Origin of the sequence: Novosphingobium sp. UBA6272 (assembly GCF_002440635.1) — a bacterium.
Taxonomy (GTDB): Bacteria; Pseudomonadota; Alphaproteobacteria; order Sphingomonadales; family Sphingomonadaceae; genus Novosphingobium.
Map to the genome: position 1 here is coordinate 52,356 of NZ_DJUW01000006.1, position 53,908 is coordinate 106,263.

At 65.3% G+C, this 53,908-nt stretch carries 63 protein-coding genes, 1 pseudogene and 1 riboswitch (2 of these 65 only partly in view); of the genes and pseudogenes, 25 read left to right on the top strand and 39 right to left on the bottom strand.

Annotated features, from left to right (window positions below; all coding sequences use genetic code 11):
- On the top strand, positions 1–213 hold the 3' portion of the coding sequence (locus B2V17_RS04535) for an alkylphosphonate utilization protein (protein WP_292995659.1). 90 nt of this gene lie to the left of the window's left edge; only the last 213 of its 303 coding nucleotides appear in the window; the start codon falls outside the window, past its left edge; the stop codon is at positions 211–213.
- A gap of 4 nt (positions 214–217) precedes the next feature.
- On the opposite strand, the gene B2V17_RS04540 is transcribed toward B2V17_RS04535, so the two are convergent.
- A complete protein-coding gene (locus B2V17_RS04540) occupies positions 218–1,147 on the bottom strand; it encodes a hypothetical protein (RefSeq protein WP_292995661.1) in 930 nt (309 codons plus the stop codon).
- Between the two features lie 221 nt (positions 1,148–1,368).
- Here B2V17_RS04540 and B2V17_RS04545 point away from each other — a divergent pair, with 221 nt between their 5' ends.
- Positions 1,369–1,725 carry a hypothetical protein gene (locus B2V17_RS04545; protein ID WP_292995663.1) on the top strand — a complete coding sequence of 119 codons (357 nt, stop codon included), beginning with the start codon at positions 1,369–1,371 and terminating at the stop codon, positions 1,723–1,725.
- A gap of 65 nt (positions 1,726–1,790) precedes the next feature.
- Here the strand turns inward: B2V17_RS04545 and B2V17_RS04550 are convergent, their stop codons facing one another.
- From B2V17_RS04550 to B2V17_RS04605, 12 genes and pseudogenes are all read right to left on the bottom strand, one after another.
- Positions 1,791–2,264, bottom strand: coding sequence for a hypothetical protein (locus B2V17_RS04550; protein WP_292995665.1), 474 nt, complete (start codon positions 2,262–2,264; stop codon positions 1,791–1,793).
- A gap of 37 nt (positions 2,265–2,301) precedes the next feature.
- Positions 2,302–2,871, bottom strand: coding sequence for a mannan-binding lectin (locus B2V17_RS04555; protein WP_292995667.1), 570 nt, complete (start codon positions 2,869–2,871; stop codon positions 2,302–2,304).
- Between the two features lie 120 nt (positions 2,872–2,991).
- On the bottom strand, positions 2,992–3,294 hold the full coding sequence (locus B2V17_RS04560) for an addiction module antidote protein (RefSeq protein ID WP_292995669.1): 303 nt from the start codon (positions 3,292–3,294) through the stop codon (positions 2,992–2,994).
- A gap of 54 nt (positions 3,295–3,348) precedes the next feature.
- On the bottom strand, positions 3,349–3,639 hold the full coding sequence (locus B2V17_RS04565; RefSeq protein ID WP_292995785.1) for a type II toxin-antitoxin system RelE/ParE family toxin: 291 nt from the start codon (positions 3,637–3,639) through the stop codon (positions 3,349–3,351).
- Between the two features lie 274 nt (positions 3,640–3,913).
- Positions 3,914–4,459: a hypothetical protein gene (locus B2V17_RS04570; RefSeq protein ID WP_292995671.1), complete on the bottom strand. Its 546-nt coding sequence runs from the start codon at positions 4,457–4,459 to the stop codon at positions 3,914–3,916.
- 3 nt (positions 4,460–4,462) lie between these two features.
- Complete coding sequence (locus B2V17_RS04575; RefSeq protein WP_292995673.1) at positions 4,463–4,651, bottom strand: hypothetical protein; 189 nt, start codon at positions 4,649–4,651, stop codon at positions 4,463–4,465.
- Positions 4,652–4,763: 112 nt separating this feature from the next.
- Positions 4,764–5,552, bottom strand: a complete 789-nt coding sequence (locus B2V17_RS04580) for a TIGR04255 family protein (RefSeq protein ID WP_292995675.1) — start codon at positions 5,550–5,552, stop codon at positions 4,764–4,766.
- A gap of 218 nt (positions 5,553–5,770) precedes the next feature.
- Entirely contained in the window at positions 5,771–6,340 is a 570-nt protein-coding gene (locus B2V17_RS04585) for a hypothetical protein (protein ID WP_292995677.1), read from the bottom strand.
- Positions 6,333–6,626 (bottom strand): annotated as a pseudogene (locus tag B2V17_RS04590) (phosphomethylpyrimidine synthase ThiC); the annotation flags it as partial. The gene B2V17_RS04585 and the pseudogene B2V17_RS04590, both read right to left, overlap by 8 nt.
- A gap of 479 nt (positions 6,627–7,105) precedes the next feature.
- Complete coding sequence (gene thiC, locus B2V17_RS04595) at positions 7,106–8,965, bottom strand: phosphomethylpyrimidine synthase ThiC (RefSeq protein ID WP_292995679.1); 1,860 nt, start codon at positions 8,963–8,965, stop codon at positions 7,106–7,108.
- A gap of 54 nt (positions 8,966–9,019) precedes the next feature.
- A riboswitch (TPP riboswitch) is annotated at positions 9,020–9,126 on the bottom strand.
- Between the two features lie 21 nt (positions 9,127–9,147).
- On the bottom strand, positions 9,148–9,909 hold the full coding sequence (locus tag B2V17_RS04600; protein WP_292995681.1) for a sulfite exporter TauE/SafE family protein: 762 nt from the start codon (positions 9,907–9,909) through the stop codon (positions 9,148–9,150).
- 18 nt (positions 9,910–9,927) lie between these two features.
- Positions 9,928–10,461, bottom strand: coding sequence for a rhodanese family protein (locus B2V17_RS04605; protein WP_292995683.1), 534 nt, complete (start codon positions 10,459–10,461; stop codon positions 9,928–9,930).
- A gap of 123 nt (positions 10,462–10,584) precedes the next feature.
- Between B2V17_RS04605 and B2V17_RS04610 the strand changes: the two genes are divergently transcribed.
- Together B2V17_RS04610 and B2V17_RS04615 are read left to right on the top strand one after the other, a co-directional pair.
- Positions 10,585–11,451, top strand: a complete 867-nt coding sequence (locus B2V17_RS04610; RefSeq protein ID WP_292995685.1) for an MBL fold metallo-hydrolase — start codon at positions 10,585–10,587, stop codon at positions 11,449–11,451.
- A 45-nt stretch (positions 11,452–11,496) separates the two neighbouring features.
- On the top strand, positions 11,497–12,117 hold the full coding sequence (locus B2V17_RS04615) for an SOS response-associated peptidase family protein (RefSeq protein ID WP_292995687.1): 621 nt from the start codon (positions 11,497–11,499) through the stop codon (positions 12,115–12,117).
- Here B2V17_RS04615 and B2V17_RS04620 read toward each other — a convergent pair.
- Together B2V17_RS04620 and B2V17_RS04625 are read right to left on the bottom strand one after the other, a co-directional pair.
- Entirely contained in the window at positions 12,087–13,538 is a 1,452-nt protein-coding gene (locus B2V17_RS04620; protein ID WP_292995689.1) for a phospholipase effector Tle1 domain-containing protein, read from the bottom strand. The genes B2V17_RS04615 and B2V17_RS04620 overlap by 31 nt on opposite strands.
- A gap of 92 nt (positions 13,539–13,630) precedes the next feature.
- Positions 13,631–14,032 carry a hypothetical protein gene (locus B2V17_RS04625; RefSeq protein WP_292995691.1) on the bottom strand — a complete coding sequence of 134 codons (402 nt, stop codon included), beginning with the start codon at positions 14,030–14,032 and terminating at the stop codon, positions 13,631–13,633.
- Between the two features lie 182 nt (positions 14,033–14,214).
- Here B2V17_RS04625 and B2V17_RS04630 point away from each other — a divergent pair, with 182 nt between their 5' ends.
- The 4 genes from B2V17_RS04630 (at position 14,215) to B2V17_RS04645 (ending at position 18,368) form a co-directional block, all read left to right on the top strand.
- On the top strand, positions 14,215–14,832 hold the full coding sequence (locus tag B2V17_RS04630; protein WP_292995693.1) for a hypothetical protein: 618 nt from the start codon (positions 14,215–14,217) through the stop codon (positions 14,830–14,832).
- Between the two features lie 88 nt (positions 14,833–14,920).
- Positions 14,921–16,300 (top strand): flavin-containing monooxygenase, encoded by a 1,380-nt coding sequence (locus B2V17_RS04635; RefSeq protein ID WP_292995695.1) that lies wholly within the window; start codon positions 14,921–14,923, stop codon positions 16,298–16,300.
- Positions 16,297–17,508: a cytochrome P450 gene (locus tag B2V17_RS04640; protein ID WP_292995697.1), complete on the top strand. Its 1,212-nt coding sequence runs from the start codon at positions 16,297–16,299 to the stop codon at positions 17,506–17,508. Before B2V17_RS04635 ends, B2V17_RS04640 begins: the two co-directional genes overlap by 4 nt.
- A complete protein-coding gene (locus B2V17_RS04645) occupies positions 17,505–18,368 on the top strand; it encodes an enoyl-CoA hydratase-related protein (protein ID WP_292995699.1) in 864 nt (287 codons plus the stop codon). The genes B2V17_RS04640 and B2V17_RS04645 overlap by 4 nt, the downstream gene beginning before the upstream one ends.
- Here the strand turns inward: B2V17_RS04645 and B2V17_RS04650 are convergent.
- A complete protein-coding gene (locus B2V17_RS04650; protein ID WP_292995701.1) occupies positions 18,365–19,222 on the bottom strand; it encodes a MipA/OmpV family protein in 858 nt (285 codons plus the stop codon). The genes B2V17_RS04645 and B2V17_RS04650 overlap by 4 nt on opposite strands.
- An 89-nt stretch (positions 19,223–19,311) precedes the next feature.
- On the opposite strand from B2V17_RS04650, the gene B2V17_RS04655 reads away from it, so the two are divergent.
- From B2V17_RS04655 to B2V17_RS04670, 4 genes are all read left to right on the top strand, one after another.
- Positions 19,312–20,292: a glutathione S-transferase N-terminal domain-containing protein gene (locus tag B2V17_RS04655; RefSeq protein WP_292995703.1), complete on the top strand. Its 981-nt coding sequence runs from the start codon at positions 19,312–19,314 to the stop codon at positions 20,290–20,292.
- 112 nt (positions 20,293–20,404) lie between these two features.
- Positions 20,405–21,562 (top strand): helix-turn-helix transcriptional regulator, encoded by a 1,158-nt coding sequence (locus tag B2V17_RS04660; protein WP_292995705.1) that lies wholly within the window; start codon positions 20,405–20,407, stop codon positions 21,560–21,562.
- Positions 21,563–21,644: 82 nt separating this feature from the next.
- Positions 21,645–22,577: an RICIN domain-containing protein gene (locus tag B2V17_RS04665; protein WP_292995706.1), complete on the top strand. Its 933-nt coding sequence runs from the start codon at positions 21,645–21,647 to the stop codon at positions 22,575–22,577.
- 222 nt (positions 22,578–22,799) lie between these two features.
- Entirely contained in the window at positions 22,800–24,164 is a 1,365-nt protein-coding gene (locus B2V17_RS04670) for a L,D-transpeptidase family protein (RefSeq protein WP_292995708.1), read from the top strand.
- Positions 24,165–24,171: 7 nt separating this feature from the next.
- Here the strand turns inward: B2V17_RS04670 and B2V17_RS04675 are convergent, their stop codons facing one another.
- The 7 genes from B2V17_RS04675 to B2V17_RS04705 all read right to left on the bottom strand — a co-directional run bounded on the left by B2V17_RS04675 (position 24,172) and on the right by B2V17_RS04705 (position 28,574).
- Entirely contained in the window at positions 24,172–24,534 is a 363-nt protein-coding gene (locus tag B2V17_RS04675; protein WP_292995710.1) for a hypothetical protein, read from the bottom strand.
- Position 24,535: 1 nt separating this feature from the next.
- A complete protein-coding gene (locus B2V17_RS04680) occupies positions 24,536–25,252 on the bottom strand; it encodes a murein L,D-transpeptidase catalytic domain-containing protein (RefSeq protein ID WP_292995712.1) in 717 nt (238 codons plus the stop codon).
- A 54-nt stretch (positions 25,253–25,306) separates the two neighbouring features.
- Positions 25,307–25,804 (bottom strand): GNAT family N-acetyltransferase, encoded by a 498-nt coding sequence (locus tag B2V17_RS04685; RefSeq protein WP_292995714.1) that lies wholly within the window; start codon positions 25,802–25,804, stop codon positions 25,307–25,309.
- Between the two features lie 42 nt (positions 25,805–25,846).
- Complete coding sequence (locus B2V17_RS04690) at positions 25,847–26,344, bottom strand: retropepsin-like aspartic protease family protein (protein WP_292995716.1); 498 nt, start codon at positions 26,342–26,344, stop codon at positions 25,847–25,849.
- 37 nt (positions 26,345–26,381) lie between these two features.
- Positions 26,382–27,521 (bottom strand): flavodoxin-dependent (E)-4-hydroxy-3-methylbut-2-enyl-diphosphate synthase, encoded by a 1,140-nt coding sequence (gene ispG / locus B2V17_RS04695; protein ID WP_292995718.1) that lies wholly within the window; start codon positions 27,519–27,521, stop codon positions 26,382–26,384.
- 76 nt (positions 27,522–27,597) lie between these two features.
- Positions 27,598–28,113 (bottom strand): GNAT family N-acetyltransferase, encoded by a 516-nt coding sequence (locus tag B2V17_RS04700; RefSeq protein WP_292995720.1) that lies wholly within the window; start codon positions 28,111–28,113, stop codon positions 27,598–27,600.
- Positions 28,110–28,574: a GNAT family N-acetyltransferase gene (locus B2V17_RS04705; protein WP_292995722.1), complete on the bottom strand. Its 465-nt coding sequence runs from the start codon at positions 28,572–28,574 to the stop codon at positions 28,110–28,112. Before B2V17_RS04705 ends, B2V17_RS04700 begins: the two co-directional genes overlap by 4 nt.
- Before the next feature lie 40 nt (positions 28,575–28,614).
- On the opposite strand from B2V17_RS04705, the gene B2V17_RS04710 reads away from it, so the two are divergent.
- Entirely contained in the window at positions 28,615–29,724 is a 1,110-nt protein-coding gene (locus B2V17_RS04710) for an isoaspartyl peptidase/L-asparaginase family protein (protein ID WP_292995787.1), read from the top strand.
- Between the two features lie 144 nt (positions 29,725–29,868).
- Here the strand turns inward: B2V17_RS04710 and B2V17_RS04715 are convergent, their stop codons facing one another.
- The 10 genes from B2V17_RS04715 to B2V17_RS04760 all read right to left on the bottom strand — a co-directional run bounded on the left by B2V17_RS04715 (position 29,869) and on the right by B2V17_RS04760 (position 40,061).
- Positions 29,869–30,792, bottom strand: coding sequence for an RDD family protein (locus B2V17_RS04715; RefSeq protein WP_292995724.1), 924 nt, complete (start codon positions 30,790–30,792; stop codon positions 29,869–29,871).
- On the bottom strand, positions 30,792–31,838 hold the full coding sequence (locus B2V17_RS04720; RefSeq protein WP_292995726.1) for a stage II sporulation protein M: 1,047 nt from the start codon (positions 31,836–31,838) through the stop codon (positions 30,792–30,794). Before B2V17_RS04720 ends, B2V17_RS04715 begins: the two co-directional genes overlap by 1 nt.
- Positions 31,839–31,878: 40 nt before the next feature.
- A complete protein-coding gene (locus B2V17_RS04725; RefSeq protein ID WP_292995728.1) occupies positions 31,879–33,207 on the bottom strand; it encodes a DUF58 domain-containing protein in 1,329 nt (442 codons plus the stop codon).
- A 5-nt stretch (positions 33,208–33,212) separates the two neighbouring features.
- Complete coding sequence (locus tag B2V17_RS04730; RefSeq protein WP_414690763.1) at positions 33,213–34,169, bottom strand: AAA family ATPase; 957 nt, start codon at positions 34,167–34,169, stop codon at positions 33,213–33,215.
- An 11-nt stretch (positions 34,170–34,180) separates the two neighbouring features.
- Positions 34,181–35,485: a DUF4350 domain-containing protein gene (locus tag B2V17_RS04735; RefSeq protein ID WP_292995732.1), complete on the bottom strand. Its 1,305-nt coding sequence runs from the start codon at positions 35,483–35,485 to the stop codon at positions 34,181–34,183.
- A complete protein-coding gene (locus B2V17_RS04740; RefSeq protein ID WP_292995734.1) occupies positions 35,482–36,147 on the bottom strand; it encodes a hypothetical protein in 666 nt (221 codons plus the stop codon). Before B2V17_RS04740 ends, B2V17_RS04735 begins: the two co-directional genes overlap by 4 nt.
- Before the next feature lie 60 nt (positions 36,148–36,207).
- Positions 36,208–37,101 carry a prephenate dehydratase gene (locus B2V17_RS04745; RefSeq protein ID WP_292995736.1) on the bottom strand — a complete coding sequence of 298 codons (894 nt, stop codon included), beginning with the start codon at positions 37,099–37,101 and terminating at the stop codon, positions 36,208–36,210.
- Positions 37,102–37,134: 33 nt separating this feature from the next.
- A complete protein-coding gene (locus B2V17_RS04750) occupies positions 37,135–37,716 on the bottom strand; it encodes a TIGR00730 family Rossman fold protein (RefSeq protein ID WP_292995738.1) in 582 nt (193 codons plus the stop codon).
- Positions 37,713–39,239 (bottom strand): phytoene desaturase family protein, encoded by a 1,527-nt coding sequence (gene crtI, locus B2V17_RS04755; RefSeq protein ID WP_292995740.1) that lies wholly within the window; start codon positions 39,237–39,239, stop codon positions 37,713–37,715. Before crtI ends, B2V17_RS04750 begins: the two co-directional genes overlap by 4 nt.
- A gap of 63 nt (positions 39,240–39,302) precedes the next feature.
- Positions 39,303–40,061, bottom strand: coding sequence for a DUF2059 domain-containing protein (locus B2V17_RS04760; RefSeq protein WP_292995742.1), 759 nt, complete (start codon positions 40,059–40,061; stop codon positions 39,303–39,305).
- 90 nt (positions 40,062–40,151) lie between these two features.
- Here B2V17_RS04760 and B2V17_RS04765 point away from each other — a divergent pair, with 90 nt between their 5' ends.
- Positions 40,152–40,751, top strand: coding sequence for a DUF2585 domain-containing protein (locus tag B2V17_RS04765; RefSeq protein WP_292995744.1), 600 nt, complete (start codon positions 40,152–40,154; stop codon positions 40,749–40,751).
- A gap of 57 nt (positions 40,752–40,808) precedes the next feature.
- Here B2V17_RS04765 and B2V17_RS04770 read toward each other — a convergent pair whose 3' ends face one another.
- The 4 genes from B2V17_RS04770 to B2V17_RS04785 all read right to left on the bottom strand — a co-directional run bounded on the left by B2V17_RS04770 (position 40,809) and on the right by B2V17_RS04785 (position 44,064).
- Complete coding sequence (locus B2V17_RS04770; RefSeq protein WP_292995746.1) at positions 40,809–41,219, bottom strand: PAN domain-containing protein; 411 nt, start codon at positions 41,217–41,219, stop codon at positions 40,809–40,811.
- Between the two features lie 33 nt (positions 41,220–41,252).
- Positions 41,253–41,774 (bottom strand): hypothetical protein, encoded by a 522-nt coding sequence (locus B2V17_RS04775; protein ID WP_292995748.1) that lies wholly within the window; start codon positions 41,772–41,774, stop codon positions 41,253–41,255.
- Positions 41,775–41,799: 25 nt separating this feature from the next.
- On the bottom strand, positions 41,800–42,831 hold the full coding sequence (locus tag B2V17_RS04780; protein WP_292995750.1) for a hypothetical protein: 1,032 nt from the start codon (positions 42,829–42,831) through the stop codon (positions 41,800–41,802).
- A gap of 72 nt (positions 42,832–42,903) precedes the next feature.
- The gene (locus tag B2V17_RS04785) at positions 42,904–44,064 is read right to left on the bottom strand and encodes a helix-turn-helix transcriptional regulator (RefSeq protein WP_292995752.1); all 1,161 of its coding nucleotides are present in this window, start codon (positions 44,062–44,064) and stop codon (positions 42,904–42,906) included.
- A 112-nt stretch (positions 44,065–44,176) separates the two neighbouring features.
- Between B2V17_RS04785 and B2V17_RS04790 the strand changes: the two genes are divergently transcribed.
- From B2V17_RS04790 to B2V17_RS04800, 3 genes are all read left to right on the top strand, one after another.
- Complete coding sequence (locus tag B2V17_RS04790; RefSeq protein WP_292995754.1) at positions 44,177–44,731, top strand: hypothetical protein; 555 nt, start codon at positions 44,177–44,179, stop codon at positions 44,729–44,731.
- Positions 44,728–45,510 (top strand): hypothetical protein, encoded by a 783-nt coding sequence (locus B2V17_RS04795; RefSeq protein ID WP_292995756.1) that lies wholly within the window; start codon positions 44,728–44,730, stop codon positions 45,508–45,510. Before B2V17_RS04790 ends, B2V17_RS04795 begins: the two co-directional genes overlap by 4 nt.
- Positions 45,511–45,609: 99 nt before the next feature.
- Positions 45,610–47,145, top strand: a complete 1,536-nt coding sequence (locus B2V17_RS04800; RefSeq protein ID WP_292995758.1) for a flavin-containing monooxygenase — start codon at positions 45,610–45,612, stop codon at positions 47,143–47,145.
- Positions 47,146–47,157: 12 nt separating this feature from the next.
- Here B2V17_RS04800 and B2V17_RS04805 read toward each other — a convergent pair whose 3' ends face one another.
- Positions 47,158–48,051 (bottom strand): LysR family transcriptional regulator, encoded by an 894-nt coding sequence (locus B2V17_RS04805; RefSeq protein ID WP_292995760.1) that lies wholly within the window; start codon positions 48,049–48,051, stop codon positions 47,158–47,160.
- 140 nt (positions 48,052–48,191) lie between these two features.
- Between B2V17_RS04805 and B2V17_RS04810 the strand changes: the two genes are divergently transcribed.
- The 8 genes from B2V17_RS04810 to B2V17_RS04845 all read left to right on the top strand — a co-directional run bounded on the left by B2V17_RS04810 (position 48,192) and on the right by B2V17_RS04845 (position 53,164).
- Positions 48,192–48,812 (top strand): pyridoxamine 5'-phosphate oxidase family protein, encoded by a 621-nt coding sequence (locus B2V17_RS04810; RefSeq protein WP_292995761.1) that lies wholly within the window; start codon positions 48,192–48,194, stop codon positions 48,810–48,812.
- 10 nt (positions 48,813–48,822) lie between these two features.
- Complete coding sequence (locus B2V17_RS04815) at positions 48,823–49,233, top strand: VOC family protein (RefSeq protein WP_292995763.1); 411 nt, start codon at positions 48,823–48,825, stop codon at positions 49,231–49,233.
- Positions 49,234–49,241: 8 nt separating this feature from the next.
- Entirely contained in the window at positions 49,242–49,709 is a 468-nt protein-coding gene (locus B2V17_RS04820) for a nuclear transport factor 2 family protein (RefSeq protein ID WP_292995765.1), read from the top strand.
- Between the two features lie 40 nt (positions 49,710–49,749).
- Entirely contained in the window at positions 49,750–50,196 is a 447-nt protein-coding gene (locus B2V17_RS04825) for a hotdog fold thioesterase (protein WP_292995767.1), read from the top strand.
- A 2-nt stretch (positions 50,197–50,198) separates the two neighbouring features.
- Positions 50,199–50,915: an SDR family NAD(P)-dependent oxidoreductase gene (locus B2V17_RS04830; RefSeq protein ID WP_292995769.1), complete on the top strand. Its 717-nt coding sequence runs from the start codon at positions 50,199–50,201 to the stop codon at positions 50,913–50,915.
- A complete protein-coding gene (locus B2V17_RS04835) occupies positions 50,915–51,514 on the top strand; it encodes a 2-hydroxychromene-2-carboxylate isomerase (RefSeq protein ID WP_292995771.1) in 600 nt (199 codons plus the stop codon). The genes B2V17_RS04830 and B2V17_RS04835 overlap by 1 nt, the downstream gene beginning before the upstream one ends.
- 83 nt (positions 51,515–51,597) lie before the next feature.
- The gene (locus tag B2V17_RS04840; protein ID WP_292995773.1) at positions 51,598–52,386 is read left to right on the top strand and encodes an SDR family NAD(P)-dependent oxidoreductase; all 789 of its coding nucleotides are present in this window, start codon (positions 51,598–51,600) and stop codon (positions 52,384–52,386) included.
- A gap of 4 nt (positions 52,387–52,390) precedes the next feature.
- Entirely contained in the window at positions 52,391–53,164 is a 774-nt protein-coding gene (locus B2V17_RS04845; protein WP_292995775.1) for an enoyl-CoA hydratase, read from the top strand.
- A gap of 264 nt (positions 53,165–53,428) precedes the next feature.
- Here B2V17_RS04845 and B2V17_RS04850 read toward each other — a convergent pair whose 3' ends face one another.
- On the bottom strand, positions 53,429–53,908 hold the 3' portion of the coding sequence (locus B2V17_RS04850; RefSeq protein ID WP_292995777.1) for an enoyl-CoA hydratase/isomerase family protein. Its footprint extends 318 nt past the window's final position; only the last 480 of its 798 coding nucleotides appear in the window; the start codon falls outside the window, past its right edge; it ends in the stop codon at positions 53,429–53,431.

Below are 53,908 nucleotides of genomic sequence, written 5' to 3' on the forward strand. Positions count from 1 at the left end.
GTGGAAGTGCGCGACGCGGTCGGCAATCTGCTGGCCGATGGCGATGCGGTGACGCTGATCAAGGACCTGACCGTCAAGGGCGCAGGCCAGACGCTGAAGCAGGGCACAGTCATTCCCTCGATCCGCCTGACCGGCGATGCGCAGGAGATTGACTGCCGTTATCCCGGGATAAAAGGCCTGGTCCTGCGCGCCGAATTCGTGCGCAAGCGCTAGGTTTTCAGCCCCGGCCGAGCAGCCGCCGCATCAGTCCCGGGGTTTCAGTCACCTCATCGATTGCCTCGGCTTCGGCGCTTTCGAGGCGGCGGCGCAGCGCTGTGCCGGCCGGGCTGACATCGTCTTCGGCTACCAGGCGGCCGCGCTGGATCAGGTTGAACCGCGACAGGACCGGCAAGGCATCATCTTCGGCTTCGTCCGCGTCATTGACTGGCTTTGCCGCCGGAGCCTGGCGAACCACCGGCCAGTGGACCGAGACCACTTCAGGGCGCATGTCGATCATGCCGGAAATTACCGGGATCGTTCCGCCCAGGCCATGCCGGTCCAGTTGGACCGCAACCGCCTGGTGAAAGCGCAGCGCGCGCCACCAGCAGCCCAGCACGAACTCGACATAGCGCAGCGGAGCCGGGGCGGCATCGTTCTCGCGAATGAAGTGGCGCTGCTTGTGATGGATCAGCGCGGTATTGAGCTCGTCGAGCCCCTCGATCTCGAGGAACGCCTCCAGATCCTCGTCGCGGCCGGCCCAGGCCGGGCTCTCCTCGCGGCATTGCTGCAGTGCTTCGCCCGGCTCGGCCCGGGACCAGTCCCAGGCTTCATCGGTGTAAAGGCCCAGCATCATGTAGGGGCGGTGCGTTGACCCCTTCTCGAAGGCCAGATCGCTTTCGTTGCCCATGGCCACGGTTGCGCCGGTGATCGCTTCGCCTTCGTGAGCGGCCACGGCATCGGCGAGCTCTTCCCAGCCGATGATCGCGACCCGGTCGAGGCTGGCCTGGCGGCACAGCCGCATCATCTCGCCGCCGGTCTGGACCAGCGCGCTGCGCAGGATCCGCTCTGCCTCGGCCAGCTCGCGCCGCTCGAACAGGGCGCGCAGCGTCTCTTCCCAGGCGGCTTCGCCTGCGGCGCTGGCAAATGTGGTTTGCAAGACGTGAGTCATGCCCGTTCCCTTCACGGCTGGGCCCCAAGCCCCGCCTTTGCGCGCAGGGTAAGGCAAAATGGTCAGCGCCCGGTTAACCGCAGCAAAATTCCTGCCCGGCTGCCGCCTGCTCAGCGGCGGGGCGCCAGTCAAATTTCCCCCGCGACGCTGCCGTTTGGCCGTGTTAGGCTTCGCGCGCCGGGGCAATCGGGCGATACGGCGCAGCGGGGGAAATTCCGGAAATGAGCGAATGGAAAATGGCCAGCGCGCCGTACAGCGACGGCGCGCGCGACCTGACGATGGACCTTAATGCCGATGGCGTATCCGGCACGATCGCGGGCAGCGTGGTGTTCAAGGGCACTACCTTCACCGTCTCGGGCGTCTGGGCCGCCGCCGGCAGCGAGCCTGACCGCGACTATACCGTGATCGGCCTGTCCGGCGCCAATGCATCCAGCCCGACCCGCACCATCGCCCTGGTCGCCACCGTGGTGATGGGCGGCGGCTCGGCCCAGGGCATGGACGTCAACCTGGTCACCGCGTCCAGCGCGGATGACACCGAACGCACCTGGGGCGGGGCGGTGCAGGCGATCTCGTACTGAACCTGCCGCGGCAGCGCGGAAGTTCACACAGTTCACAGGGTCCATGGCGCGGGAAACACCCTGCGTCATTCCGCGTCACCCGCTGTCACCGGGTGTAACCCTGCGTCACCCGGGGTGATCGGCGCGGCGGCCGGAGGCAGCCCGCGCCCGGCCCGCTCGGCCATGGTCCAGAGCACGGCCAGCTCGGGCCGCCGCGCCCGCAGCCGATAGGCCGATTGCCGGCTCATCCCCGCCGCCGCCACCGCCGCGCCGACCGATCCGGTGGCATCGAGCATCGCCAGAAACACCTGCAGCCGCAGCGGCGTCCAGCGCCGTGGGTGGAGCGGGTGGATCGAAGGGTGCTGGCGGGGCGGGCGCTGAGAATGGGCTGGCATGGCCCGGATTAAGGCAGATTCGCGCGGTGTAGGAAAATGGATTTCAGGCGATGCGGTGCGGCGTTGGCCCGCCACGACCAGCTGGGCATCGCTCGCCAGCAGGGCATGGCCGTTGATCGCCCCGATCTCGGCAAGCCGCAGCGCGGCGGATCGGGCCGTCTGCACGGCTCCGACCCTGCCCCGCCTTTGCTTCGCTGCTGCCCTAGTCGGCGATTTCGCAGACCGACATCCGGCCTTCCTGGGTGGTGCGCCATTGCCCGGTCCAGCGCCCGCCGACGGCATAGGCCGCGACCGGGCATTTGTTCTGGGCGTCGGCCTGGTTCCAGATCGGCCCGGCGTTGACCAGGCGAACCCGCGGCGGCGGGGGCGGGGGAGGCGGCGGCGGAGCGCTGGCCATGCCGCCCCCGCGGCTCGCCCCGGTAATATCGTAAAGATCGCTGCGCGGACCGCCGCCGGTGCCATAGCTGATCTTGCGGCGGAACAGGTCGAGCTGGATCTGCACGTTGCGGCTGGGGTCGTTCAGATAGACCGACCATTCGTCGCGCTGCATCTCGGCAAAGCGGAACGCCACCTGGCCGCTCCGGTTGAGCTCGGCCCAGCTGCCGTCGGCCTGCCGGACATACTGACCGCCGGCGAACCAGACCGTCCGTACGTTCCAGCCGTTGACGTCGGTCCCCGGCTGCGCCGCAACCGGCCCCGCCGCCGCCAGCATCAGACCCGCACTGCCCAATCCCGCCAGCGCAAGCGCCAGCGCACCATGAATTGCCTTCATTCCGGAATTCCCCGTTGTGCCGACGTTGCAGCTGCTTGCGCCTCGTGACCGCAGCCTAGACGGAGCCGTGTGATTGGCAAGTGTGGTGGGGGAGGGGGTGTTAATGCTTCAAGCGAGGCGTCAGGCTGCGTCTTTCAGATCAGCCTCACACTTCAGCCGCATCCCCAGCGCCGCCATCACCTTGAGCAGCGTGTCGAGCGTCGGATTGCCGTTCTCGCTGAGCGCCGTGTAGAGCGCCTGGCGATTGACCCCGGTCTTGGCGGCCAGCTTGGTCATCCCTTCGCTGCGTGCGATTACCCCCAGCGCATGGGCGATATAGGGCACATGCCCGCTTTCCAGCGCATCGTTGAGCAGATCGATCACGCCATCGGGCGTGGTGATGTATTTGGCCGCATCGAACGGCGTGGTTTCAAGCTTTGCCATCATCAATTCCTTTGCCCTGTACTTCCCAAGGGACGGGCTGCCCCTCGCCTGATTTCAAATTTCCTTCGCCAAACGCTTCGCCAGCTTGATCGCCCGATCCTGCCCGCGCTTGTCGCTGCCGCACAGCAGGAACACGATCACCCGGCCGCGGATCGTGTAGTAGAGCCGATAGCCCGGCCCAAAATCGACCCTGAGCTCGCTGACTCCGTCACCAACCGTCTTCCAATCGCCCAACAGCCCTGACCGCACCCGAACCAGCCGCGTGGCGATCTTCTCCTTGGCCCGCACGTCGGGCAAACCATCGAGCCATTCGGCGAACTCGGCGGTTTGCTCGATCTGATATATTGTCGGTTATACACGACGAATTGGAGTTTGGGTCAAGGGATGTGCCTGGAGGTTTGGCGAATTGTAACCGAAATCCAGGTGCCCCCGCATCGTCATCCGACATCGGGTCGGTCGATCTGGCGAGACGACCTTGAACAGCCGGGGGCTGTTCAACCCGTTGCCCTCGACCCGGGATCCCGCTTCCTTCTGCGACGTTGGAATAGGCAGCTGGACCCCGGATCAAGTCCGGGGTGACGAGTTGGGTTTGGGGGTTGTTGCGGCTGTCACCGTTACCCTAAGCTGTAAATCTATGGGGAACAGGAAGTAGGACGCGAGACAGAAAATTAGCGAACCGGAGTTGAAAATTCTCCCGATACATGTCGTTTAGGATGCAGCGCCGCTGAACCTCCGCAGCGTTGATCTGACGATAGAGTTCGTTCGTTGCTAAGCAAAAAACAGACCTGAAGTCAAAAGTCAGACTCGGCAACCCAACGGCGGCAGAATCTCTCTCGGGGGGTACCGCAGAGAACAATTGAAACCGCTCGTTCTTGTTATTCTCGACGGGCTTCCAAAGATCCCGACCGCCGATGCTAGCTTTTATGGATGTTGATAGCTGACCTTCAATCAACAGGATATACTCTAGATTACCAGCGAGGCCAGATTTTCTCTTATCAAAATCTTGCAAGAGATCGCAGTCTTGATTGACTATTATAGCATATCTCTTAATTTTGGGCTGCACCTCGTCTTCTTGGGGCAGATAGTCATGAATTGTCAGTCCGCTAAGAATCTCACCTTGGCGAAGTTCCAAATTACCGGAAGGGGAAAATGCCTCTACCGCCATCCGTCAATCTGCAGAAAACACTTCAGATTCGCTTGCTTCGCGAATCCTTTTTGCCTTCTTGCGCTCTAACAGTCCATATACGCCAGCGTTCTCGACCTCGAGTGATCGATAGTGCTGATGAATATCCATTAGAGTTGACGCTGCTTCTTTAACAGCATTGTCGCCCAAATAAGACAGAATATAGAGGGACACAATTCTCGAATACGCGGCATCTGTCAGATGCTCAAGCCTATTGTGGTCACCCAAACTCACATTTGCAGTGCAAAGAACTCCGCCATGAGAATCGTCGTCCCAGCTGTGAAAGCTAAGGTGCCCGCGGTCCCAGAGCGTCGTGCAGTCGATCTCTGATCGCCCACCGAAATGCCCTACCGATGCGCCGATTATAGATGGCAAAGAGGTTGTGAACTTCGCACGCCTCAATTCGTCCACCGCGATAGAAGTCGAAGTCAATGATGTATTGGGTTTCATCGGAATCATCCGTTTCTACAATGCCATGTTGAAAGAAAAGTCCATCTCCAGTCTCATGATCCAAGCATCTCACCTGATGCTGAGCTTCATCTACCAACCCTTCCCAATCAGAAGACACCAGCTCAGACACAACTGGTTCTGACAGCAGTTCAGACCAAGCGATTTCATCCAGACCTAGCGAACTTCTCGTAATTACATTGCGGTATCTTAGGCCAATCCTGTTGTAAAATACTGGTCTATAGAGCTCGCTTAGTGCTGCAAATGCTGCTTCACATGTATCCCAGAACACCTCCCACCGCGCGTATGCTTTCGTCGAGATTGTAAGTGCATCAGCGAGGAGCGTGACTGATACTACATTATCTTCGTCACGAAATGTATACCCCGTACCGGCAGTTGGTGCTCCGATCGCCTGGAGCAATTCCTGCGGAATCTGCTGCGCCGCCCGACTGGCAGATCGCTCCAATATGGGGAGCCGATCTCGCAGCCGCTCTTGAAAATCAGCTGGCGGCTGCGCTTCAATTTTCAAGATTGTTGGGTAGCGAACCTGACAAATGACCTCGCGCAGCGGATTTCGCTCATAAACGGTTCGTGGCGCATCTGGAAAAAGATTATCAATTCCAGGCATCTATTTTCTTTTCCAACGGGTTTTCCACATTCTGGATATCTTCATGACGAATGCAGATTGCAAGGTCTAGTCTGAAATTGTGTTTTTCCAGAGCATCAGCACCGGCTTCGCTGCCTCACCTGGCTCGGTGCAGTGGGCGCTGCGCGGGTTACGGTGACAGGTCGTAAACCCCCAAAACGCCCAGTGAATTAGATCTTCGGCCAACTTCGCCTGGAAACTCACCCAACCACCCGCACCAGCACCGTCCGGTTCCGCACCAACCACTCATCCTTGGCATCATCGGTAAAATCCACCTGCTTCTCGGTGGTCACCCGATCGCCCTCCCGCGTGGTCACTTCGCGGATGCGGGCCGGGCGGTCGTCGTCGCGGCCCTGGGTTTCGGAGACCAGCACCCAGTGCGCCGCGTCGGTTCCGGCCTCGAGCCGCAGCTTGGCCGCTTCGTGTTCGGCGGGGCGGCCGGCGCGGTAGGTGCCGGAATATTCGGTGGTCCCGTCCCTGGCGAGCAGGCTGACCGAGGTGATCCAGACCGTGCCCGCCTTGGGCCCATCGTCATAGGCACTGGTGCGGATCTGAGTGACCCCGTCGCTGACCATCGTGATGGTGGTCTTGAAGGGGATGCCTTGCCACTCGCCCGACTGATAGTCGCGGTATTGCAGCTGCGCATTCCATTCGCCCGCCAGGCTGGCGCGGGCCTGGGCGACAGTGAGCGCGGGCGCGACATTCTCCGCGCCCGCGCCGGTTGCCAGTGAGAGCAGCAATGCGCCCGCCAGTGCCGCAGCCTTAGTCATGCTCCCGGTCCCCAGCCCCCATGTACAGTTCCCGCCCGGTCTCGTCATAAACCTTGCTCATCTGCGCCATCCCCGCCTCGGCCTCTTCGGCGGCCACGAAGGTATCGCTGTCCTGGTTCTGCAACCGGGCAAACTCCCGCACTTCCTGGCTGATCTTCATCGAGCAGAACTTGGGCCCGCACATCGAGCAGAAGTGCGCAGTCTTGGCGCCTTCGGCCGGCAGCGTCTGGTCGTGGTATTGCTCCACCGTGTCCGGGTCGAGCGACAGATTGAACTGATCGCGCCATTAGGCAGCCCAACAAACCCGACAAGTTCTGTTACATCTTACACGCTGCGCAGCGGTTAGCGATGTTGCCGTCCTGCTACTCGCTCGGCGAATTTTTTGTCGGCGATTCCGTTTCGTCGGTCAGATTGACGCCCAAACCATGACGTTCCCGGCCATGTGCGCAAATCGTACCATTGTTACTGGTATTGCTGCAAAGACCGCTCGCCTCACCCCAATATTCGGGGCAACTACAAGAGCTGCATCCATGGGCCATACGCCTATCCTTCCATATTTGAGCTCACGTCGATCAAATATCTCATCACCAAGAGCCGTATCATATAAGCTTCTTGCGGCAACCCTAGGTGATTTCACAAGCCCGCACCTGAAAATGAGGCACGAATCGCGTGCAAGTAATATTCACCTAGGTGCAGGGTATATTTGCAACAGAGGTTTTGCAATAGTCCTGAGAATAGGCGCCGCCTATTCTCACGCTACGTACTTCAATCCCGCTCCCGGTCCCCAGCCCCCATGTACAGTTCCCGCCCGGTCTCGTCATAAACCTTGCTCATCTGCGCCATCCCCGCCTCGGCTTCTTCGGCGGCCACGAAGGTATCGCTGTCCTGGTTCTGCAACCGGGCAAATTCGCGCACTTCCTGGCTGATCTTCATCGAGCAGAACTTGGGCCCGCACATCGAGCAGAAGTGCGCAGTCTTGGCGCCTTCGGCCGGTAGCGTCTGGTCGTGGTATTGCTCGGCGGTGTCAGGGTCGAGCGAGAGGTTGAACTGGTCGCGCCAGCGGAACTCAAACCTCGCTTTGCTGAGCGCGTCGTCGCGGACCTTGCTGGCCGGGTGGCCCTTGGCGAGGTCGGCGGCGTGGGCGGCGAGCTTGTAGGTGACCACGCCGACCTTCACGTCGTCGCGGTCGGGCAGGCCGAGGTGTTCTTTGGGGGTGACGTAGCAGAGCATCGCCGTGCCGAACCAGCCGATCATCGCCGCGCCGATCCCGCTGGTGATGTGGTCGTAACCCGGCGCGATATCGGTGACGAGTGGCCCGAGTGTGTAGAACGGGGCCTCGCCGCAGACCGCGAGCTGCTTGTCCATGTTCTCCTTGATCTTGTGCATCGGCACGTGGCCGGGGCCTTCGATCATCACCTGGACGTCCTGCTGCCAGGCGCGCTTGGTCAGCTCGCCCAGGGTATAGAGCTCGGCGAACTGGGCCTCGTCGTTGGCGTCGGCGATCGAGCCGGGGCGCAGGCCATCGCCCAGCGAGTAGGCGATGTCGTAGGCCTTCATGATCTCGGTAATCTCGTCGAAGCGCTCATAGAGGAAGCTCTCCTTGTGGTGCGCCAGGCACCACTTGGCCATGATCGAGCCGCCGCGGCTGACGATTCCGGTGACGCGCTTGGCCGCGAGCGGCACATAGGGCAGGCGCACCCCGGCGTGGATCGTGAAGTAATCGACGCCCTGTTCGGCCTGCTCGATCAGGGTATCGCGGAACACTTCCCAGGTCAGGTCCTCGGCCACGCCGCCGACCTTTTCGAGCGCCTGGTAGATCGGCACGGTACCGATCGGCACCGGGCTGTTGCGGATGATCCATTCGCGGGTGTCGTGAATGTTGCGCCCGGTGGAGAGGTCCATCACCGTATCGGCGCCCCAGCGGATCGACCAGACCATCTTGTCGACTTCGTTGGCGACATCGCTGGCGACCGCCGAGTTGCCGATATTGGCGTTGATCTTGACCAGGAAGTTGCGGCCGATCGCCATCGGCTCCGATTCCGGGTGGTTGATGTTGCTGGGTATGATCGCGCGGCCGCGCGCCACCTCGTCACGGACCCATTCAGGCGTGACATAGTCGGGGATCGCCGCGCCCCAGTCCTGCCCGTCGCGGATCAGGCCGCGCACCTGCTCGCGCCCGAGGTTTTCGCGGGTGGCGACATATTCCATTTCCGGGGTGACGATTCCGCGGCGGGCGTAATGCATCTGGCTGACGTTGGCGCCGGCACGCGCGCGCAGCACCTGGCGGCGCACGTTGGGGAAGGGCGGGACGCCGCCCGAACGGTCCGGACCCAGCTGGCCATTGTCTTCCGGCTTGACCTCGCGCTGGGTGACTTCCTCGACATCGCCGCGGCCGCGGATCCACTCGCGCCGCAGTTCGGGCAGGCCCGCCGCGATGTCGATCACCGCATCGGGATCGGTATAGGGTCCGGAAGTGTCATAGACCCGCACCGGCGCCTCGCCGCTCGACGGCTCGAGGTGAATCTCGCGCATCTTCACCCCGAGCGGGCCGACGTGGATCTTTTTCGAGCCCCGGATCGGCCCGGTGGTGACGCCGATTTCGAGCTTGCTGTTGAGGTCGGCCATGATGCGCAAAGTCCTTCTGGGGACGGAGCGGGGCCTTCGACAAGCTCTTGCCTGAGCGGGTCAGTCTGCCCTCCCTCCGCCCGTGCTAACGGGTTCAGGTTCGACGGGTCGGAGGATGCGAGCCCTCCCTCTCAGCCAACGCGGCTCCCCGGGGATGGGCTGGTTCTAGGCGCGCGGAGCGGTCAGCGCAACAGGATGTAGGCGGCGACCGCGATCACCAGCCCCGCGAACAGCTTGCGCGCCAGCGGGGCGCGGCTGGCGAGGCGGTTGGCGAGCGGCAGGGCGGCTAGGGTGCCCAGGCCGCCGCCCAGTACCAGCGCGAAGAACAGCGGCCATATCACCTTGCCGGCCAGCGCATAGCTTGCGCTGGTCGCTCCGCCGAACAGCGTGACCGAAACCAGCGAGCTGGCCCCGGCATTGGCAAGGGTCATGCCGGTCGAGGCCATCAGCCCCGGCGCGATCAGGAACCCGCCGCCGATCCCGAAGAACCCGGCGGCAAGGCCGGTGACAAGGCCCACGGGAGCGAGCTTGAGGATCATCGGCGGGGTCAGGTGGACGGCGGGATCGCCCTCATTCTTGCGGGGCAGCAGCATCGACAGCGCGATCGCGATCATCGCGAAGGCGAACCACATCAGTAGCGCCTGGCCGTTCACCCGCTTGCCCAGCTCTGCGCCCAGCAGCGCGCCGGCCAGCCCGGCTGCGGCAAAGACCGTGGCGCAGGGCCACTTGACCCGCCCGGCCCGCGCCTGTCCGGCCAGCCCGGTCGCGGCATTGACCGCCACCGCCGCCGCCGACGTGCCGATCGCGGCGTGGACATCGGTCAGGCCGACGACATAGATCAGCCAGGGCGTGGCCAGCACCGATCCGCCGCCGCCGAACAGGGTCAGCAGCAGGCCGATCAGCGCGCCGCCCAGCGCGGCAAGAAGAAGCGGTTCCCAGCCCATGCGATTGGTCCTTTGCCGTCAGGCGGCCTGTGCCCGGTTCCATGGCATGAGCATAAGCAGCCGGGCCATGCCGCAAAAGCCGGTCGCCCCGGCAAAGGTCAGGCCCGCACCGACGAAGCCGGCCAGGCCATACCACGGCGCGGCCACGAAAGTGCCCAGCAGCACGCCGGTCAGCACCAGCATGCCGGCAGCGATCTGGACCTGGCGCATGATTTCGAGCGGGGCCTTGCGGTCTTCGTGTACCGGCAGCCCGGCCTTGGCCCAGGCGTTGAGCCCGCCTTCGAGGACATAGGCATCGCCCTGCACGCGCGCCGCCAGCCGGTCACAGGCGCCGTGGGTGCGCATGCCGGAGCGACAGGTGAAGATCACATCGGCAGCGGGATCGATCGCAAGGTGCGCCTTCTCCCACTGCGAGAGCGGCTGCGAGACCGCGCCTTCGACATGCAGGCGGGCAAATTCGTCAGCCTCGCGGATATCGACCAGAACGGCCATGCCCGCAGCCAAGCGGGCGCGGACTTCGGCCGGAGCGAGGGGGTGGAGCTTGGCAGTCATCTCTTGTCGGGTCCTTTCAAGGGTGCGAGACGGGCCGGTGGGGGATGGCCCGCCTCGCACCCGCTATATATGACTTGCATCTAAAGTAGCAAGTGCTAATATAAGTGCAAAGGAGAAATGACCATGTCACCCCATCCGCACGTCAAGGGCTTCTTCGATCCGGCGACCTTCACGATCAGCTATATCGTTCACGATCCGGCGACGAAGCAGGCGGCGATCATCGATCCGGTCCTCGATTTCACCCCGCGCAATGGCCGCACCGCGACCCGCTCGGCCGACCTGCTGCTCGATTACGTTGCGTCGGAAGGGCTCAAGCTTGCCTGGCTGCTGGAAACCCACGCCCATGCCGATCACCTTTCGGCCGCGCATTACCTGAAGGAACGGACCGGCGCGCCGATCGTGATCGGTGGCCAGATTACCCAGGTGCAGGAAGTCTTCGCCGCGCTGTTCGAAGCGGACGATGTCACTCCCGATGGCAGCCAGTTCGACCGGCTGGTCAGCGAGGGCGAGGAACTGCCGCTGGGCGAACTGGCGATCCGGGTGCTCCACACCCCCGGGCACACCCCGGCCTGTGTCAGCTATCTGATCGGCGATGCGGTCTTCGTCGGCGATACGCTGTTCATGCCTGACTACGGCACTGCGCGGAGTGATTTTCCCGGCGGCAGCGCCGCGGCGCTCTATGCCTCGATCCGCAAGATCCTGGCGCTGCCGGGTGATACGCGGATGTTCGTGGGCCACGATTACCTGCCCGAAGGGCGCAGCGATTTTCGCTGGGAAACCAGTGTGGCCGAGCAAAACAAGGCCAACATCCACATCCATGCCGGGGTGAGCGAGGCGGACTTCGTCGCCCTGCGCCAGGGCCGCGACGCCAAGCTCGAAGCGCCGCTGCTGATCCTTCCCAGCCTGCAGGTCAATATCCGCGCCGGGGCCATGCCGCCGGCGACACCGGGTGGGCACACCTATCTGCGCCTGCCGATCAACGCGATCTGATCGGAACGGTTGGTCCGGCAGCCTTACCGGGCTAACCGGTCCGGGATGACCGTGCTTTACCGCCTTGCCGCCGATGCCGCCGCGATCGCCGCGCGGTTCGGCGCGCAGGCGGCAGCGGCGGATCCCTGGGCCGGCGGCACGATCGCGCCGGGGCAGTTCGCTCCGGTGCTGACCACCGGGCGGGAGTTTGTGGCGGGTCCGCGCGGGGAGCGTCAGCCCATGCGGATGGTTCCCCGCCAGTGGGGCGTGCCTCCGCCGCCCGCGGCCGGCGATCCGGCGCGCGGGGTGCTGACCGTGCGCAATCCCGACAGCCCGTTCTGGATCGGCAACCTGCGCAACAGCGAGTTCCGCTGTTTGGTTCCCGCAACCTCTGTGATGGTCTGGGGCCGGGTCGATCCCACCACCGGCAAGCGCCGCCAGCTGTGGCTGAGCCCAACGGACCAGCCGCTGTTCGCGATTGCCGGGGTGTGGAAAGATAGCGAAGTGCCCAGCTTCGCACTGCTGACCTGCGAGGCCAATGCCGCCTGGCGCCAGGCCGGGCAGCAGGCCATGCCCGCGATCCTGCCGGGCGAGCCGGAGGTCTGGCGGACCTGGCTGCGCGGCGACTGGAAGCGGGCAGAGGCGCTGCTGGTGCCCTATCCGTCTTCGCTGATTTGCGGGGGTTGAGACGGAACCGGCAGCCGGATCACGGCTCCGATCGAGAGCATATTGGGGTCATCGATCCGGTCCCGATTGAGATCGAACAGTTCCTTCCAGCGTTTCGGATCACCCAGTCTGGCTTTGGCCAGGCGGCTGAAGGAATCCCCGCGGCGGACCGTGTAATCTTCCAGTTGCGGCGGATCTCCCTTCCATTCGATCTGGCATTGCGCCGCCCATTCGGCGATCTGGTCCGCGCACCCCTTCAGCGCGACAGGGCGGTATGCCTTGCCTTCGGGCAGTGATCCCGGATCGGCATGCCAGCGGCGCAAGGCAGAAAGCGAAACCTGGTCCAGCCCGGCAGGACCATTTGGACGGGCACTGCGGAACAGCCTTCGCAGCGCGCCCAGCGGACCGCGCATCGACCAGGGCACCTTGGGCTCGTTCTGCAGGGCATCGAATGGGTCCGGCCGCAGTTTGTATGCCGGGTTGTCCACCTCGTCGCGCAATTCCAGACCAGCCTGGCGGGCGCCCTGCAGGACCCACAGCAAGGCTTCATCCGAAAGCCCATGCCGCGCTCCGCCGCCGCCAACCGCTCCGTGAACGCCGGGAAACCACTTCTCCTGATAATGCAGCTTCCAGTCTGGCATCGGCTCTTCGCCGCTGCGCTGGTTGCGGGAGTTGAGTTCGCGAACCTTTTCCGGGCCGAACAGCGTTGCGCGAAAGGTCGCCCGTTCTTCATCGATTGCCACGGCATGTCGCGCCGCCCTGATCTTGCTGGTCAGAACTGCGTTGTGGAAGCTGTATTTCCGGTTGATTGCACCTGCCAATGGCAGAAAATCCGGAATTCCCAGCGCCCGGACGGTATCCCAGACACCAAGGTAGCGGATCGTCAGGATCGGGACTTTTTCCGGGTCAAAGCCCGGCAAGTTCTGCTTGCGATAGTCGCGATCAGCGGCGCTGACGCAGACCCCGCGGCAATACTCGCTCCGGAACCGCAGGCCTTCCTCCGATTCCACGCCTTGCCCGGCTTCGGCCGACTTGTAGATCGCGATCGCCCGATCGATCACGTTGGCGTTGGTCACATCCAGAATGCCGGCGTGCCGAATGAAGCCGACAAACGAACGCGCAGTGTAGGCCCCGCGCGAGAACCCGAAGGCATAGATCTCATCGCCGGGTTCATAGTTGAAGATCAGGAACCTGTAGGCCTCACGCAAAATGGTCAGCATTCCCCGCCCCAAGGCTCCGGCGATATGCTGCCTCAACCAATTGGTGTTCGTTCCGATCCCCTCGTCGTAATAGACGATCTGCGGTGTTCCGTCCTGCGCAACCGGAACGAGCATTTGCGCGAGTTGAACGACGTTGGTGGGCCGATCGGCTGAAAGTTGATTCCAGGTTCCGTCGAAACAGAACACCAAACGCTTGGGCTTTCTTGATCCGGTTTCTGGCATCTTGGCGGTCTCGATTCTGTGGTTTGCGAATCGATACTAGGCCAGGCGCACAAAATCTCCAGTGATGGCAATCACGCGGTTGGCCCGACCGGTCAGGCCAGCCGCGCCCCGCCCAGCGCGGTCAGCGCCAGCCCCAGCGCGATCGTGCTCAGCGCCCAGCCGCGGTGCATGAAGGTCAGGTTCTTGAGCCAGAACTGGGTGTAGATATCGACGAAGCCGAGGATCGCCAACGCCTCGACCATCATGAGACCGCCCAGCGTCTTCATCGCGCAGGCAGCAAGGTCAGCCGGGATCCAGGGGTTGGTCAGATAGACCACTGCTCCGATCACCAGCTCCATCAGACCGCAGAGGAATTGCAGCGCCGGCGAACGCTCCACCTCGTCCAGCATGATCCGCCAGGCACCCGGCTTGCGCAGCGCGCCGATCCCGGCAAACAGCGCGGTCAGCCCCAGCAACAGCGCCGACCAGGCGGTAGGATCAAGGGTAGGGGACATGCATAGGCTCCATCAGGCGGCCCGGCGAGCGGACCTGTCGCTAGCCTCGGCCTAGCGGGTGATCGCGCAAGGAACCTTGCGCCAGGTCAAAACGGCGCCGGTGACTATCCATTTGGGTAGCGCAAGGGCCAGCGCTTCGCTCCAGACTGCAAGGCATGTTCGGCAAGATCCGAGGACAGGCCATGAAACGAGCGCTGGGTTTTGTGATGTTGGCCGCCGCCAGCCAGGCTGCGCTGGCCCAGTCGGTCCATTGGTCAACCAAGCCGGCCAATGACTATTCGCGTTACAACAGCGGGGCGGTAACCGGCCCACCCGATGGCACCGCTACCGCGCTGACCTGGTTCGACACCACCTGGGTGCGCGATTTCCAACCGGGCAAGATTACCGTCGCCGCGCTGGAACGCGGGCTCAAGCTTCCGGCCGGCGAGCTGGTCAAGTGGGACATCATCGCCTTCGAAGCGCACCATGCCGATGCGCACGGCCAGCCGTTCGACAGCGCGCTGTGGATGGCCAGCGACCTCAAGTCCATCATTGCCAGCTCCTATGACCCGGCAACCTCGGGCGGGACCTATGCCGATCCGCGCAGCGGCTGGAAATTCCGTTCCGGACCGCTGTCCGCCGCAGAGTACAAGGCCCTGTTCCCGGGGGCAAAGAACGCCGGCCCGATGGGCTGGATCCTGATCAAGCTCCCGCCGGGGGTGGACAAGACCTCGCCGATGTTCAGCGTCTGGGTTTCGGAAAACTTCTCGCAAAGCGCCAACGGCGTACCCGCGCCCGATGCGATCGGCGTGATCCGCTAGCCTGCCAAGACACCACTGGACTTTAATCGGACGATTAAACATACTCGCCCGCAGCGGCCCGTCAGTGGCCCAGGGAGAGTCGAGAACGATGGTCCACAATCCGGCTCTGCCGCGCGTCTGCATCATCGGGGCCGGCTGCTCCGGTTTCACCACGGCCAAGCGGCTCAAGGACTTCGGCATTCCCTTCGACGTCTATGAGGCGTCGGACGATATCGGCGGGACCTGGTACTACAACAATCCCAACGGGATGAGCGCCTGCTATCAGAGCCTGCACATCGACACCTCGAAGTGGCGGCTGGCGTTTGAGGACTATCCGGTCCCGGCCGACTGGCCCGACTATCCGCACCATTCGCTGCTGCTGCAGTACTTCCACGATTACGTCGATCACTTCGGCCTGCGCGAACACATCCGCTTCAATACCCGGGTTGAAAAGGCGGAGCGCAAGGCCGGCGGCGGCTGGGCGATTACGCTCTCAACCGGCGAGGTGAAGCACTACGATGCCCTGGCGGTCGCCAACGGCCATCACTGGGCGGCGCGGATTCCGGACTATCCCGGCCATTTCGATGGCGCCCAGATCCACAGCCACAATTACCGCACCCCGTTCGAACCGGTGAACTGCATCGGCAAGCGGGTGCTGGTGGTCGGCCTGGGCAATTCGGCGATGGACGTTGCGAGCGAGCTGTCGCAGCGGCCGATGGCCGAAAAGCTGTTCGTTTCGGCCCGCCGAGGCGTGTGGATATTCCCAAAGTACTACCGCGGCCAGCCGCTCGACAAGAACCCGGCCCCGGCCTGGCTGCCCAAGTCGGTCAAGCAATGGCTCGGCGCGCGGATGATCAAGGGGCTGGTCGGCAAGATGAGCGATTACGGCCTGCCCGAGCCGGAAATCGGCCCGTTCGAAAGCCACGGCACCGTTTCGGGCGAGTTCCTGGTCCGCGCGGGTTCGGGCGACATCACGATGAAGGGCGGAATCGAGCGGCTGGACGGCAAGGAAGTGGTATTCAGCGACGGCAGCCGCGAGGCGATCGACGTGATCGTCTGGGCGACCGGTTATGACATCAGCTTCCCGTTCTTCGATGAACCAAGCTTCAAGGCCGATGCCGATAACCGCCCGCCGCCGCTGTACAAGCGGATCCTGAAGCCGGGGGTGCCCGACCTGTTCTACATGGGGCTGGCCCAACCGCTGCCGACGCTGGTCAACTTTGCCGAGCAGCAGAGCAAGCTGGTTGCGGCCTATCTGGCCGGACAGTACCTGCCGCCCGAACCGGCCGAAATGGAACGCGTGATCCAGGCCGACGAGGACTATTACACCGGCCAGTATTATGCCGCGCGGCGCCACACGATCCAGCTCGATTTCGATCACTACGTTCGCGCGCTGAAGAAGGAGCTGGCGCAGGGCGCCAAGCGTGCTGCGGCGGCTGGTAACGCACCGCCGGTCCAGCCTCGCGACGCAGAGGAGATTGCCGCATGACTGCCCGTGCCCTGACCCCGGTCGATCTCAGTGACGCCGCGCTCTTTACCGAGGACCGCTGGCGCGAACCCTTCGCGCAGCTGCGCGGCGAGGCACCGGTATCCTGGCGTGAGGACAGTCCCTATGGTGGCTATTGGTCGGTGGTCAGCCACCAGCTGATCCAGGATGTCGAGCTCGATACGGCAACCTATTCCTCGCAGATCGGCAATATCACCATCGCAGACGGCGTGGCCGGATCCGAGTTTCCCAACTTCATCGCGATGGATCCGCCGCGCCATACCGAACAGCGCCGGGTGGTGGCCGCAGCCTTTACCCCCAGCCAGATGCAGAAGCGCGAGCGTCAGGTGCGCGCGCGGACCAAGGAACTGTTCGATGCGCTGCCGGTGGGCAAGACCTTCGACTGGGTGGCCGAAGTCTCGATCCCGACCACCATCGCAATGCTGGCGATCGTGCTCGACTTCCCGTGGGACGAGCGGATGTCGTTACGCAAATGGTCGGACATGGCGAGCAATGTCTCGCCCGAGGTGATGACCGAAGAATATTCGGCCCAGTTCTTCGCCGAAATGGGGGTGATGCTGGCCCGCTTCGATGCCCTGCTCGAAGCGCGTCGGCTGGAGGAGCCGGCCGATGACCTGCTCAGCCGGATGATCCATTCCGAAGCCATGGGCAATCTCACCGCGCTGGAACGCATTGCCAATATCGCGCTGCTGATCGTCGGCGGGAACGATACCACCCGCAACTCGATCAGCGGCTTTGTCGAAGCGCTGCACAGGTATCCCGACCAGCTTGCGCGGCTGCGCGCCGATCCATCGCTGATCCCCAATGCCGCACAGGAAATCATCCGTTGGCAAAGCCCGGTTACCCACATGCGTCGGACCATGACCCGCGATGTCGAACTGGCCGGGCAGAGCCTCAAGGCCGGGGAGAAGAACGTGCTGTGGTACCTCGCCGCCAACCGAGATGAGACGGTGTTCGGCGATGCCGAGCGCTTCGACGTCGGCCGCGAGAATGCTCGCCGGCACCTCGGTTTCGGCCACGGTATCCACCGCTGCGTCGGGGCGCGACTGGCCGAAATCCAGATCTGCACGGTGATCGAGGAGATCATCGAGCGCGGTTGGCGGATTGTGCCGCAGGAAGCTCCCAGCCGGCTCGCCAGCCCGTTCCTTCACGGCATCACCGCCTATCCGGTGCGGATCGAACCGGCGTGAACGCGCCCTATGCGACCATGCTGGTCGAGCAGGAAGGCCCGATCCTGTGGGTCCGGCTCAACCGGCCCGAAGTTCTCAACGCCTATACCAGCCAGATGGGAGCCGAGCTGGTCCGCGCGATCCGCCAGGCCGATGGCGATGACAGCGTCAAGGTGGTGGTCTTGACGGGGACTGGCCGGGTGTTTTGCGCTGGGGCCGACGTCTCGGCCGGGGCGGGGGCATTCGATACCGAAAGCGGGGAAGGGGCCAAGAACTTCGGCAGCCGCGATGGCAAGCGCGAGAATTCGAACTTCGTCGGGGCGATGATGGACAGCGTCAAGCCGCTGCTGGTCGCCTACAACGGCTCGGCCGCCGGGGTCGGGCTGACCCTGACCCTCCCGTGCGATATCCGCATCGCGGCAGACAACGCGAAGTTCGGCTGCGTCTTCACCCGCCGTGGACTGGTGCCCGAAGCCGGCTCGGCCTGGTTCCTGCCGCGGCTGGTCGGGCTAGCCACCGCGCTCAAGTGGTGCATGACCGGGGCGCTGGTTCCGGCCAAGGAGGCGCTCGCCGCCGGGCTGGTCAGCGAGCTGGTCCCGCCCGAGGCGGTCGAAAGCCGCGCCCGCGAACTGGCGCTGGAGATCGCCGCCAATTGCTCGCCCGTGGCGCTGGCGCTGACCCGGCGGATGCTGTGGCACTTCTCGGCGCAGGATGGACCCGAAGGCGCGCTTTCGGTCGATGCCCCGCTCAACATCGCGCTTGGCGCACGCGGCGACGTTCACGAAGGCGTGGCGGCCTTCCTTGAGAAACGCAGCCCGCAGTTCCCGCTTTCGGTCAACGCCGACCTGCCGGCAACCCCATGGTACTCGCCGCGGACCTAGAAGCTGTAGGACAGTCCGGCCACGGCAAAGACCTGGCTGGCGCTGCCCGCGTCGCGCACGATCGGGCTATCCGCGAACTGGCCGAGCAGGCGTTTGTAGTTCGCCAGTCCGAACAGTCCCAGCCCCTTGCGCGGGTTGCCGCCCAGATCATGGGTATAGAGCAGCGATCCGCCCAGGCTCTTCCAGCCGGCGCCGGTCGTCGCATAGGGGGCCAGCGTGTTGCCCGGGGCGACATCGAAATAGGTCCGGGCATAGCCCTTGCCGACGTAGTCCGCCGAGATGCCCAGCCGGGCAAAACTGCGTTGCGATACCGGCGAGCTCAGCGACAGCGCCGGGGTGACGATATAGCTTTTGTGCGCCCCGGCCATGTCATGCAGGAAGGTCACGTCGAAGTTGAGGCTGGCCGGCGGGATCAGCACTCCGCGCTTGCCGATCCCGGCGGTCAGACCCACTTCGACCGCAGTCTTGCGCTCACCCAGCTGGGCAACGCGGGGATCCTCGATCCCGTTGCTCCGGTCGAGCCGCAACTGCACCACCGGGCCGAGCACCAGCCGGGTCTTGCTGCCCGGCTTGTCCGGCACGAAATCGGTATAGAGGTTAAGCCCGCGCATCTGGAACTCGACCCCGGAAACCCGGCCCTGAAAGATCCCGCCGGGTTGCAGCTCGTAATCGTCGGAGCCTTCGTAATCGGGCGCGATGCCCATGCCGAAGCCCACGGTCACCCGGTCGCTGCCATCGTCACGCATCCCGGCGGGCGGGCCGGATGGCGGACCAGCGGGTGGACCTTCCTGCGCGAATGCGGGCGTGGCGCCAAGCAAGGCGGCGGGCAGCAGGGCGGCGCGGATCAAGAACATGACTTTACAGTACTCCAGAAGTCGCCCCACAGCGGCGATATAGGGCAAGGAGCCAAACGCTCAACGGTACGAAAGGACAGGTGGCGGACATGACCTACAAACTCTTCGGTGCGCTCGGTTCGCCCTATTCGCAAAAGCTGCGCGCGCTGCTGCGCTATCGCCGGATCCCGCATCTGTGGATCGACGGGACGGCGACGCGCGAGGCGCTGGGCCAGGTCCGCGCCCCGGTGATCCCGGTGCTTCAGTATCCCGACGGGCATTTCGACAATGACAGCACCCCGGTGATCTACGACCTCGAAGCGCGTCATGCCGAGCGGCGGGTGGTGCCGGATGATCCCGCCCAGGCCTTCATTGCTCACCTGCTGGAAGATTTTGCCGATGAATGGCTGACCAAGGCGATGTTCGGTTACCGCTGGCTGCAGGAAGTCGATCAGATCCAGATGAGCCGCTGGCTGGCCTTCGACAACCTCAAGGGCGGCGGGCTGGAGGTGAGCCAGAAATTCGCGGCGATGTTCCGCGATCGGCAAGTCTCGCGGATGGCGCTGGTCGGCTGTACGGCCGAGAACTTCCCGCTGATCGAGGCCAGCACCCGCGCCGTGCTGGCGGCGCTGGAAGAGCATGTAGTGAACCGCCATTGCCTGTTCGGGACCCGGCCGAGCCTGGCCGAATTTGGCATCTTCGGCCAGCTGTCGCAGCTTGGCACCGATCCTACGGCGCAGGCGATGATGCGGGCCGACTATCCCTATACCTATCGTTGGCTGGCCCATATCGATGACATGAGCGGGCTGGAGGGCGAATGGGAGCCTGGCTTCGCCGCGGTCGTTGCGGAACTGGTCCGGATCGCGGGCGAGGTCTACGTCCCGTTCCTGCACGCCAATGAGCAGGCGGCCGAAGCTGGAGCGGAAACGTTTCGGATGGAGGCGATGGGGTTGCCCTATGAGCAGGGCGTGTTCAAATACCAGCTCAAATGCTTGCGCGAACTGCGCAGCCGCCTCGCCGCGCTGGACGGCGCGGCACGGGCCCAGGTCGATCCGCTGATCGGCCCGGCCTGGCTTGGGCTGCTGGCCTAGGGCAAGCGTTTCTGCAAGTGATTCTCAAAGAGTTCCGAGCGCTTGCGCCCGCTTCCCCCCTTGGCAAGCCACTGCGTGGGCAGTTAGGATCGCCGCGTATGAAAGGGGCCTGATGGGCGATCTGCTGAGCACCGCCGATTTCAGTGCGGTTGTTTCCGATATCTACGAAGCCTCGCTCTCGCCGGCCCATTGGGATCTGGCGCTAACCGGGCTGGTCAGCCGGTTCGGACCGCCGCGCTGGGACGTGGCGATGCTGGTGTGGGAACGGCTCGATCCGGGCGGCGGGCGGTTCGTGGCCAGCGCCGGGGTCAACGACATGGCCCGCGCGGTCTATCTCCAGCATTTTGCCGGGCGCAACGAATGGTCGGTCCGCGGCCATGATCTGGCGATCGGCAGTCTGGTTCATTCCGACCATCTGATCGACCGGGCCGATTTTCTCCAGACCTCGTTCTCGCGCGAGTTTCTGGGCCTGTTCGGCATGGAAGTTGGTCTGATCGGCGCGCTCGACAAGCATGGCCGCGATCACCTCGGGCTGTGCCTGCCGGGCCCCGACGCCGGATCGACCGAAATGCTGCAGGAAGCGGTGCGGCTATGCCTGCCCCACGTCCAGCGAGCAGTTCGGATCGCGCGGCGGATCGGTGAGGCAGAGCTGGGCCAGGCCCGCTCGACATCCGCTCTCGACCTTGCGCCGTCACCGGTGCTGATGCTGACCGAGCGGTTCGAACTGGCTTTCGCCAATGCCGCCGGCAAGGCACTGATCGAAAGCTACCGGTTGGAAAATGGCGGAAAGCTTCGGCTTGGCCCCGCAGCGCTGCATGAGGACCTTTCCCGGCTGCTCGATCCTGCCGCCAAGGCCCATTGCCGCCCATTCCGATTGGCCCAGGGCACGCCCAGCGAGCGCGCAGCGATGGCGATGCGGGTCGATCCCGACCGGATCCATGGCGCCCGGACCGAAAGCGGGGTGGCGCGGTTGATGATCGTCGCTGCGCACAATCCGGCGGTAACCGAAGAACACATCGACCGGCTGCGCGACTGGTTTGGCCTTACCCACGCCGAAGCGCGGCTGACCGCGCTGCTTGCTGACGGCGGTTCGACCGAGGACTATTGCCAGCTGCGCGGGGTATCGGCCAATGCCGCGCGGTTCCTGCTCAAGGGGATCTTCGCCAAGACCGGGGTCAACCGCCAGGCCCAGCTGGTCCGGATGGTCAGTCAGGCTCCGCTGTTCTGGGCGCGCGAATTGCCCACTGGGGATCTGCCCGCACCGATTTGAACCGGCCCTACCCGTTGGGGTAGGGTGGCCGCCCCCGAATTCGGACAGGACGGCTTGGTGCAACCCGTCAGGAGTCCGGTTCATGCCCAAATCTTTCAAAGGCCACGGTGTCAGCATTGTCTTTGCCGTTTCGGCCGTTCTGTTGCCCTCAATGCTGCTGGCCGGGCCGTTCGCCGGTCCGGAACTGTGGACCGATCCAGCCCCCGGCTTCCACCAGATCAGGGCCGAGGGAACCAGTCTCTGCGTGCAGCGGGTCGGCGGGGCGATCCGCACCCAGTTGCCCCACCTTGAACTGCAGAACTGCGATACCAGCCTGTTCGATCAGCAAATCGAAATGGCCCCCAGCGGCGTGCTTACCAGTCCGCCGCTGGGGGCCACGCCGGTCACCTGGCGAATGATGACCCGCGAAAAATGCCTGACTGCGGCGCGCGGCGTGGTGTTCGGCGCGCCGGCGGTGGATGAACTGACCTGCGATCAGGTCTCCAGCAGTTCACGCCCGACCCTGTTCGGCGCGGCCGACCAGACCTGGTCGCTGGTCCGGGTGCCCACGCCGGGCCATGTCCTGATCGCGGGCGGCGACCGACGCTGCTGGACCGCGCAGGGCGGCGAAGCACGAGCCGGGGTGCAGCTGGTGATGGAACCCTGCGGCTCGTCGCGGGGGCAGAGCTTCAAGGTCGGTCCAGTCGCAGGCGACGTCAGCACTGTCTTCAACGTGCCTGCCGCCGAACAGTTCGGCTGGCAGCGCCTGACCAGACCGCTGCCAGCCGGGGTCGCCCGGTTCCGTTCCATGCCGGCGCAAAACCTGCCATCGGGCGACTATACCCAAGGGATCGCGACCGCCAACGATCAGGGCGCGGCCTGCGCCCAGGCCTGCGCCGACGATGCGCAGTGCCGCGGCTTTACCTGGGTCGATCCGCGCGCCCGGGGCGGGACGCCGATGTGCTACAAAAAGAACACGCTGAATTCCCCGGTTGCGGACAATTTCACCCAATCGGGGATTGTCCGCCCCGGCTGAGCTTCCTGATCAAGGTTCGTCCGCCACCATTTGCGACCCTGCGTGGCGGGCGGGATCTGCCGGAAGAGCGCCGAGTCGTTCTTCCGGCATTTTTGTCCAATTGCTACAAGCCAAAGTCGTGCATTCAGGCTAGCGCAACGCTTGAAGCGCGACGGCTATGACGGCATTACTGTCATGACCGCCGTTCAACGCAGACAGGCGGCATATGATTTGGAGCGAAAAATGATCGTGCGGGGCAAATATCGTCTGGGCTTTGGCCTTTCGATGGCACTGGGGCTGACTTCGGCAGTGGCCTATGCTGCCGTTCAACCGGAGAATATCCTGCCCAGCCCGGCCGCTTCGCCGACCGTGACCCCTGCGCCGACCGCAATGCCTGCACCGGCGCCGACCATTCCGGTTCAGGTGCCGATCGACGAACCGAAAATCAGCTGGAGCGTCGACGATGCCCGCTCGCTGCTCGGTGTGATCGAGGGGATCGATGCCGACGGCCTGATCCCGGCCGATTATCAGCCCGCGGCATTGCGCACCGCCATTGCGGGCGGAGCCGGGGCCGCGTTGGACGCCCAGGCCAGCAAATCGTTTGCCTGGCTGATCGAAGACATGCGCGACGGGCGAACCCGGATGGAATCGCGTTTGCAATGGTTCGTGGTCGATACCGATGTCGAAAAGAGCCCGACCTCGGCGGTGATGGCCAAGGCGCTGGCCAGCCGCGACATTCCTGGCGCGGTGGCCGATCTGGCACCGACCGCGCCTGACTATGCCACGCTCAAGGGCTTGCTCGCGGTCACCCCGCGGACCGAAAAGGCCAAGCGCAACCTGATCCGGATCAACATGGACCGCTGGCGCTGGCTGCAGCGCGATCTTGGCAAGTTCTATCTGCTGACCAATGTGCCCGAATTCCAATTGCGGCTGACGGTCGATAACTCGATCATCCGCTCGTACCGCACGATCGTCGGCAAGGTCGGCAAGACCGCCACCCCGCAGCTCGCCGAAGTGGTCGAAGGCGTGGTCTTCAACCCGACCTGGACGGTTCCGCAATCGATCGTCAAGGGCGAAGGGCTGGGCGCGCGGCTCTATGGCAATCCGGCCCAGGCAGCCCGCGAAGGCTACAAGGTGACCAAGTCCAAGGACGGAACCTATACCGTGGTCCAGCAGCCCGGCCCCAAGAACGCGCTCGGCTTCGTCAAGCTCGACATGCCAAACGAGCATGCGATCTTCATCCACGATACCCCTTCGCGCGGGCTGTTCGGCAATGCCTATCGCGCGCTCAGCCATGGCTGTGTGCGGACCGAGCGGGCGATCGAACTGGGCATGACCATGGGGATCCTGGGCGCGGGCAAGTCGACCGACGAGATGGTCGGGATCGTCAAGTCCGGGGTCTATACCCGGGTCCCGATGACCAAGACTTTCCCGATTTATATCATGTACTTCACCATGGCGACCGACATCAACGGCAAGATGGGCACTTTCGCCGATCTGTACCAGCGCGATGCCCCGGTGCTGGCCAGCTTCGCCGCGCCGCGCAAGCCCTGGGACGGCAAGCGCAAGAGCACCGAAAAGGTGATCAAGCTCGACAATCCGCTGTAAGGCTGGGTCAGCCGGCCGCGCAGCTCTCAAGCTGTGCGGTCTCGCCCGCAGTCAGTGCGCCGCCTTTTCCGGTCCACGCCCGGATCGCATGTCCGCTCCCGCGCGGTTCGATCCGCACCACGATCCCGCGAGCCGGATCGGTGAAATGGTTCTCGGCCATGATGGTCAGCTTGAGCCCGCCTTCGGGGCGGTGAACCAGGCAACCGAGCAGGTCCTTGACCGGGCGCTGGCTGGGCGCATCGAAGGCGGCGACCTTGCCGTTCAGCTCGTGCCCGCTGGTCCAGGCCTTCCACAGGAACGGCGCAGAAAGCAGCAGGCCGCCCAGCAGCAGCACCCCGATCAGGGCGCGGCGGGATTGATTCTGGTTCAAATCAGGCGTCGCCGATCCGGTCGGCAAACAGCAGGCGCCCGCCCGAAAGGTTCCACAGCGCCTCGTTGAAATTCTCCGGCCCCATCGCGAAGCAGCCTTCGCTGCGGCCAAGCTTGCCGAACTTGGCAATGTGGCTGGCAGCGGCATAGGCGGCCGGGTGCATCACGATCGCGCGTTCCAGCGCGGTGTAATTGTCCTGATCTAGCCCGAGCAGGCGGATCGAGGTGCCGTATTTGCCCTTGTACCACTCGGCAGTGAGGTAAGCCCCGCGCGAGGTCGCCTCAGACCCCGGGACGCCGGAAAACTGTTGCAGGAAACCTGAGTGCGCCGGATCGGACCCGCGTCCATGGCTGACATGGAACGAACGGATCGTGCCGCTTTCCAGATTGACGAAGTGGAACCGCGGCAGGGTGCTGGCCCGGGCGAAGTCAGCGATTCCGACGATGTCCTGGCGCCAGACCTGCGCACCGGCGCGTTCCAGCTCGCGCTTGGCGATGCCGATCAGCTTGGCGTCATAGGCCGGATTGGGCACGGCAAAGGTCGGCAGTGCCGGCTCGACCGGCGCGGCGGGTGCCTGCGGCGTGGTGACCAGGCCGAAAGCCTGGTCGAAATCCTGCGCAAGGGAGCCGTCCTGCGCGGCCCGCGCCAGCGCGCGACCAGGCAGCGAGAGCGCAGCCCCCGCAGCCAGACCTCCAAGAATCAGGTCCCGTCTTTTCATGACCCCCGTCATAGTGCCCTGTGGATAACCGGACGCTTAACGAGTCGCCAAGCCCTAATCGGCGGAATCGCGCCTGAGTGCGCCGAGTTGTGCGAGATTTCCGCCGTCGAGCCGCATCACGGTCCATTCGTCCATCAGCCGCGCGCCAAGCTTGCGGTAGAATCCGATTGCCGGTTCGTTCCAGTCCAGCACCGACCATTCGAGCCGGGCACAGTCCCGCTCAATCGCCAGGGCCGCCAGTTCGGCCAACAGCGCCTTGCCAAGGCCCGAGCCGCGCGCTTCGGGCCGAACGAACAGGTCTTCGAGGTAAATCCCCGGACGCCCTTCAAAGGTCGAGAAGTTGTGGAAGAACAGCGCGAACCCCTGCGGCGTGCCATCAAGCTCACCGATCAGCACTTCGGCATAGGGCCGCGCGCCGAACAGCTTCTGGCCGAGCACAGCCTCGTCGAAGCGGACTTCATGGGCAAGGCGTTCGTATTCGGCCAGATCGCGGATCAGCTGGGCGATCAGCGGCAGGTCAGCAGGGGCGGCGGAGCGGATCGCGATGGTCATGGCGGCGCCCATAACCCGGCGCGGCACTGATGCAAACAGGCCTTACTTGGCCTTTATCACCATCTTGTCGCCCTTGAGCTCGATCCCGCCAAGCTGGCGCAGCGCCGATTGGCCGAGCAGGTTGGTGCCCAGATCCTTGACCACCACGGCCTCGACATCGTGGAGCCGCTGGCCGGCGATCTCGACCTCGTCGAGCACTACCGGAGCGGCATAGCCGGTGCCCGAAGCGGTCTGCATGGTCGGCTGGAACTCTTCTTCATCGGGCAGGATGCCCAGGTTCGCGGCTTCCTCTTCGGTCAGCGCGACCATGTCGGCCCCGGTATCGACCAGGAATTCCACTTCGCTGCCGTTGACATCGATCCGCAGGGTAAACTGCCCCTGCCCGTCGCGGTTGAGGGTCAGGACCTTTTCTTCCTCGGCCTTGGGTTTGGCCTGCGGCGCGGCAGCGACCGGCGCGGCTTCGGGCATCGGCGCAAGGAACGCAGCGGCGATGCTCATCAGACCGACAGCGGCCAGCGCGATGATGTAGATCCGGTTCATGACGCAATCACCCTAGCGCCAAGGGGTTACCGATTGCTTAGGCGGCTTTCCCGTGAGTCACATCCATGCTGACCGACAAGCCAGCGTCGATTTCCGCCGCCTTGGCTTCGACCAGTTCGACGATGTGGGCGATCATGTCGGCATCCTGGACGTGATGGTCGGTCACGCCCGAAAGGTAGACCATGTGCTTGCCGTTGCCGCCGCCGGTGATGCCGATGTCGGTTTCCCGCGCCTCGCCGGGGCCGTTGACGACGCAGCCAAGCACCGAGACCGACATCGGGGTCTTGATGTGGCTCAGCGCCGCTTCCAGCTTTTCGACCGTGCGGATCACGTCGAAGCCCTGCCGCGCGCAGCTGGGGCACGAGACGACCCGAACCCCGCGGGTGCGCAGGCCCAGCGACTTGAGGATCTCGTAACCGACCCGCACTTCCTCTTCCGGCTCGGCCGAGAGGCTGACCCGGATCGTGTCGCCGATCCCGGCCCACAACAGGTTGCCGATCCCGATGCTCGATTTGACTGTGCCGCCGATCAGCCCGCCGGCTTCGGTGATTCCCAGGTGCAGCGGGCAGTCGACCGCTTCGGCGAGGCCCATGTAAGCGGCGACGGCGAGGAACACGTCGCTGGCTTTCACCGCGACCTTGTATTCATGGAAATCGTGATCTTGCAGCAGCTTGATGTGATCGAGCGCGCTCTCGATTAGCGCCTCGGGGCAGGGCTCGCCGTATTTCTCGAGCAGATCCTTCTCGAGACTGCCGGCGTTGACCCCGATCCGGATCGCACAGCCGTTGGCCTTGGCGGCGCGGACCACTTCGGCGACACGTTCGCTCGATCCGATATTGCCCGGATTGATCCGCAGGCAGGCCGCACCGGCATCGGCGGCTTCCAGCGCGCGCTTGTAGTGGAAATGGATGTCGGCAACGATCGGCACCTGCGCGGCGCGGACAATCGCCGGCATGGCGGCGGTGCTTGCCTCGTCCGGGCAGGAGACCCGGATGATGTCGGCCCCGGCATCCTCGCAGCGGCGGATCTGGTCGATCGTCGCGCGGGCATCGCTGGTCAGGGTATTGGTCATGGTCTGCACGGTTATCGGCGCGCCGCCGCCCACCGGGACCTTGCCCACCATGATCTGCCGGGACGTGCGCCGCGCGATATCGCGCCAGGGTCTGATTGAAGACATGCGCGGCATATAGGTGCGTGAGCGGCGGGGCGCAAATGGAGCTGTCGTGCAGGGCCAGCGAGCGGCCGCTTCGCGGCTAGAGCATCCGCGCGAACAGGAATTCCGGGTCGATGTGATCCCCGACCCGGAAGGTAATGTCGGCCACCTTCTCAAACCCGTAGCGCGCGTAGAAACGGTGCGCACCGTGGTTTTCGGCATAGACCGAGATCTGCACCTCGTCCGAACCACGCGCGGCAAACTGGTCCATCGCCCAGTCCATCAGCAAGGCACCGATCCCTTGCCCGGTGGCATCGGGGGCGGTGTACAGCTGCTTGAGCTCCATCACCCGGTTGCCCCGGGCCTGGTCCGGGAAGCCGCAGGTCAGGCCGATCTTGGCAAAGCCAAGCAGCGCGCCCGATTCGTCGGCGGCCAGCTGGTAGAGCCGCGTCGGATCGGCCAGTTCGGCCAGGATCGCCGCTTCGGACAGGCTTTCGGTCAGGAAGGCATCGAGGTTTTCGGCGCTGTAAAGGTGCCCGAACTTGGCGATGAAGGCCTCGCTCGCCAGCCGGGACAGGGCCGGGACGTCTGCCGGGTTCGCACCGCGCAGGATCACAGTTCCCTCGTCATGAAAAAGCTGAACGGATCGGGGCGGTAATCCCCGAACGGATCGCAGGGGGTGAAGCCGTTGGCGGCATAGAGCGTGCGGGCCGGCAGGAATTCATCCGTGCCGCCGGTTTCAAGGCTGACCCGGCCATAGCCACGCGCGCGGGCCACCGCGATCAGGTGATCGAGCACCGCCTTGCCCGCGCCCTTGCCGCGGTAGGCGGGATGGGCCCGCATCGATTTGATCTCGCCGTGATGGGGGTCAAGCTGCTTGATCGCCCCGCAGGCCGCCAGTGTTTCCCCGTCCCAGACCGAATAGAAGGTCACATCGCTTGCGCGCAGCCGTTCGATCGGCATGGCGTGGACGCTTTCGGGCGGCGACCACTGGTGCATTTCATCGAGATGCAGCCGCAGCAGCGCGGCAATCGCCGGGCCGGTCAGGTCGTCTTCGCGGATCGAGTATTCCCCCATGGCGCTGCTCTGCTATCGTCGCGCCATGAAGGCAAGCATGATGCGCCGGGTTCTCTCCGGCTTCGCCCTTTCCCTCGCCGTTCTGGCGGCACCTGTCCAGGCTCAGGACGCTGCGGCCGAGCCGGCCCCGGCCAAGCCGGTGCGCTGGTCGATCGCGATCCATGGCGGGGCCGGCACGATCACGCGCGAAGCGATGACGCCCGAGAAAGAGGCTGAATACCGCGCCGCGCTCGATCGCGGGTTGGCCGCCGGGATCGCGGTGCTTGAAAATGGCGGCTCGTCGCTCGATGCGGTGACGGCGGTGGTCGTCACGATGGAGGACGATCCCCACTTCAACGCCGGGCGCGGCGCGGTGTTCACCTGGGACGGCACCAATTCGCTCGACGCCGCAATCATGGACGGGCGCACCCGCAAGGCCGGGGCCGTGGCCGGGCTGACCCGGATCAAGAACCCGGTGAAGCTGGCCCGCGCGGTAATGGAAAAGGGCCCGCACGTGTTCCTGACTGGCGAAGGCGCCGAACAGTTCGCCAAGCTGCACGGGATCGAGGAAGTCGATCCATCCTGGTTCTACACCCAGGAACGCTGGGACCAGCTGCAAAAGCTCAAGGCCGAGAACCTGACTCACCGCGATGTCGACTACAAGTACGGCACGGTCGGCGCGGTTGCGGTTGACAGCGAAGGCCATGTCGCCGCCGCGACCTCGACCGGCGGGCTGACCGGCAAGCGCTGGGGCCGGGTTGGCGATACCCCGGTGATCGGGGCCGGGACCTATGCCGATGACCGGGCCTGCGCGGTTTCCGCCACCGGCACCGGCGAGTTCTTCATCCGCGAAGGCGTGGCGCACGAGATTTGCGCCCGGATCCGCTTCACCGGCGAAAGCCCGCAGACCGCCGCCGATGCGGTGATGCTCGAAACCGGCGAAATGGGCGGCGATGGCGGCGTGATCGTGGTTTCGCCCGATGGCCAGGCAGTGTTCTCGTTCAACACCCCCGGCATGTATCGCGGCCGCGCCACCAGTGAAGGACTGCGCCAGATCGCGATCTACCGCGACGATGGCCCCGGCGGCATCGCTCCGCCCAAGGCGATCGAACCGGAGCCCGCAACTCCGACCGAGACTACGCCGGCGCCCCGGATCGAACCCAAGCTGTAAAACGAGAGTTTTCGGCTGATTTGGAAGAAGCCCTTCCCCCTGACGAAGGGTTGGGATGGGGGTGTACCCCCTCGTGGCCGGGAACCCCCGCCCCCGGCCCCTCCCCGCCGGGGAGGGGAGAACGCTTCGGCTGCCGGAATTTTCTTACGACGTGAACTTGTTGGCCTTGCGCTTGCCCATCCGCATTCCGGATTCAAGCCGGTGGCGCAGCTGGGTGTAATAGGCCTCAAGGAAGGCGCGCTCGTCGCCCGCGCCCGGGTTCCAGCCGATCTTGCGGCAGATCGCCTCATGCACCGCGACCATCGCTTCGTGCCGGTCGTCGCGCAGGACGCGCTCCAGCGTCTGGAGCTCGTATTCGCCATAGACCGCCAGTTCCTCGTCGCTGAAGCGATAGGACGCACCGGTGTACGTGCTGGTCCCGCTGGCCACGCTTTGCCCGGTTGAGAGCACCTGCTCGAGCTTGATCCGCGGTGCTTCGACCACCCAGGTTCCGGCGACCAGATCGCCGGCGCGCATCCGGTCGCGGTTGAAGAACGGGAACAACGAGAAGGCCAGGATCCAGGCCAGCATCGGCCATTTGGACAGGCTGTCATCCCCGAACAGGCTGGTCAGCCCGGCCAACGGAAGCAGGATCTCGACATCGCGCATCAGGTTGCGGGCCAGCACCATTTCGGTCGTGAGCCGGCCGCCGCCGCGCGCCGCGACGCGGATCCCGGTCAACCGCTTGCCCGGGGTCGCGCCGCGCGGGCCCAGTTCGAAAGCCAGGAAATAGCCATAACGGAACAGGAAGGCCGCAGCGATGATCAGGATGATCACGAATTCCAGCGCGGCGGGCATGTCCTTGCCCTTTTCGCCGATCTTGTCGATCCCGCCCGGAATCAGGCCGGAGCCGATGTAGCTCAGCACTGCGATGACCGCGATCATCGCGAAGGTGATGATCATGAAATCGAGCAGCAGCGCGCCGAGCCGGCTGCCGCGGCTGGCCAGCTTGACCGGCATGGCGATCCCTTCCGGGGTGACCAGCACCCGGGCCGGATCGTTGCGGGCCGGCGGGGCGAGGCTGGCCATCAGTCCTCGCTCCCCTGCGGCACGTGACGGAACAGGAAGAAGTAGATCAGCCAGAACACCAGCATCCCGCCACCGATTGCGAGGCGGGTTGCGGTGACATCGACCAGCTGGCGGCCCAGCCCTTCAAGCATCCCGGCGCAAAGCAGCATCAGCACCACCCCGGCCATTACCGTCGCGGTTCGCTGTCCGGCGGCGGCGGCAGCTTCGGCTACCGACAGTTCGCCCGGAAAGGCCATCGAACGCCCGACATGCAGCCCGGCGGCCCCGGCCAGCAGCAGCGCAAACAGCTCGGTCGTGCCGTGGATCGCCAGCCAGCCGGCGATCTCGTAGTCGAGCCCGACCCCATTATAGAGCCACAGGATCGCACCCAGCATGGTGGTGTTCTGCACCACCAGCATCAGCGTCGGCACGCCGAAGGCGAAACCCAGCGCGTACATCAGGATCGAGACGCTGGAATTGTGGCTGAACAGGCTGGCTGCGAAGACCGACAGGCCATCCTCGTTGGCCTTGCCGAACAGCCCTTCGCGCAGCACCTCGCGGGTTGCGCCGGGGACCCGCTCGCCGGCCAGCTCGGGCGAGACGAACGCGTAGAACCAGTCCGGATCCTGTGCGCAGAGCATCCAGCCAACCACGGTGCCCGCCACCATCAAAGCCAGGGCGACCAGGATCTCAGGCGTGATGGCCCGCACCGCGCGGCTCCATTCGCCGCCGAAGAAGCGCCGCAGCCATGACCACAAGGTGGTGCGCGGGCCATAGACCAGGAACCAGGCGCGCTGGACCAGGCTGTCGAGATAGGCGAGCGTCGCCGCATCGAGCGAAGTCTCGCGGGCGACCGAGAGGCTGGAGGCGACCGTGCGGTAGAGCACCGGCAGTTCGAGCAGATCGGCATCCGAGAGCTTGCCAATCCGGCCCTTCTCCATCCGGGTGACGATCAGTTCCAGCCGCTTCCAGTCCGGCTCGCGCTCTTGCCGGAAGCGGTCGGAGCGCAGCGCGGCCGCTTCGATCGCCGCTTCGGTATTGCCGCGCGTCATCGAAATCAGGGCCATCGCCGCCTGCTCCCTGTCATCCGATCGGTCTTCTGAACCATCATCCGATCGACCCCTTGCGCTTGATCGCCAGGTAGGCATCGAGCAGCCGGGTCCCGATCCGGTCCCACGGCGCCTCGATCACATCGACTCCGATCTGGCGCAACTTGCCCAGCACCAGCGCGCGCTGGCGCAGCAAGCCATCGGCGCTGACCGCCATGGCGAGGTGCTGCATGTCGTCGGGCGCGGCGGTGGCGAGACTGGTAAGTTCCTCATCGGCCATGGTCACGAACAGCACCAGGTGCCGGTTGGTCAGCCGCGAAATGCTTTCGACCATCAGTTCGGCGCTGGTCGGATCGGTGAAGTCGGAAAAGACCACCACCAGGCTGCGGCGCTGCAGCCGGCTGGAGAGGCTGGCGAGGGCCAGGGTGAAGTTGGGTTCCTGCGCGTGATAGTCGAGCGCGGCAGCAGCGCGGTGCAGTCGCTGGAAATCGCGCGGGTCGGTGACGAACGGCGTGAACAGCTCGGGCCGGGCGGCAAAGCCGAACAGCGCGGTCCGGTCCCCGCCTTTCAGCGCGACATAGGCGGTCGCCAGCGCGGCCGAAACCGCCCGGTCGATCCGCGGCAGCCCGGCGACCGGTTCGGACATCGCCGCGCCGCAATCGAAGGCGAAGACGATCTGGTTGTTGCGATCGGCCTCATACTCCTTGGCATAGAGGTGGGCGTGGCGGGCGCTGGCCTTCCAGTCGATCCGGCGCTTGTCCATCCCCGGCTCGAATTCGGCGAGCGCCTCGAACATGGTCCCTTCCCCGCGCATCCGCCGGGCCAGGATGCCGAACTGGGCATCGCGCAGAAAGGTCTGCAAAGCGGGGGAACGGACCGGGGCCAGGTTGGGCCAGACCCGCACCGGCCGCTCGATCGCGCGCTGCAATTGCCGCGCGCCCAGGCCCAGCGGACCGGTCCAGCGCAGCCACAGGTCTTCGACTTCGCCGGTCCCGCGGCGGACCGGGCGGAAGGGGATCGCCGCGTGCCAGGCGTTGCCGCCCGTTCGCTCCAGCGCGGCCTCGGCGCGGCCGCCGGGGAGCAGGCGCGGATCGGCGGCGAGCGCGCAATCGACCCGGCTGCGCAGGCCCCCGGCGAACAGCGCATCAAGCCGCAGCCAGCCTTCCTCGCCCACTTCGACATCGCCCTGAACATTGAGGTCGGCCGAGCTGATCCGCCCGGCCAGCACGGCATCGAGCAGAACCAGCGCGAGCACCGCCGTGCCGAGCGCCGGGGCCAGCGTCCACAACGCCGGGGCCAGCACCGCCAGCAGCAGTGCCAGCGGGGCCGCAGCCACCACCAGCAGCGCGGCCCGGCCGGTCGGGATCAAGGCGGCGCGTTCGCTCATCCGTACTAGCGCGGGGCCTCGGTGCTTTCGACCATTTCGGCGACCAGCGCCTCAACCTGCTTGCCTTCGATCTCGGCCGCGGGGGAGAGCAGCAGGCGGTGGCGCAGCACCGGCGCTGCCAGCGCCTTGACATCGTCGGGCACGACATAGTCGCGCGCTTCCAGTGCGGCGCGGGCGCGGGCGGCGTTGGCCAGCAGCACCGCAGCGCGCGGGCTGGCACCCGCGGCAAGATCGGCGCTGTCGCGGGTCGCGCGGATCAGGCGGACGACATAATCGATCACGGTTTCGGCCAGGGTGACGGTCTTTACCGCCCGCGCTGCCGCAGCAATTGTCCCGGCATCGGCGACCTGCTCCACCCCCATTTCGGCGGCGCGCGGCGGGCCGGCCTGCTGGCCGAACGTGGCGACGATCTTCGCCTCTTCCGCCGCGCTGGGATAGGCCACCAGCAGCTTGAACAGGAACCGGTCCAGCTGGGCCTCGGGCAGCGGATAGACCCCCTGGCTTTCGATCGGATTCTGGGTTGCGACGACCAGGAAGTTGTCGGGCAGGCTGTGCGGCTTGCCGTCCAGTGTCACCCGGCGTTCCTGCATCGCCTCGAGCAGCGCAGCCTGGGTCTTGGGCGGAGTGCGGTTGATTTCGTCGGCCAGCAGCAGCTCGGTAAAGATCGGGCCCCGGGTCAGGGTGAACTGGCTGGTCTGGAAGTTGAACAGGTTCGACCCCAGAATGTCCCCCGGCATCAGATCCGGGGTGAACTGGATCCGCGCGAACTGGAGCCCCAGGCTGGCCGAAAAGCACTGCGCGAGGAAGGTCTTGGCCGTCCCCGGCGGACCTTCCAGCAGGACGTGGCCCTGGGCGAGCAGCGCCACCAGCAAGGCGTCGACGGTTTCGGTCTGGCCGACAATCGCCTTGCCGATCTGGCCCCGGATCTGGGCGGCAAGGTGGCTTACCTCGGCCAGGGTCATTTCTTTTGCACTCATCGCGTCAGGGTCCTTTCCAGCGCATGGAGTTGCCGCGCGGCGCGCAGCATGTCGGTGGGTTTGCGGGCCGCGCGCATCTGGGCGGCGGCGGCGGAGAACGCAGGCGATCCCGGCGCGCGCCCGGCCAGCGCGCGGTCGATCGCCTTTTCGGCCTGCTCGTGGCTGAGCCGGGCGGGCAGCGCCAGCGCCTTGACCAGCCGCTCACGCGCGGCATCGGCATAGGGAATGCCAAGCAGGTGGAGGCGGCGGGCACGGTGGATCAGCCCGGCGGAATTGGTGACCAGCGCGCGCTTGCCGAAAGCGACCGCGCGCCCGCCCAGCAGCGGCGGTCCGAACCGGCAATAGGCCCGCCACAACGCGACGGCGATACCAAGCAGCAGGCAGACCGTCGCGGCCAGAAACGGCGGGGTAAAGGCCAGGCTCAGCAGGTTGGGCGAGCGGCCATAACCGACCATGGTCAGGTCAAACACAACCTTGCCCTCTTCGCCGTCCAGTCCCGCTTCGATCAGCTTTTCCGCCAGCAGGGCGTTCTCCTGCCGGTTCATGCCCCAGTTGTTGAACAGGTCGGCATCGAAAACGAAAATGACCGGATATTGCCAGTTGAGATCGTCGTTGAGCTCGCTTTCGTCGGCCCACAGCGCCATGTCGCGCAGCGCCGGATAGTCACCGCCGTCGGCGATATAGGCGGCGAGCGGACGCCGGGTGTTTTCGCCCAGAACGAGCGGAATCACGGTCTCGCCAGAACCGGAGAAGACCTTCCTGGGTTCAGGCATCGCCCCGCTCAGCCCCTGCGCTTCCCAGGCCCCGGGCTGCGCACCGGTCAGCAGGGCGCCGCGCTCCAGCCGAATTTCGTCGTAGAAGCCTTTCCAGTCCGGCGTGTCAGCGTCGACCAGCTGGACGTAGCCCTCCTTGACCTTGTCCGTCTTCTTCGGCGCGGCCACTGCCCGCCATTTCGGCAGGACCACAATCGTCGGCCCGAACTCACGGTGGCCGCTGACCACTTCCTCAAGCTCCTTCGGGTCGGCCGAATGGAGCGGGGTCAGGATCAGCAACCCTCGCTGCTTGAGCGCATTGCGCGACTGGACCGAGCTGACCTGATAGCCACGCTTGCCCAGATACTGGTAAAGCGCGGCATAGCCGTTAAGCGACTTGCCCTGGGCGTGCGAACCCAAGGCGCGCGGCCCCGGATCGCCGATCCCGGTGCCGACCATCCACAGCAGCACCACGAACGAGACGATCCCGAACAGCGCCAGCCCCAGCGCGATGCGAGGCGAGAACGGGCTGGCATTGGCCCGGCTCATCCCACGATCCGTTCCAGCGCGAAGCGGGCATAGGCCTCGCGCGCGGCTTGCCAGTCATCCGCGCCCAATGCCCGCAGTGCGAACAGGCTGCGCTCAACCCGGGTGGCGATCAGGCCGAAGGTGCTGCGCGCGCCTTCGGACAGGCCTGGCAGCAAGGCGATTTCGCGCGCGGTGCTGGCCTTCTGGACCCAGCCGGGGCGGACATTGACGATCTGCTGGACCGAGCGGCGCAGCAGCAGGTGGGTTGCTTCGTCATAGCGGCCCTCGGCAGCAAGACGGTCGGCATCCTCGAGCAGGGCGCGCGCCTCATGCTCCTGCGGGATCCATTCCTCTTCGCCCGGCGCCGCCTTGCCCTTGTTGCGGCGCCCGGCCAGCGCCGGTTCGAAGATCCGGACCAAGGCATAGATCACGGCAACCGCGAACAGCGCGATCAGCACCCACATCAGCACGTTCCAAGTCATGCCGAGCGCCTGGCCGATCGGTTCGAAAATCGCCCGCAGGACATCGCCGATCGCTTTGAGCCAGCCGGGCGTTTCGGACGGCTTGGCATCGATATTGATCGGGGTGAACTGGATCGACTTGTCGGCATGCACGGCCTGCCAGTCGCGCGCGGCGTCCTGTGCTGCGGTTGCCCCCTCAATGGCCGGTGCCGGTGTGCTCACGCGGGCAGTGTTTGCACGGCGGCGAAGCCGGGGCAAGCCATGGTTGCGGCTAAATTCCGCTTAACCGCGAACAAGTTCCTGACGATAGGTGCCCAGCAGGCGCAGTTCCTTGCAGTGGAACGCCAGTTCTTCCAGCGCCCGGTCAACAGACGGATCGCCTGGCGCGCCGATGATATCGGCATAGAACATGGTAGCGGCAAAGCTGGCGCCCTTCTGATAGCTTTCCAGCTTGGTCATGTTGACGCCGTTGGTGGCGAAACCGCCCATCGCCTTGTACAAAGCGGCGGGGATATTCTTCACTTCGAACACGAAAGTGGTCATCGCCGGCGCACCATCAAGGCTGGCCGGATCAAGCGGTTCGCGCGCCAGCACGACGAAGCGGGTCATGTTGTCGGCCGCATCCTCGACATTGTCGTCGATCACCTTCAGCCCATAGAGCTCGGCAGCGATGCGCGGCGCGACGGCGCAGGCCTGTGGATCGCCCTGCTCGGCCACATAGGCCGCGGCCCCGGCGGTATCGGCATAGCTGATCGGCACGATCCCGCGTTCCCGCAAATAGAACCGCGACTGGCCCAGCGCCTGCGGATGCGAATAGGCCACCGCGAAGGGCCCGTCGCCCAGCGCCATCAGCGCATGGTTGATCGCCATGAAATGCTCGCCGACGATGTAAAGCCCGCTTTCCGGCAGCAGGAAGTGGATGTCGGCGACGCGGCCATGCTGCGAATTCTCGATCGGAATGATCGCCCGCGCGGCGCGCCCGTCCTTCACCGCTTCCAGCGCGTCCTCAAAGCTGAAGCAGGGCAGCGGCAGGCAGGCCGGATCAAGCTCGGTCGCGGCGCGGTGCCCGTTGCAGCCCGGCGCGCCTTGAAACGACACCGCCCGCGCCGGATCGGCAGCGGCGGCCTTGGTCATCTCCTCGACACGGGCGAGCGCAGGGGCGGGGTAGGAATGCATATTGCGCGTGCCCCTAGGGCGCGTTGCGGAAAATTACAAATCCGAACTCTTCATTCCGAAGATCGGCGTGTGCGGCTCATGCGCAGCCATGCGGGTCAGCAGCAGGTCGAGCTCGGGCTCGGCGATGATGATGCCCTGGTGGGCCGGACGGATGAAGCCGACCTGGATCATGTGGTGGTTGAAGGCGATCAGGTGATCGAAAAAGCCCAGCGCGTTGAGCAGCCCGACCGGCTTGGCGTGATAGCCAAGCTGGGCCCAGCTGACCGCTTCCCACAGCTCGTCCATCGTTCCGACCCCGCCGGGGATGGTGACGAACCCGTCAGACAGGCGGGTGAAGGCGGCCTTGCGCTCGTGCATGTCCTTGACCACGATCAGCTCGGTGCATTCGCGGTTGGCAACCTCGCTGCTGACCAGGGCTTCGGGGATCACCCCGATCACCTCGCCGCCTGCCTGCAGCGCTGCCGTGGCCACCGCGCCCATCAGGCCGAGCCGCCCGCCGCCATAGACCACCCCGATCCCGCGCTCGGCCAGGGTCCGCCCGACCTCTGCCGCCAGTTCGATATAGCGGGGATCGTCCGGCGTTGCCGAACCGCAATAGACCGCAAGGCGCTTCACCGCTTTGTCTCCACAATCAACCGGGCGGTCGCCTTAGCACCGGCCAGCACGGCTGCAAGCCCCGCGCCCGGATGGGTTCCGGCCCCGACCAGATAGAGGTTGGCCAGCTTGCCGTCGCGATGATGCGGGCGCAGCGGGCCGGATTGCAGCGGGCTGGCCTCCAGCCCCCAGCCGGCCCCGGACCAGGCGTTGAAATCGAGCGCCAGATCGCGCGGCGTGGTGTGGAACGCGGTGATGATCCGGTCTTCGATATCGGGCACCAGTCGCCGCCCCACTTCCTTCAGCACCCGCCGCTGCAGCACCGGGCCGACCGTGTCCCAGTCGATCGGCAGCTTGGCCAGGTTGGCGACCGGCACGGTGGCGCTCAGCACGCTTTTGCCCGGCGGGGCCAGACCGGGATCGGTCAGGCTGGGGTGCGACAGCAGGATCATCATGTCCTGCGGCAGGACGCCGTGAGTGAAGATATCGTCGATCAGTCCGGCAAAGCGCGGGCCGAACAGCGCCATCCGGTGCGGGATCCCCGGCCAGGTCCCTTCCAGCCCGAAATGGACCGTAAAGGCCGAGGGGGAGAAGCGCTTCTCGACCAGGCTGCGGGCCATGGCCGGGCCGCGCTGGGTACCGCGCAGCAAGTCGCGATAGGTGTGGACCACATCGGCATTGCTGGCCGCCAGCGTCACCGCGCTGCGCCAGCCGCTGGCGCATTCGATCTCGGTCACGCGGTTGCCGACCGTGTGGACCCGCACCACCGGATCGTGCAGCCGCAATTCTCCGCCCAGCTTCTGGAACCGTTCGGCCAGCACCTGGGCCAATCGTCCGATCCCGCCTTCGGGCCACCACGCCGGACCCAGGCCAGCCGGGATCTGGCCAAGCAGGCCGAGCGCCGAGCTGCCGAACGGATTGGCCCCCGAAAGCAGCGCCTGAAAGGCCAGCGCCTCGCGCAGCTTCTCGCTCTTGACGAAATGGGCAGCCAGCCCCGCCGGGCTGCGCCAGCCCTGGTGGCGGACCAGCGGGCCGATGGCTTCGAGCGCGGCGAGCGGCGAGCCCTGGGCCTGTTCGGCCAGCCGCTGCCAGGCGTCGCTGCGGCTGGCGGCGCACCATTGCACGAATTCTTCGTAACCCGGCAGGTCCTGCGGGGCGAGCCGTGCCAGCTGGGCCGCGTCGGCCGGCAGATCGAGCACCGTGCCGTCGGGCCAGTTGCAGCGCCAGGCCGGCGCAACTTCAAGCAAGGGCAGGTCATCGGCGAGGTCTTCGCCGGTCAGGCTCCACAAATCGCGCAGCGCGGCGGGATCGGGAAGCGCACCAGGTCCGGCATCGAAGGTGAAGCCGTCACGCTGCCAGCTGCGGATCAGCCCGCCAACCTGTTCGCGCGCCTCGACCAGGACCGTTGCCTGCCCGGACGCCTGCAACCGGATCGCCAGCGCCAGCCCGCCGATCCCGCCGCCGATCACGCAGGCGCGTGGGGTCACCGGGGCCAAGGAAGCGGCCGGAGTTGAAGGCTGTTGAGTGGACTTGCGCCGCGCCATGCCCCAGGTTGTAGAACCACCGCGCGCCAATGGAAAGCGCACCGGACAGCGCGCGCCGGTTGATCAGTTGGCCATGGCCTTTTCGAACAGGGTGCGAAGGGCCTGCCCAAAGGCTTCCCGCTCTTCCGGGGTCGACATTTCGTCGATCTTGGGCTGCTCGATGCCCTGCATCGCCTGCGAAATCAGCCCGAGCTTGGCAAAGACGGGCCGCTTGCTCATGCGAATGAACTCCTCTTTTTCAGCCGGGCTCAGCGTTGGCAAGAACCTCGCCAACCCGGCATTGAGGCTTTTGTCCACATCGGCATTGACCATCGGCTGGCTCGAACTGCCTGACTGAAGCGCCTGATCGACGGTTTTGTCGAATGTCATGCTGCCTGAGAACGCTTTCATCAGTTTGCGCCCGACCGGGGAATCATAGAACTGTCCGAGTTCCGCTGCCTCGGCTGCGGTATAGTGCCGGGCAAAGCGCGCCGCGACCCGCTCACGCATGATGGAGGTGGAACGGGTCATCCAGGTCTTGAGAAAAGGCATGGCCATGGTGCGGAACTCGGCCCGCATCCCGGGGTTGCGCTCAGCGAGCTGCGCCATGCGCGGCTCGTTGCGGACCAGCCCATCAAAAATCGAATCCGCTCCCGCCTGGGCCATCGCCTGGATATCGACCCCGCCCAAAATGACATCGTAAAGCCGCAAATGGGCCTGATCGACTGCGACGGTCGCGGTCTCGGCCGGCTTTGCTGCCGCGTCGGTCTGGGCGGCAAGCAACCCGGGCTGGGCCAGGGCGAGGACTGAGAAAGCGGCGAGAGCTTTGAAACGGCGAGTCAAATTTGTTCTCCATTGCCTGCAAAGCCAGGTCCGACCGGGGGCGGCCCGAGTCTGTTGCGCGAACGATAGCAAGGCCTTAGCCTGTTGACCATGACCCAGCCCCAACCCAGCCTCCTGCCTGAACGTCGCGGCCTGCTGCTCAGCCTGTTTGCGGCCCTGGCGACCGGAGCGGCCCTGCTCGCCATGGGCCGCACCGCGATCTGCCAATGCGGCACGGTCAAGCTCTGGCACGGGGTGGTCCAGTCGAGCGAGAACAGCCAGCACATCGCCGATTGGTACAGCTTCAGCCACGTGATTCACGGGCTGCTGTTCTATTTCTTCGCGCATATCCTGTGGCGGCGCTGGAAGCTGCTGGGCGGCAAGCCGGCGATCTGGGCCTTGCCGATCGCGATCGCATTCGAAGCGTTCTGGGAACTGCTGGAAAATTCGCCACTGATCATCGATCGCTACCGCGCGGTGACGGTCAGCTTCGGTTACGAGGGCGACAGCGTGCTCAATTCGCTGTCGGATATCGGTTTCATGGCGCTGGGCTTCTGGATAGCCAGCAAGCTGCCGTGGAAGGTCAGCCTGGCCATGGCAATCGTGTTCGAGCTGTTCACCCTGCTCATGATCCGCGACAACCTGACGCTCAACGTGCTGATGCTGGTCTGGCCGCTGGAGGCAGTGCGGGCATGGCAGGGAGCGGCCTGAGCCGCTCCCCGCGCGCGACGCAGGCGCGACGCAGGGTCGCGTCATTCCCGCGCTTGATCAGGGACGCACGATCCCTGAAGCGGTCTGTCCGTTGAGTGTGACATAAGGCACGCTGTTCTTCAGCCAACACATAGCCGCATCATTCTGCACGCCGGGTCGGACCCAGGTGAATGAACGGCATTGGCGATTGCCGGCGCAAGCGATCGCGCAGGCCCGGCCACTGTCTGCCGCCGTGGTGAAATTGGCGATGTCCGATCCGGGCAGATCGATCCCGCCCAGGCGGCGGAATCGGTCGGACGCGTTCGATCCTGTCACCGTGCCGATCTGCACCCAGCCGAAGCGGTCGGCTGCATCCTGGTTGGTCGGCTCGGCAACTCCGCCCAGCACGGTCAATTGGAACACCTGCCCGGCGCGCCCGTCGCAGGGTTCGATCTGCAACTGCGCGCCTTCCTGCACCGCGCCGCCCACGCTCCAGCAGCGCCCGTCGGTGGTGCGGAAACGTTAGCGACCCAGCGCGGTTCGGACCATGACCAGCTGCTGGTCCTCCGCGCCGCGAAAGGCCGGATTGCCGCCCGCGCCGATCGTCATCCCGCAGGGGTTGAAATCGACCCGCGGCGCGCCGATCAGCACATTGCGCGCAATCCCGGCGCACTCGCCGCGGTTGTTGATCCGCCAACGGACATTGCTGGTTGCCGGGAACAGCGGCACGGCGGCCAGAGCGGGGGACAGTTCCAGGTTCTGGTTGGCATCGAACCCGTCGCATTGGCGCAGCTTGAGGTATGGCACCTGCGAGCGGGTATCGCCATTGGCCCAGGCCAGGCATTGGTCGCTGCCTGCCACCTGGATCATGTAGGTGGCCGGGGCCGGATCGGTCCACTGGTCCGGCCCAAGCCAGGTGTCGCGCGCCATCACCGATTGCAGCACGGGTGGCGGCAAGAGCTGGGTCAGGTCCTGAGCGGCGATCATGCCGGGCAGCACGGCCAGCCCGGTGGCGATCACGGCGGCGATTGAAAGTCTGCGCATCGGATGCTCCCTTGATCGTAGCGGATCAGCGCACAAAGCCGCTGATCACCTGGTACCGGGCGGCGGGGCCACGGTTGACCACTTGCGGATTGCCGGTCTTCCAGTTGCAGCGCGGGGCGGTGTTGCCGCTGTAGCCGGCCGCAGTCCAGGTCCAGCCCTTGCAGCGGTCCAGCTCGGCGCAGCGCTTGGCGCAGTAGTCTCCGGAATCCGCTGCCGTATCGAAGCTTTCATCCCCGCCGCCGACCAGCTCCACACCCAGCGCCTTGGCAATCGAATAGTGGCCGGTCGGGGTCAGATACCACCCGGCCTTGCGCAGCGTGGCTTCTTCGAACCCGGCAGCGATCGGTCCCATCCACACGGCTTGCCATTGCTGATCCGGGGTGGCGTTGCAGGTCCACTGGACCACGCCGGTGCCGCCATTTCGTCCGCTTTCCCGCAGCGCCCAGCAATCAAGCGATTCCTGTCCGCCGGTCAGCAGCCGGAACTCAACGGTGTCGCGGCCCGACTTGCGGATCGCGAAGCGCTGGTCTGGCGCGCCTGCCCAGGTCCAGTCGGGTCCCGCTGCATCGCAAGAGCGCAATTCGATCCGCGGCGCGCCGATCAGCACTCCGCGGGCAACCGTCATGCAGGCGGTCAGCTCCCCGGCGCCCGGAGGACGCTGGCCCTGGAACCGCAGTCGGTTATCGTTGCCGCGGATGGTGTAACCGCCAGCCCGGTGCGGGATTACGACCCAATAGTTGTTGTACCCCGCGTGTTGCCACCCGTCGTCGCGGTCGCAGTCCCAGGTTTCGAGCGGCGGCGTGGGCCCGGTATCGGAAACCACAGCGCAGAGGCCCGAATGTAGTGAGCGGAAGCGGTAGACGCCGGGGCGCATGCCTTTGCCCTGGTAGAGTGCCCGGGACTGTTCGTTGGTCAGCGGCGGGCCCTGGACCGGCGTGGCCAGCGGCTGGACGCCGTTCTGGACGGCACTGGGATCAACCACCACCTGCGCGGCCAGGGCCGCGGCCGAGGCCACCAGCGCTACGCCAAGGGTGAAAGTCAGCAATTTGAAACGCATGGCTGCTTCTCCGGCAATTCGATCGGAAAGCAGGGATGCCGTGCTCGCCCGACAAGGGCGCTACCCAAATTGCTAGGGTGCGATTGTCGGAGCCGTTCCGGCCGGATCGACCCAGCCACCAGGTGCATCGCGCAGCAACGCAACCAGCTCGCTCTGGCGGCTGGTCCCGGTCTTCGCGAAGATCCCGCGCAGCAGGAAGCGTTCGGCATTGACCGAGACCCCGCGCGAGGTCGCTGCGTCCTCAAGCGATCGCCCATCGGCCAGCAAAGTGGCGAGCCGCGCTTCGGCCGGGGTCATGTCGAACCATTCGACATAGCGTTTGACCGCGTCCTGCCTGATCCCACCGGGATGGACGCTGCCGACCAGCAGCACCCGCCCACCTTCGATCGGGCCGCACAAGGTTTGCGCCATCGGCCCATCGATCCGCATCGCCAACGCGCGCATCGCCGGGCGATCATGGGGCTCGATCGAAAAGGCCAGACTGGGCGCAGGGTCCTTACCCCGGGCCAGCGCGAGCAGGGCCGCGTGGGTTTTGCGATCGCGCAGCATCAACCGTCCGTCCCGCGCATCCCCATAGCCTCCGCCCAGCACTTCGTTGCCGTGACCGTTGGCATAGAGCAGCTCCAGATCCGGTCCCAGAATCAGCGTTGCCGAAGGCGACCGCTCAAGCGCAGCTTCGGCATTGGCGGCGCGCAGATTGGCCTCGCCCAGGCGGCGGCTGATCCGGGTGGCGCGCTGGATATGCGGCAGATAGCGCGAAACGGCATCGATCAGATTGTCGACCGGCCCGCTGTCTGGGCCGGGCACAACCAGGCCGAGATGCTGCGGACCGGCCCGGTCGATCACCCCGATCAAGGCGGAATCGATATCCCATGTACACAGGAAACTGCGATAGAGTTCGGAGGCGCGGAACTCCTCGCGGCTCAGCAGCGCATCAGTGTGGGCCACCGTGCCGACCGGCTGGGCATGGCCATACTGGCTCCACGGATTGCGCCCGGCAAAGGCGGCGATGTAGCCCTGGCGGGCGAACTCGGCGACCCCGAAGGCCCCGACGAAGCGTCCGCCCGGCGGGTTCAGCCGCTCCCACAGCAGGAAGGCGATGTCCCAGCGCGGTGGCGCGGTGCGGTTGATAATCCCTGCCATGGCCACGTCCCAATGCGCCGGATTGAGCGCGGATTCGTAGATGTCCGCAACGGTCCGGTCGAACTGGTCGAGAGTAAGCTTGTTGCCCATGGCTCTGCCGCGCAGGCTATCGCCTGAATTTTGCAGGGTCTAGCAATTTGGATAGCGCAAGAGGCCAGCCTTCAGGCTGAAACGGCAGCAGAAACTGCAATGGAGCCGCCCCATGCGCCACTTGCCGCTTGCTGTACCGCTCTTGTTTCTCGCCGCTTGCGGGGCGGGGAATGGCGATGCCCCGCCCGCCCCGGCTGCGACTGAACCTGCGCCGTCGCTTGCGGCTAGCGAACCGGCCTTTACCGGACCGGCGCTGTCGAAGGACGATCTGGCCAGCAAGGTCTGCTTTTTCACCCCGGCCGAAATCGCCGACAAGCTGGGCTTCACGGTGGAAGCGGGCAAGCCTGATACAGCGCAGCTGCAAGCCTATGGCATGGCAAGCTGTGTCTACGACGGCAGCAGCAACTCGCTGCGCATCACGGCGATCTGGCTCGATCCGGCGCAGGTTGCGCCCAGCCGCGCCAGCATGACCCGGATGTCGGGCGGGGGCCGGGTCGAGCAGCTGGCTGGCGACGCGGACAGCGCCTATCTCCACGATATGCAGGATAACGGCACGTCGCTGCACTATCTGCGTCAGAATGTGCGGATCCAGCTCCACGCGACATCGGGCGCGGTGCCCTTTGCGACGATGAAGCCCAGGCTGCTGGCGCTGCGGAGGGTGCCATGATGCGCCGGTTTCTGGCCTTGGGAGCCCTGGCTGCGGCGGCAGGGCTGGCAGGTATTCCGGCTGCCGCGCAGCAAAGCGGACAGGGCGAAGTCGGATATCCCTCGGCCAAGCAGCCCGTCAAACCGAAGCAGGTTCTCGAATCGCTGCTGGGAACCCTGACGCCGCGCCCGATCGGGCCGGACTGGAACCGTCCGGCAGACCTTCGCCCGGTCACCATTGCGGGCTTCAGAGGGCAGCGGCTCAATCTGCAGACCCATGCCGACCTGCCCAACTACAATGGCGCGTTGCGGCTGTATCATGCCCCGCAAGGCGCGACGAAGATCGCGGAGTTTCCGTTCAAGGTCAGCATCCGCGGCATGCGCAGCCTGACTTTCGACTGCGAGCTCCTCGCAGCGGACTTGTCCCTTGGTTCGGGAAACAGTGGCTACAATCGCGCGCCAACGGAAATTCTTGCGGTGACCCGCCATACCTTTGCGGTTTCCCAGCCCGGAGGCGGTGTGGTTCGGATCGGGTTCAGGCCGAATGTGCCGAGCAATCCGAATGCGTCAAAGGTTGCGGTCTGCCGGATGGAAGCCGCCGGCGACTTTGACGGGCAGCCCTGGCGAACGCACGAGCGGCTCGACTATCAGATTGACCTCGGGTCACGGAACTACACTGCGGCACTGGTCGATGGCACAACCGGGCAGGCCGCAGGCACCTCGCCGTTTCGGGTTGCGCCGGTTGCCACGGCCTTTGCCTTTGATGAAGCGTACTCGGCAGATTGGCTCGCCGGATACTGAGCGACCGGACTTTGACAGGCATCAATTACCCGCTTCCCTTTTCCGGCGAATGGGTCCTTAATCGCGCAATTAAGAACCTGCGGAAGAGGAGAGTCGAAGATGAGCGTCGCTGCAGCTGCCGTTGCCACCGACCAGGCCACTCACGTCGATGTGCTGATCGTCGGTGCCGGAATCTCCGGGATCGGATCGGCCTACCACCTGCAGGAACAGTGCCCGGGCAAGAGCTATGCGATCCTCGAAATGAAGGATACCTTCGGTGGCACCTGGGAAACCCACAAGTATCCCGGGGTGCGTTCGGATTCGGATCTCTACACCTTCGGCTACCGGTTCAAGCCGTGGGTCGGGACGCCGATCGCTTCGGCTCAGGCGATCCTCGATTACATGGGCGATGTGATCGAGGAGAACGGGATTGGCCCGCATATTCATTACGGCCATCGCATCACCAAGGCATCTTGGGATAGCAAGGCCAACCTCTGGACGGTCGAGGCGGTCCGCAAGTCGGACGGCGCCGCTGTAACCTTCACCGCCAATTTCCTGTGGATGTGCCAGGGCTACTACGATCACGAAAAGCCCTATCTGCCCGACTGGCCGGGCATGGCCAATTACAAGGGCCTGCTGGTTCACGCCCAGCTGTGGGACCCCAAGATCGACTACAAGGGCAAGAAGGTGCTGGTGATCGGTTCGGGCGCCACTGCGGCGACCGTGATTCCCGAGTTCGCCAAGGACGCAGCCCATGTCACCATGCTGCAGCGCTCACCGACCTATTTCTTCTGCGCCGAGAACAAGAACGATCTGGCCGACAAGCTGCGGGCCGGCGGGATCGACGAGCCGACCATCCACCGCGTGGTTCGCGCCCAGATCATGCATGATCAGGACGTGATGACCAAGCGCTGCCAGGAAGAACCCGACCAGGTCTTCGAAGAGCTGAAGGAACTGGTTCGCGCCTTTACCGGCAAGCCCGATTTCGAGTTCGAACCGCATTTCACGCCGAAATACCGGGTCTGGCAGCAGCGCCTGGCGTTCTGTCCGGAAGGCGACATCTTCCGCGCGGCGGTGGATGGCAAGCTGTCGGTTGTTACCGACGAGATCGACACCTTCACCGAAACCGGGGTGCGGACCAAGGACGGGACCGAGATCGAGGCCGATATCGTGGTCGCCGCGACCGGCTTCAATCTGCTGATGATGGGCGGAATTCCGTTCTATGTGGACGGCCAGCCGGTCGATTGGCACGAAACGGTCAATTACCGCGGGATGATGTTCACCGGGGTGCCGAACATGGTCTGGGTGATGGGTTATTTCCGTGCCAGCTGGACTCTGCGGGTCGACATGCTCGGCGACTTCGTCTGCAACCTGCTCAACCACATGGATGCCAAGGGCGCCAAGCGGGTCGATGTCGCGCTGCGCGAGGAAGACCACAACATGCCGCTGGGCGACTGGATCGAGAACGACAACTTCAACCCCAGCTATCTGATGCGCGGGCTGAAAAACATGCCCAAGCGCGGCGACAAGCCCGAATGGCGCCATAACCAGGATTACTGGGCCGAGCGTGAGCAGATCCCCAAGACCGACCTCGAAGGCAGCGAATTCCTCTACGACGGGGTTCGCGCCGGCAAGAAGGTGACCGAGGCCGCCTGAGCCGGTCGGCCGTCAGGTCCAGCGCCCTTCTGCGGCCCGCTGTTTCATCGCTTCGACGAAGGCGCGGGTGGCGGGGGCGGCCGAACGGGCGGCTTCGAACAGCAGGCTGACCGGCAGCGGCTCCGGCTCGTCCGGGCGCAGCACTTCGACCAGCCGCCCGGCGGCGAGCGCGTCGGCAACCTGATAGCTGAGGAAGTTGGCCAGTCCGACCCCGGCCTCGGCGGCGGCCAGCGCGGCGTCGACGGTGTTGACCTGCAGCCGCCGCCGCGCCGCATCGCTGGCATCGCGCCGCCCGCCCAGTCGCCATTCGCCCGCGCCGCGCGGTCCGGTCGAAGCGATCAGGTGATGCTGCGCCAGATCGGCTGGCTCGGTCGGAGCGCCGTGCCGGGCGAGGTAACCCGGGCTGGCGACGATAACCTGACGCACCGTGCCGATCCGCACTGCGTGCAGCGCTGAATCCGACAGTACGCCGATCCGCACCGCCACATCGATCCCCTCCTCGACCATCCGGATATTGCGGTCGACCAGCAGCAACCGAATATCGAGCCTGGGGTGCCGGGCGAGCAGGTCGGTTACCGCCGGCATAACGTGTAGCCGCCCGAAAGCGACCGGCGCGGTCACGTAAAGTTCGCCGCTTGGTTCGGCCCCGGATCCGCGCAAGGCGCGCTCGGTATCGGCCAGTTCGGTCAGCAGGCGCTCGGCCCGCGGCAGCAGCGCGGCACCCTCACCGGTCAGCGAGACCGCGCGGGTGGTTCGGTGGAGCAGCCGCAGCCCAAGGTGCGCCTCAAGTGCGGCGATATTGCGGGTCACCGCTTGCGGGGAGCAGCGTAACTGCCGCGCGGCAGCGGAAAAGCTGCCCGCCCGGGCCACGGCAGCGAAAGTCTCAAAGGCGGACAGGCGATCCATATTATTCCGAATATCGGAATAGTATGCACCAAGATAGCTATATTATCACGGACGATCGGTCGATCTATTCAGCTTCTCGCGCGGTTCGCCTCACCCCCGCCCCCCCTGCGGACCGCGCCACCATTCACAAGGAAGATGCGATGGCCCGCAACTATGTCCACACGCTGTTCAGCGATGCCGCCCGCGCGGCGCAGGCTGCTGACGGTTCGCGCGAAGCCTATGCCCGGATGGAAGACGGGGCAGACGGCTTGCCCGATCTGCTGACCGCCAAGGAAGGCGAATTCATCGCCGCGCGCGACAGCTTCTACCTCGCCTCGGTGACGCCGGACGGCTGGCCCTATGTCCAGCACCGCGGCGGACCGGCCGGGTTCCTCAAGCTGCTGGAGGGCAACCGGCTGGGCTTTGCCGACTATCGCGGCAACCGCCAGCACGTTACCACCACCAACTTCGCCGCCGAGCCGCGCTGTTCGCTGTTCCTGATGGACTATCCCAACCGCCGCCGCCTCAAGATCCTGGGCCATGCCCGAATCGAAACCGCCGATGGCGAACCCGAACTGCTCAGCCGCCTGATGCCCGAAGGTTACCGCGCGCTGCCCGAGCGGGCCTACCTGATCGATATGATCGGGTTCGACTGGAACTGCCCGCAACATATCACCCCGCGCTTCACCGAGGCCGAAATGGCAGCGGCCCTGCAACCCATGAACGATGAACTTACCCGCCTGCGGGCCGAGCTGGCCTGGTTGCGCGGCGACCAACCCTGAAAGGAATAGGATGACCGAGCCGCTCACCACCGGCGCCCATCACGTCGGCCTTGCCGTGCCCGACCTTGATCAGGCCGCCGCGTTCTTCTGCGATGCGCTCGGCTTCTCGGTGGTCGGCGAAGTGCCGGCCTATCCCGCCCGGTTCGTTTCCGATGGCAGCGTGCTGCTGACCTTGTGGCAAGTCGAGGATCCGGCTTCATGCAGCCCGTTCGATCGGCGCCGCAACGTCGGCCTCCACCACCTGGCGCTGGGGGTGCGCGATGCCGAGGGTTTGGAGCAAGTCCACCAGCGCATTGCAGACTGGCCCGGCGTCAGCATAGAGTTCGGCCCAGGACCAATGCGCCCCGGCTCGGCCGTCCATCACCTCATCGCCGCGATTCCGGGCGGGATCCGGGTCGAATTCGCCATGCCCTTTGTGTGAGAACCCGAATGACCGACCGACCATCCCTGCCGCCCTTCACGGCCGAAACTGCTGCAATCAAGGTCCGCGCTGCCGAAGACGCCTGGAATGGCCGCGATCCTGCCAAGGTCGCACTGGCCTATACCGAGGACAGCCGCTGGCGGAACCGTAACGAATTCCTGACAGGCCGGGCCGAGATCGAAGCCTTTCTGACCCGCAAATGGCAGCGCGAACACGATTACCGCCTGATCAAGGAGCTCTGGGCCTTCACCGAAAACCGCATCGCGGTGCGGTTTGCCTATGAATGGCACGACGATAGCGGGCAGTGGTGGCGCTCTTATGGCAACGAGAATTGGGAGTTCGCGGAAAGCGGCCATATGGCGCTGCGATTTGCCAGCATCAACGATCTGGAGATCACCCAAGACGAACGCTTGTTCCACTGGCCGCAGGGTCGCCGCCCAGACGATCGTCCGGGATTGAGCGGGCTGGGGCTTTAGGCGGGTTTACAGCCTGCCTTGCCTGGGCCAGACAGTTGCAATGAGCAACGCATCTATCTGGTGGGGCGGCACGCGGCCGCCTCTGGAACCGATGACCGCGCTGGGCGAGAATGCCTTGCCTGGCCATCTCGGCATCGAATTCGTCGATTGCGGCGATGACTGGATCCGCGCGCGGATGCCGGTCGATCAGCGCACCCAGCAGCCGTTCAAGCGGCTCCACGGCGGTGCCTCGGTGGCGCTCGCCGAAACGATCGGCTCGGTCGCGGCCAGTTGGTGCGTGGACCGGGAAAAGTTTGTCGCGGTCGGGATGGAGATCAACGCCAACCACATCCGCCCGGCTTACGCGGGCTGGGTCTATGCCACCGCCCGGCCCGAGGCGCTGGGCCGGACCACCCAGGTCTGGACGATCCGGATCGAGGATGAGGTTGGCAAGCTGGTCTGCATCTCACGCTTCACCGTCGCGGTGATCCCGGCAGAAAGGAAATGACCATGGCGCAGCAATCGGTCGCGGTAATTGGCGCAGGCGACTTCATTGGCGCGGCGATCGTCCGCAAATTCGCGGCGCAGGGCTTTGCCGTCCACGCGGGTCGCCGCAACGGCGAAAAGCTGGCACCGCTGCTGGGCGGCGGGGTCACCGGGCGCAGCCTGGATGCGCGCGAACCGGAGGATGTCACCGCCTTCCTGGCCGAGGCTGAAGCCATTGCCCCGCTGGCGCTGGTCGTTTTCAACGTTGGTGCCAACGTGCAATTCCCGCTCACCGAAACCACGGACCGGGTGTTCCGCAAGGTCTGGGAAATGGCCTGCTTTGCCGGGTTCGTCTCGGTGCGCGAGGCGGCGCGGCTGATGCTGCCGCGTGGGAACGGCAAGATCTTCGTCACCGGAGCCACCGCCGGCCTGCGCGGCAATCCCGGCTATGCCGCCTTCGCCGCCGCCAAGGCCGGGCTGCGCGCCACCGCCGAAAGCGCCGCGCGCGAGCTGTGGCCGCAGGGGATCCACGTCGCGCACCTGGTGATCGACGCCGGGGTCGATACCGCATGGGTCCGCCAGCGCGTCACTGAGCGGATCGGGGCCGAGGCGCTCGCCGCCAATCCGGACCTGCTGATGCCGCCCGAAGCGGTGGCCGATGCCTATTGGACACTTTACAATCAGCCCAAGAGCGCCTGGACTTTCGAACATGAAATCCGCCCGTACGGGGAGACATGGTGATGACGGAAATCGAATTTCTCTATGATTTCGGCGGACCCAATTCGTGGTTCGTCCACCGCGCGATCCCGGCGATCGAGGCCCAGGGGCAGGTCCGCTTCCGCTATGTCCCGGTGCTGCTCGGCGGGATCTTCAAGGCGACCGGCAACCAGCCGCCGCTGATGTCCTATGGCCATGTCGCACCCAAGATGGCTTACGACCGGCTCGAGATGGAGCGGTTCTCGGCCCGCCACGGCATCACCGGGTTCCAGTTCAACCCGCATTTCCCGGTCAATACCCTGCTGGCGATGCGCGGTGCGGTCGCGGCTGATAGGCTGGGCTGCGGCCCGGCCTATCGCGAGGCGATGTACACCGCACTGTGGCAGGACGGGCTGAAGCTTGACGATCCCGCCGTCTGGGCCGGCGTGATCAGTGCCGCCGGGCTCGATGCCGCGGCGCTGGGTGCGCTGGTCGAGGATCCGGAGGTCAAGGGCGAGCTGGTCGCCAGCACCGAACGCGCTGTTGCCCGCGGAGCCTTCGGGGTGCCGACCTTCTTCCTCGGCGACGAGATGTGGTTCGGCAAGGACCGCCTGCGCGACGTGGTCGAGGCGGCCACCGGCTGAACCTTGCCAAGCAGGCCTGCTCCATGCATGGTGCGGTTTAATCGAACGGTTAAATTGCAAACCTGCCCATGGGAGAGCCTGCGATGAGCGAATACCCCCTGCCCAATGCCTCGACCGACCTGACCGGCCGCGTCGCCCTTGTCACCGGTGCCTCCTCCGGGCTCGGCGCGCGCTTCGCCGAAGTGCTGGCCAGCCAGGGCGCGGCGGTGGTGCTGGCCGCGCGGCGGATCGACCGGCTTGAAGCGCTGGCAGGCAAGATCAAGGCCGCCGGAGGCAAGGCGCTGGCCGTGCAGATGGACGCCACCGATGCCGACAGCATCATCGCCGCGGTTGCTGCGGGCGAGGCGACGTTTGGCACGGTCGACATCCTGATCAACAATGCCGGGATGCCGGACGCCCAGCGCGCCCACAAGATGAGCATCGAACTGATCGACCAGGTGCTGGGCGTAAATTTGCGCGGCCCGTGGATCCTCGCCTGCGAAGTGGCGCGGCGGCTGATCGCGGCGGGAAAGCCGGGGCGGATCGTCAACATCAGCTCCGTCGCGCACTTCCGCTATGACGGCGGCGGCGCTGCGCTCTACGCCGTGACCAAGACCGCGATCGCCCGGATGACCGAGGCGCTGGCGGTCGAATGGGCGCATTACAATATCAACGTCAACGCGATCGCGCCGGGGATGTTCGTTTCCGAGATGACCGACGGTATGTTCGAACGGATGGGCGGAAATCCCGCGCCGCACTTGCCGCGCAAGCGCGTGCCGGTGCCCGAACAGATGGATTCGACCCTGCTCTACCTCGTCGCCCCCAGCAGCGAATGCGTGACCGGGGCGACGATCCGGATCGACGACGGGCAAAGCGCGCGGGTACGGATGTAAGGCCATGCTGGTAACAGTCGTACGCGATGGCCCGGTAGCCGTCGTCACCATGAACCGGCCCGAGGCGATGAACGCGCTTTCATCCGCGCTGCGGGCCGAACTGGCCGCCGCGATGGAAGCTCTCGACGCGGACGACAGCGTCCACGCGGTGGTGCTGACGGGGGCGGGGACCCGGGCCTTTACCGCCGGGCTCGACCTCAAGGAGCTGGGCCAGCAGGGCCTAGGCGCGGCCAATGCCGAGAGCCCGGCAGCCAATCCGGTCAAGGCGATCGAGCAATGCCGCAAGCCGGTGATCGGCGCGATCAACGGCGTGGCGATCACCGGCGGATTCGAAGTGGCACTGGCCTGCGACGTGCTGATCGCATCCGAAAACGCCCGCTTCGCCGATACTCACGCGCGGGTCGGGATCATGCCGGGCTGGGGGCTCAGCCAGAAGCTCAGCCGGATGATCGGGATTGCCCGCGCCAAGGAACTGTCGCTCAGCGGCAATTTCCTCGACGCCCAGACCGCTTGCGCCTGGGGACTGGTCAATCTGGTTGTCGCAGCCGAAGAATTGCTGCCTGCGGCCAAGAAGCTCGCCGCGGATATCGCCAGCGCCGACCCGGCCATGGTCCAGGCCTACAAGGCGCTGATCGATCAGGGCTACGCACTACCCTTCGGTGAGGCGATGGCACACGAGCATCGCACCTCTTCCGCCCGCAATGCGCAGGTGAAGAGCGGTGAGGTCGAAGAACGGCGCAAGGCGGTGATGGAACGCGGGCGCAGCCAGGCGGGCTGATCGGTCGTTCAGTTTGGTCGCACGGTTGGGATTGATTGGGTTCACGCAGAGGCGCAGAGAAGAAAGCAGAGGCGCAGAGAGGAAGCTTTTGCGGCAAAGCCGCTTTCGATTCCGAGGGTTCCGTCAACGACAGGGTCTCGACCGAGCGCGCCTTCGGCGCCTTGCGCTACCCCTCTGCGCCTCTGCTTTCTTCTCTGCGCCTCTGCGTGAACCATTGGAAGCTTTGGTCCCACCCCGACGCTTCAGATCCTAAGCGCAAACTGGTCAGCGATCCTGCCAATCCGGCGCGCGCTTCTCGAAGAACGCCGCCTTGGCTTCGGCGAAGTCGCCGGCCTGGCCCAGCATTACCTGCTGGCGGTCTTCCAGCGCGAAGGCGTGCTCCATGCTGCCGGCATCGATGTTGAGGTTGAGCGCATCCTTGGTCAGCCGCAGCCCCATCGGGCTGGTCAGCAGCATTTCCCCGGCCAGGCCCAGCGCCTTGTCCAGCAGTTCCTCATGCGGGACGATCTCGCTGATCAGGCCGCAAGCCAAGGCCTTTTCGGCGCTCATGAACTTGCCGGTCAGCAGGTATTCGCTCGCCACCGACGATCCGACCAGTCGCGGGAGGAAATAACTCGCCCCCATGTCGCAGCCGCCGAGGCCGATCCTGATATAGGCGGCGTTCATCCTGAGGTCCGGCGCGCCATAGCGCACGTCGCTGGCCAGCAGCAGCGAGAACCCGCCGCCGCAGGCCGGCCCTTGCGC

Excerpts from the sequence above, each read along its gene's own strand:
- B2V17_RS04810 (WP_292995761.1), top strand. The coding sequence starts at position 48,192 with ATGGCCCGCAACTATGTCCACACGCTGTTCAGCGATGCCGCCCGCGCG.
- B2V17_RS04835 (WP_292995771.1), top strand. The coding sequence starts at position 50,915 with ATGACGGAAATCGAATTTCTCTATGATTTCGGCGGACCCAATTCGTGG.
- B2V17_RS04710 (WP_292995787.1), top strand. The coding sequence starts at position 28,615 with ATGCGCCGGGTTCTCTCCGGCTTCGCCCTTTCCCTCGCCGTTCTGGCG.
- B2V17_RS04725 (WP_292995728.1), bottom strand. The coding sequence starts at position 33,207 with ATGAGCGAACGCGCCGCCTTGATCCCGACCGGCCGGGCCGCGCTGCTG.
- B2V17_RS04650 (WP_292995701.1), bottom strand. The coding sequence starts at position 19,222 with ATGTTCTTGATCCGCGCCGCCCTGCTGCCCGCCGCCTTGCTTGGCGCC.
- B2V17_RS04625 (WP_292995691.1), bottom strand. The coding sequence starts at position 14,032 with ATGTCCCCTACCCTTGATCCTACCGCCTGGTCGGCGCTGTTGCTGGGG.
- B2V17_RS04820 (WP_292995765.1), top strand. The coding sequence starts at position 49,242 with ATGACCGACCGACCATCCCTGCCGCCCTTCACGGCCGAAACTGCTGCA.
- B2V17_RS04640 (WP_292995697.1), top strand. The coding sequence starts at position 16,297 with ATGACTGCCCGTGCCCTGACCCCGGTCGATCTCAGTGACGCCGCGCTC.
- B2V17_RS04805 (WP_292995760.1), bottom strand. The coding sequence starts at position 48,051 with ATGGATCGCCTGTCCGCCTTTGAGACTTTCGCTGCCGTGGCCCGGGCG.
- B2V17_RS04615 (WP_292995687.1), top strand. The coding sequence starts at position 11,497 with ATGACCGTGCTTTACCGCCTTGCCGCCGATGCCGCCGCGATCGCCGCG.
- B2V17_RS04830 (WP_292995769.1), top strand. The coding sequence starts at position 50,199 with ATGGCGCAGCAATCGGTCGCGGTAATTGGCGCAGGCGACTTCATTGGC.
- B2V17_RS04555 (WP_292995667.1), bottom strand. The coding sequence starts at position 2,871 with ATGAAGGCAATTCATGGTGCGCTGGCGCTTGCGCTGGCGGGATTGGGC.
- B2V17_RS04715 (WP_292995724.1), bottom strand. The coding sequence starts at position 30,792 with ATGGCCAGCCTCGCCCCGCCGGCCCGCAACGATCCGGCCCGGGTGCTG.
- B2V17_RS04660 (WP_292995705.1), top strand. The coding sequence starts at position 20,405 with ATGGGCGATCTGCTGAGCACCGCCGATTTCAGTGCGGTTGTTTCCGAT.
- B2V17_RS04815 (WP_292995763.1), top strand. The coding sequence starts at position 48,823 with ATGACCGAGCCGCTCACCACCGGCGCCCATCACGTCGGCCTTGCCGTG.
- B2V17_RS04665 (WP_292995706.1), top strand. The coding sequence starts at position 21,645 with ATGCCCAAATCTTTCAAAGGCCACGGTGTCAGCATTGTCTTTGCCGTT.
- B2V17_RS04840 (WP_292995773.1), top strand. The coding sequence starts at position 51,598 with ATGAGCGAATACCCCCTGCCCAATGCCTCGACCGACCTGACCGGCCGC.
- B2V17_RS04705 (WP_292995722.1), bottom strand. The coding sequence starts at position 28,574 with ATGGGGGAATACTCGATCCGCGAAGACGACCTGACCGGCCCGGCGATT.
- B2V17_RS04780 (WP_292995750.1), bottom strand. The coding sequence starts at position 42,831 with ATGCGTTTCAAATTGCTGACTTTCACCCTTGGCGTAGCGCTGGTGGCC.
- B2V17_RS04670 (WP_292995708.1), top strand. The coding sequence starts at position 22,800 with ATGATCGTGCGGGGCAAATATCGTCTGGGCTTTGGCCTTTCGATGGCA.
- B2V17_RS04685 (WP_292995714.1), bottom strand. The coding sequence starts at position 25,804 with ATGACCATCGCGATCCGCTCCGCCGCCCCTGCTGACCTGCCGCTGATC.
- B2V17_RS04580 (WP_292995675.1), bottom strand. The coding sequence starts at position 5,552 with ATGCCTGGAATTGATAATCTTTTTCCAGATGCGCCACGAACCGTTTAT.
- B2V17_RS04785 (WP_292995752.1), bottom strand. The coding sequence starts at position 44,064 with ATGGGCAACAAGCTTACTCTCGACCAGTTCGACCGGACCGTTGCGGAC.
- B2V17_RS04790 (WP_292995754.1), top strand. The coding sequence starts at position 44,177 with ATGCGCCACTTGCCGCTTGCTGTACCGCTCTTGTTTCTCGCCGCTTGC.
- B2V17_RS04600 (WP_292995681.1), bottom strand. The coding sequence starts at position 9,909 with ATGGGCTGGGAACCGCTTCTTCTTGCCGCGCTGGGCGGCGCGCTGATC.
- B2V17_RS04735 (WP_292995732.1), bottom strand. The coding sequence starts at position 35,485 with ATGAGCCGGGCCAATGCCAGCCCGTTCTCGCCTCGCATCGCGCTGGGG.
- B2V17_RS04690 (WP_292995716.1), bottom strand. The coding sequence starts at position 26,344 with ATGAACCGGATCTACATCATCGCGCTGGCCGCTGTCGGTCTGATGAGC.
- B2V17_RS04585 (WP_292995677.1), bottom strand. The coding sequence starts at position 6,340 with ATGACTAAGGCTGCGGCACTGGCGGGCGCATTGCTGCTCTCACTGGCA.
- B2V17_RS04630 (WP_292995693.1), top strand. The coding sequence starts at position 14,215 with ATGAAACGAGCGCTGGGTTTTGTGATGTTGGCCGCCGCCAGCCAGGCT.
- B2V17_RS04775 (WP_292995748.1), bottom strand. The coding sequence starts at position 41,774 with ATGCGCAGACTTTCAATCGCCGCCGTGATCGCCACCGGGCTGGCCGTG.
- B2V17_RS04730 (WP_414690763.1), bottom strand. The coding sequence starts at position 34,169 with ATGACCCTGGCCGAGGTAAGCCACCTTGCCGCCCAGATCCGGGGCCAG.
- B2V17_RS04680 (WP_292995712.1), bottom strand. The coding sequence starts at position 25,252 with ATGAAAAGACGGGACCTGATTCTTGGAGGTCTGGCTGCGGGGGCTGCG.
- B2V17_RS04540 (WP_292995661.1), bottom strand. The coding sequence starts at position 1,147 with ATGACTCACGTCTTGCAAACCACATTTGCCAGCGCCGCAGGCGAAGCC.
- B2V17_RS04720 (WP_292995726.1), bottom strand. The coding sequence starts at position 31,838 with ATGGCCCTGATTTCGATGACGCGCGGCAATACCGAAGCGGCGATCGAA.
- B2V17_RS04620 (WP_292995689.1), bottom strand. The coding sequence starts at position 13,538 with ATGCCAGAAACCGGATCAAGAAAGCCCAAGCGTTTGGTGTTCTGTTTC.
- crtI (WP_292995740.1), bottom strand. The coding sequence starts at position 39,239 with ATGGCGCGGCGCAAGTCCACTCAACAGCCTTCAACTCCGGCCGCTTCC.
- B2V17_RS04570 (WP_292995671.1), bottom strand. The coding sequence starts at position 4,459 with ATGGCGGTAGAGGCATTTTCCCCTTCCGGTAATTTGGAACTTCGCCAA.
- B2V17_RS04795 (WP_292995756.1), top strand. The coding sequence starts at position 44,728 with ATGATGCGCCGGTTTCTGGCCTTGGGAGCCCTGGCTGCGGCGGCAGGG.
- ispG (WP_292995718.1), bottom strand. The coding sequence starts at position 27,521 with ATGTCTTCAATCAGACCCTGGCGCGATATCGCGCGGCGCACGTCCCGG.
- B2V17_RS04800 (WP_292995758.1), top strand. The coding sequence starts at position 45,610 with ATGAGCGTCGCTGCAGCTGCCGTTGCCACCGACCAGGCCACTCACGTC.
- B2V17_RS04610 (WP_292995685.1), top strand. The coding sequence starts at position 10,585 with ATGTCACCCCATCCGCACGTCAAGGGCTTCTTCGATCCGGCGACCTTC.
- B2V17_RS04635 (WP_292995695.1), top strand. The coding sequence starts at position 14,921 with ATGGTCCACAATCCGGCTCTGCCGCGCGTCTGCATCATCGGGGCCGGC.
- B2V17_RS04655 (WP_292995703.1), top strand. The coding sequence starts at position 19,312 with ATGACCTACAAACTCTTCGGTGCGCTCGGTTCGCCCTATTCGCAAAAG.
- B2V17_RS04765 (WP_292995744.1), top strand. The coding sequence starts at position 40,152 with ATGACCCAGCCCCAACCCAGCCTCCTGCCTGAACGTCGCGGCCTGCTG.
- B2V17_RS04605 (WP_292995683.1), bottom strand. The coding sequence starts at position 10,461 with ATGACTGCCAAGCTCCACCCCCTCGCTCCGGCCGAAGTCCGCGCCCGC.
- B2V17_RS04845 (WP_292995775.1), top strand. The coding sequence starts at position 52,391 with ATGCTGGTAACAGTCGTACGCGATGGCCCGGTAGCCGTCGTCACCATG.
- B2V17_RS04560 (WP_292995669.1), bottom strand. The coding sequence starts at position 3,294 with ATGGCAAAGCTTGAAACCACGCCGTTCGATGCGGCCAAATACATCACC.
- B2V17_RS04745 (WP_292995736.1), bottom strand. The coding sequence starts at position 37,101 with ATGCATTCCTACCCCGCCCCTGCGCTCGCCCGTGTCGAGGAGATGACC.
- B2V17_RS04825 (WP_292995767.1), top strand. The coding sequence starts at position 49,750 with ATGAGCAACGCATCTATCTGGTGGGGCGGCACGCGGCCGCCTCTGGAA.
- B2V17_RS04545 (WP_292995663.1), top strand. The coding sequence starts at position 1,369 with ATGAGCGAATGGAAAATGGCCAGCGCGCCGTACAGCGACGGCGCGCGC.
- thiC (WP_292995679.1), bottom strand. The coding sequence starts at position 8,965 with ATGGCCGACCTCAACAGCAAGCTCGAAATCGGCGTCACCACCGGGCCG.